Origin of the sequence: Streptomyces colwelliae, assembly GCF_048158785.1 — a bacterium.
Classification (GTDB): Bacteria; Actinomycetota; Actinomycetes; order Streptomycetales; family Streptomycetaceae; genus Streptomyces.
On the sequence record NZ_JBLTJC010000044.1, the window covers coordinates 1 to 42,678 of the forward strand.

The 42,678-nt window shown below is 70.3% G+C and carries 39 protein-coding genes and 1 pseudogene; 23 read left to right on the forward strand and 17 right to left on the reverse strand.

The window, feature by feature from the left end; translation table 11 throughout:
* Nucleotides 1-86: 86 nt before the first annotated feature.
* Nucleotides 87-1,052, forward strand: a complete 966-nt coding sequence (locus tag ACNFOC_RS12160) for a DUF1152 domain-containing protein (protein WP_416959119.1) — start codon at nucleotides 87-89, stop codon at nucleotides 1,050-1,052.
* Between the two features lie 43 nt (nucleotides 1,053-1,095).
* On the opposite strand, the gene ACNFOC_RS12165 is transcribed toward ACNFOC_RS12160, so the two are convergent.
* On the reverse strand, nucleotides 1,096-1,626 hold the full coding sequence (locus ACNFOC_RS12165) for a PadR family transcriptional regulator (protein ID WP_416959120.1): 531 nt from the start codon (nucleotides 1,624-1,626) through the stop codon (nucleotides 1,096-1,098).
* A gap of 245 nt (nucleotides 1,627-1,871) precedes the next feature.
* Here ACNFOC_RS12165 and ACNFOC_RS12170 point away from each other — a divergent pair, with 245 nt between their 5' ends.
* The 3 genes from ACNFOC_RS12170 (at nucleotide 1,872) to ACNFOC_RS12180 (ending at nucleotide 5,198) form a co-directional block, all read left to right on the forward strand.
* Nucleotides 1,872-2,303 (forward strand): hypothetical protein, encoded by a 432-nt coding sequence (locus ACNFOC_RS12170; protein WP_416959121.1) that lies wholly within the window; start codon nucleotides 1,872-1,874, stop codon nucleotides 2,301-2,303.
* Nucleotides 2,304-2,576: 273 nt separating this feature from the next.
* On the forward strand, nucleotides 2,577-3,764 hold the full coding sequence (locus tag ACNFOC_RS12175) for a hypothetical protein (RefSeq protein WP_416959122.1): 1,188 nt from the start codon (nucleotides 2,577-2,579) through the stop codon (nucleotides 3,762-3,764).
* 162 nt (nucleotides 3,765-3,926) lie between these two features.
* A complete protein-coding gene (locus ACNFOC_RS12180) occupies nucleotides 3,927-5,198 on the forward strand; it encodes an alpha-L-fucosidase (protein WP_416959123.1) in 1,272 nt (423 codons plus the stop codon).
* 1 nt (nucleotide 5,199) lies between these two features.
* Here ACNFOC_RS12180 and ACNFOC_RS12185 read toward each other — a convergent pair whose 3' ends face one another.
* The gene (locus ACNFOC_RS12185; RefSeq protein ID WP_416959124.1) at nucleotides 5,200-5,997 is read right to left on the reverse strand and encodes an AraC family transcriptional regulator; all 798 of its coding nucleotides are present in this window, start codon (nucleotides 5,995-5,997) and stop codon (nucleotides 5,200-5,202) included.
* 156 nt (nucleotides 5,998-6,153) lie between these two features.
* Between ACNFOC_RS12185 and ACNFOC_RS12190 the strand changes: the two genes are divergently transcribed.
* The 3 genes from ACNFOC_RS12190 to tgmB all read left to right on the forward strand — a co-directional run bounded on the left by ACNFOC_RS12190 (nucleotide 6,154) and on the right by tgmB (nucleotide 7,809).
* Nucleotides 6,154-6,450: a YkvA family protein gene (locus tag ACNFOC_RS12190; protein WP_406131107.1), complete on the forward strand. Its 297-nt coding sequence runs from the start codon at nucleotides 6,154-6,156 to the stop codon at nucleotides 6,448-6,450.
* Between the two features lie 164 nt (nucleotides 6,451-6,614).
* The gene (gene tgmA, locus ACNFOC_RS12195; protein ID WP_019070092.1) at nucleotides 6,615-6,806 is read left to right on the forward strand and encodes a putative ATP-grasp-modified RiPP; all 192 of its coding nucleotides are present in this window, start codon (nucleotides 6,615-6,617) and stop codon (nucleotides 6,804-6,806) included.
* A gap of 16 nt (nucleotides 6,807-6,822) precedes the next feature.
* Nucleotides 6,823-7,809, forward strand: a complete 987-nt coding sequence (tgmB, locus tag ACNFOC_RS12200; RefSeq protein ID WP_416959125.1) for an ATP-grasp ribosomal peptide maturase — start codon at nucleotides 6,823-6,825, stop codon at nucleotides 7,807-7,809.
* Nucleotides 7,810-7,852: 43 nt separating this feature from the next.
* Here the strand turns inward: tgmB and ACNFOC_RS12205 are convergent, their stop codons facing one another.
* Nucleotides 7,853-9,010 (reverse strand): serine hydrolase domain-containing protein, encoded by a 1,158-nt coding sequence (locus ACNFOC_RS12205; RefSeq protein ID WP_416959126.1) that lies wholly within the window; start codon nucleotides 9,008-9,010, stop codon nucleotides 7,853-7,855.
* 201 nt (nucleotides 9,011-9,211) lie between these two features.
* Between ACNFOC_RS12205 and ACNFOC_RS12210 the strand changes: the two genes are divergently transcribed.
* Nucleotides 9,212-11,251 carry a SpoIIE family protein phosphatase gene (locus ACNFOC_RS12210; protein WP_416959127.1) on the forward strand — a complete coding sequence of 680 codons (2,040 nt, stop codon included), beginning with the start codon at nucleotides 9,212-9,214 and terminating at the stop codon, nucleotides 11,249-11,251.
* Between the two features lie 9 nt (nucleotides 11,252-11,260).
* On the opposite strand, the gene ACNFOC_RS12215 is transcribed toward ACNFOC_RS12210, so the two are convergent.
* Nucleotides 11,261-11,728, reverse strand: coding sequence for a hypothetical protein (locus ACNFOC_RS12215; RefSeq protein WP_416959128.1), 468 nt, complete (start codon nucleotides 11,726-11,728; stop codon nucleotides 11,261-11,263).
* A gap of 144 nt (nucleotides 11,729-11,872) precedes the next feature.
* Between ACNFOC_RS12215 and ACNFOC_RS12220 the strand changes: the two genes are divergently transcribed.
* Nucleotides 11,873-12,841, forward strand: coding sequence for a GlxA family transcriptional regulator (locus ACNFOC_RS12220; RefSeq protein ID WP_416959129.1), 969 nt, complete (start codon nucleotides 11,873-11,875; stop codon nucleotides 12,839-12,841).
* Nucleotides 12,842-12,909: 68 nt separating this feature from the next.
* Here ACNFOC_RS12220 and ACNFOC_RS12225 read toward each other — a convergent pair whose 3' ends face one another.
* The gene (locus tag ACNFOC_RS12225) at nucleotides 12,910-13,674 is read right to left on the reverse strand and encodes an SDR family oxidoreductase (RefSeq protein ID WP_416959130.1); all 765 of its coding nucleotides are present in this window, start codon (nucleotides 13,672-13,674) and stop codon (nucleotides 12,910-12,912) included.
* Between the two features lie 238 nt (nucleotides 13,675-13,912).
* On the opposite strand from ACNFOC_RS12225, the gene ACNFOC_RS12230 reads away from it, so the two are divergent.
* From ACNFOC_RS12230 to ACNFOC_RS12245, 4 genes are all read left to right on the forward strand, one after another.
* On the forward strand, nucleotides 13,913-14,311 hold the full coding sequence (locus tag ACNFOC_RS12230) for a winged helix-turn-helix transcriptional regulator (RefSeq protein WP_416959131.1): 399 nt from the start codon (nucleotides 13,913-13,915) through the stop codon (nucleotides 14,309-14,311).
* 216 nt (nucleotides 14,312-14,527) lie between these two features.
* The gene (locus ACNFOC_RS12235) at nucleotides 14,528-15,490 is read left to right on the forward strand and encodes an NADP-dependent oxidoreductase (RefSeq protein WP_416959132.1); all 963 of its coding nucleotides are present in this window, start codon (nucleotides 14,528-14,530) and stop codon (nucleotides 15,488-15,490) included.
* A 32-nt stretch (nucleotides 15,491-15,522) separates the two neighbouring features.
* Nucleotides 15,523-16,611, forward strand: a complete 1,089-nt coding sequence (locus ACNFOC_RS12240; protein WP_416959133.1) for a Gfo/Idh/MocA family protein — start codon at nucleotides 15,523-15,525, stop codon at nucleotides 16,609-16,611.
* Nucleotides 16,612-16,672: 61 nt separating this feature from the next.
* The gene (locus tag ACNFOC_RS12245; protein WP_416959134.1) at nucleotides 16,673-17,086 is read left to right on the forward strand and encodes a nitroreductase/quinone reductase family protein; all 414 of its coding nucleotides are present in this window, start codon (nucleotides 16,673-16,675) and stop codon (nucleotides 17,084-17,086) included.
* A gap of 129 nt (nucleotides 17,087-17,215) precedes the next feature.
* Here the strand turns inward: ACNFOC_RS12245 and ACNFOC_RS12250 are convergent, their stop codons facing one another.
* The 3 genes from ACNFOC_RS12250 to ACNFOC_RS12260 all read right to left on the reverse strand — a co-directional run bounded on the left by ACNFOC_RS12250 (nucleotide 17,216) and on the right by ACNFOC_RS12260 (nucleotide 20,633).
* Entirely contained in the window at nucleotides 17,216-18,985 is a 1,770-nt protein-coding gene (locus ACNFOC_RS12250; protein WP_416959135.1) for an ABC transporter ATP-binding protein, read from the reverse strand.
* Between the two features lie 89 nt (nucleotides 18,986-19,074).
* Nucleotides 19,075-19,932 carry an aldo/keto reductase gene (locus tag ACNFOC_RS12255; protein WP_416959136.1) on the reverse strand — a complete coding sequence of 286 codons (858 nt, stop codon included), beginning with the start codon at nucleotides 19,930-19,932 and terminating at the stop codon, nucleotides 19,075-19,077.
* A gap of 206 nt (nucleotides 19,933-20,138) precedes the next feature.
* Nucleotides 20,139-20,633, reverse strand: a complete 495-nt coding sequence (locus ACNFOC_RS12260) for an FBP domain-containing protein (RefSeq protein ID WP_416959137.1) — start codon at nucleotides 20,631-20,633, stop codon at nucleotides 20,139-20,141.
* 71 nt (nucleotides 20,634-20,704) lie between these two features.
* Between ACNFOC_RS12260 and ACNFOC_RS12265 the strand changes: the two genes are divergently transcribed.
* Both ACNFOC_RS12265 and ACNFOC_RS12270 read left to right on the forward strand, forming a co-directional pair.
* Entirely contained in the window at nucleotides 20,705-21,310 is a 606-nt protein-coding gene (locus ACNFOC_RS12265) for a TetR/AcrR family transcriptional regulator (RefSeq protein WP_416959138.1), read from the forward strand.
* 4 nt (nucleotides 21,311-21,314) lie between these two features.
* The gene (locus tag ACNFOC_RS12270) at nucleotides 21,315-22,529 is read left to right on the forward strand and encodes an SGNH/GDSL hydrolase family protein (RefSeq protein WP_416959139.1); all 1,215 of its coding nucleotides are present in this window, start codon (nucleotides 21,315-21,317) and stop codon (nucleotides 22,527-22,529) included.
* A gap of 164 nt (nucleotides 22,530-22,693) precedes the next feature.
* Here the strand turns inward: ACNFOC_RS12270 and ACNFOC_RS12275 are convergent, their stop codons facing one another.
* Nucleotides 22,694-23,593, reverse strand: coding sequence for a LysR family transcriptional regulator (locus ACNFOC_RS12275; protein WP_416959140.1), 900 nt, complete (start codon nucleotides 23,591-23,593; stop codon nucleotides 22,694-22,696).
* A 116-nt stretch (nucleotides 23,594-23,709) separates the two neighbouring features.
* On the opposite strand from ACNFOC_RS12275, the gene ACNFOC_RS12280 reads away from it, so the two are divergent.
* The 3 genes from ACNFOC_RS12280 to ACNFOC_RS12290 all read left to right on the forward strand — a co-directional run bounded on the left by ACNFOC_RS12280 (nucleotide 23,710) and on the right by ACNFOC_RS12290 (nucleotide 26,358).
* A complete protein-coding gene (locus ACNFOC_RS12280; RefSeq protein WP_416959141.1) occupies nucleotides 23,710-24,414 on the forward strand; it encodes an SDR family NAD(P)-dependent oxidoreductase in 705 nt (234 codons plus the stop codon).
* Nucleotides 24,411-25,343 carry an NAD(P)-dependent oxidoreductase gene (locus tag ACNFOC_RS12285; RefSeq protein WP_416959142.1) on the forward strand — a complete coding sequence of 311 codons (933 nt, stop codon included), beginning with the start codon at nucleotides 24,411-24,413 and terminating at the stop codon, nucleotides 25,341-25,343. The genes ACNFOC_RS12280 and ACNFOC_RS12285 overlap by 4 nt, the downstream gene beginning before the upstream one ends.
* Before the next feature lie 127 nt (nucleotides 25,344-25,470).
* Complete coding sequence (locus ACNFOC_RS12290; protein WP_416959143.1) at nucleotides 25,471-26,358, forward strand: Gfo/Idh/MocA family protein; 888 nt, start codon at nucleotides 25,471-25,473, stop codon at nucleotides 26,356-26,358.
* A 24-nt stretch (nucleotides 26,359-26,382) separates the two neighbouring features.
* On the opposite strand, the gene ACNFOC_RS12295 is transcribed toward ACNFOC_RS12290, so the two are convergent.
* The 3 genes from ACNFOC_RS12295 to ACNFOC_RS12305 all read right to left on the reverse strand — a co-directional run bounded on the left by ACNFOC_RS12295 (nucleotide 26,383) and on the right by ACNFOC_RS12305 (nucleotide 30,414).
* Complete coding sequence (locus tag ACNFOC_RS12295) at nucleotides 26,383-26,730, reverse strand: hypothetical protein (protein ID WP_416959144.1); 348 nt, start codon at nucleotides 26,728-26,730, stop codon at nucleotides 26,383-26,385.
* Between the two features lie 123 nt (nucleotides 26,731-26,853).
* Entirely contained in the window at nucleotides 26,854-27,744 is an 891-nt protein-coding gene (locus tag ACNFOC_RS12300) for a GNAT family N-acetyltransferase (protein WP_416959145.1), read from the reverse strand.
* A gap of 252 nt (nucleotides 27,745-27,996) precedes the next feature.
* The gene (locus ACNFOC_RS12305; protein ID WP_416959146.1) at nucleotides 27,997-30,414 is read right to left on the reverse strand and encodes a GH92 family glycosyl hydrolase; all 2,418 of its coding nucleotides are present in this window, start codon (nucleotides 30,412-30,414) and stop codon (nucleotides 27,997-27,999) included.
* Between the two features lie 350 nt (nucleotides 30,415-30,764).
* On the opposite strand from ACNFOC_RS12305, the gene ACNFOC_RS12310 reads away from it, so the two are divergent.
* Nucleotides 30,765-31,976 carry a glycoside hydrolase family 64 protein gene (locus ACNFOC_RS12310; RefSeq protein ID WP_416959147.1) on the forward strand — a complete coding sequence of 404 codons (1,212 nt, stop codon included), beginning with the start codon at nucleotides 30,765-30,767 and terminating at the stop codon, nucleotides 31,974-31,976.
* A gap of 91 nt (nucleotides 31,977-32,067) precedes the next feature.
* Here the strand turns inward: ACNFOC_RS12310 and ACNFOC_RS12315 are convergent, their stop codons facing one another.
* A complete protein-coding gene (locus ACNFOC_RS12315) occupies nucleotides 32,068-33,603 on the reverse strand; it encodes a DUF4331 domain-containing protein (protein WP_416959148.1) in 1,536 nt (511 codons plus the stop codon).
* Nucleotides 33,604-33,876: 273 nt separating this feature from the next.
* Between ACNFOC_RS12315 and ACNFOC_RS12320 the strand changes: the two genes are divergently transcribed.
* Nucleotides 33,877-34,902 (forward strand): PP2C family protein-serine/threonine phosphatase, encoded by a 1,026-nt coding sequence (locus tag ACNFOC_RS12320; protein WP_416959155.1) that lies wholly within the window; start codon nucleotides 33,877-33,879, stop codon nucleotides 34,900-34,902.
* A 57-nt stretch (nucleotides 34,903-34,959) separates the two neighbouring features.
* Here ACNFOC_RS12320 and ACNFOC_RS12325 read toward each other — a convergent pair whose 3' ends face one another.
* The 4 genes from ACNFOC_RS12325 to ACNFOC_RS12340 all read right to left on the reverse strand — a co-directional run bounded on the left by ACNFOC_RS12325 (nucleotide 34,960) and on the right by ACNFOC_RS12340 (nucleotide 40,441).
* Nucleotides 34,960-37,206: an MMPL family transporter gene (locus ACNFOC_RS12325; RefSeq protein ID WP_416959149.1), complete on the reverse strand. Its 2,247-nt coding sequence runs from the start codon at nucleotides 37,204-37,206 to the stop codon at nucleotides 34,960-34,962.
* A 115-nt stretch (nucleotides 37,207-37,321) separates the two neighbouring features.
* The gene (locus tag ACNFOC_RS12330; RefSeq protein ID WP_416959150.1) at nucleotides 37,322-37,762 is read right to left on the reverse strand and encodes an Lrp/AsnC family transcriptional regulator; all 441 of its coding nucleotides are present in this window, start codon (nucleotides 37,760-37,762) and stop codon (nucleotides 37,322-37,324) included.
* Nucleotides 37,763-37,785: 23 nt separating this feature from the next.
* Entirely contained in the window at nucleotides 37,786-39,135 is a 1,350-nt protein-coding gene (locus ACNFOC_RS12335; protein WP_416959151.1) for a transaminase, read from the reverse strand.
* A 223-nt stretch (nucleotides 39,136-39,358) separates the two neighbouring features.
* Entirely contained in the window at nucleotides 39,359-40,441 is a 1,083-nt protein-coding gene (locus ACNFOC_RS12340) for an alpha-hydroxy acid oxidase (protein WP_416959152.1), read from the reverse strand.
* A 246-nt stretch (nucleotides 40,442-40,687) separates the two neighbouring features.
* Here ACNFOC_RS12340 and ACNFOC_RS12345 point away from each other — a divergent pair, with 246 nt between their 5' ends.
* The 3 genes and pseudogenes from ACNFOC_RS12345 to ACNFOC_RS56065 form a co-directional block, all read left to right on the forward strand.
* Entirely contained in the window at nucleotides 40,688-42,172 is a 1,485-nt protein-coding gene (locus tag ACNFOC_RS12345) for an ATP-binding protein (protein ID WP_416959153.1), read from the forward strand.
* Nucleotides 42,169-42,591: a roadblock/LC7 domain-containing protein gene (locus ACNFOC_RS12350; RefSeq protein ID WP_416959154.1), complete on the forward strand. Its 423-nt coding sequence runs from the start codon at nucleotides 42,169-42,171 to the stop codon at nucleotides 42,589-42,591. Before ACNFOC_RS12345 ends, ACNFOC_RS12350 begins: the two co-directional genes overlap by 4 nt.
* A pseudogene (locus ACNFOC_RS56065) lies at nucleotides 42,588-42,678 on the forward strand (DUF742 domain-containing protein); the annotation flags it as partial. The gene ACNFOC_RS12350 and the pseudogene ACNFOC_RS56065, both read left to right, overlap by 4 nt.

A 42,678-nucleotide genomic window follows, 5' to 3' on the forward strand; every position in this document is an offset into this window, starting at 1 on the left:
GCCGGAACCTGCCGTCACCGACCCGCCCCGGTACGGCTCGAACTCCACCCGCCCGTCATGGCGTACGGGCCTGCTAACGTCCCCCGGTGTTCTCCCTCCTCGAACCCCCGTTCCTCAGCCGTCTGCGTGACGCGCGCCGGATCCTCGTCGCCGGCGCGGGCGGCGGCTTCGACGTCTACGCCGGGCTGCCGTTGGCCCTCGCGCTGCGCTCGGCCGGCAAGGAGGTGCACCTCGCGAACCTGTCCTTCGCCGATCTGTACGGCCTCGACCAGGACGTGTGGGTGGACCGGGACGTCGCCGCCGTACGCCCCGGCACGCAGGCCCGGGGCGACTACTTCCCCGAGCGGTCCCTCGCCCGCTGGCTCGACCTGCACGACATGCCGTCGACCGTGTACGCGTTCCCCCTGACCGGTGTGGGTCCGCTGCGGGACGCGTACCGCACGCTGATCGCGCATCTCGGCGGTGTCGACGCCGTCGTGCTGGTGGACGGCGGCACCGACATCCTGATGCGGGGCGACGAGCACGGGCTGGGTACGCCGGAGGAGGACATGGTCAGCCTCGCCGCGGTGAACGGGCTCGACGAGGTGCCGGTGCGGCTGGTGGCGTGCCTCGGGTTCGGGGTGGACGCGTATCACGGGGTCAACCACTCGTTGGTGCTGGAGAATCTGGCCGCGCTCGATCGTGAGGGTGCCTATCTCGGCGCGTTCTCGCTGCCGCGTGAGAGCCGCGAGGGGCAGCTGTATCTCGATGCGGTGGCGCACGCCCAGGAGTGCACGCCGGACCATCCGAGCATCGTCAACGGTTCCGTGGCGGCAGCCGTACGCGGGGACTTCGGGGACGTCCGTTTCACCGAACGCACGCGCGGCGGCGAGCTGTTCATCAATCCGCTGATGGCGCTGTACTTCTGCGTGGACGCACCGGGGCTCGCACGCCGGAACCTCTATCTCGACCGGTTGGAACGGACCGCGCTCATCCGCCAGGTGAGTTCGCTCATCGAGGAGTTCCGCGACGAACTGCCCCGGCAGCGGCCACCGCGCGCCTATCCCCACTGACCGAACCGAGCAGGAGACGCCCGCTCACGCCCGCGAGGAGCAGTCAACGGTCCTGCGCGCGTTCGTCGCGGTGCCGTACCCACCGCCAGAAGTCGACCATCATCCGCTCGTACCGGATGCCGAACTCCAGGGCCTCGCACTGTCCCGGGGTCAGTAACTCGCCCACACCGTCGGCGAGTTCCTCGTAGGTCTGGAGGGTCTTCTCGTGCTCGCCCAGCTGGACCGGGGCGAGGACGTCGGGCCGGCCGCCGAACCACAGCTTCAGGATGCCGCGCTCCCTGGCCTCGACCGGCACGAACTCCGGGTCGTCGAGCCAGCTCCGGAGGGTGGCCCGGCCCTGGCCGGTGAGGGTCAGCACCCGGCGGTTGCGGCCGCTCTCCTGCCGCACCTGGGACAGCAGGCCCGCTGCCAGCAGCCGGTCGCACTGCGCGTACACCTGCGCGTGCGGCACCGACCAGAACGGCGCGACCGTTCGCGCGGCCTCCGTCTTCACGTCGTACGGACTCGCCTCGCCCAGCTTGTCGATGATGCCGAGGACGAGGAAGGACGAGGTGGTCAGCCGCGCGTCAGACATGCGCCGACCGTATCGCGGGGTCGAACGAATACTTCAGGGCCGTAAATGCTGTGAACTGCCCCACGACGGGTAGTTCTTAACTCAGCGCCTTCTCCGCGTGAACACCTCCACTCAAAGGAACTGTGGTCTTGGCTCTCGCGTACCCTGACGCCCCATCAGCCCGCCGGCCGGGGCGCACCTGGACTATTCGCATCACAGGTCACCGCGACCGTACCGCCTCGGTCAGCTGCTCCTCCGGGTGCGGCATGCCCGCCCGGTCGCGCGACATCGCGGCCCTGCGCCGCTTCGCCGAAGCCCATGCGGCGGCCCACGTCAGAGCGGCGACCGTACGCCCCGACGCGGCCTGCGGCTGCCGTCGCCAGCGCTGCGCGGCGCACGAGGGGACCCGGATCGACTGCTCGGGCTCGGTGCTGCTCGTGCTGCGCCACGATCCCGCGGTCGGCCAGGTGTGGACCCTGGCCGAGGTCTGCGCGGCCTGCGCCTCGCTGATGACGCACACCCGCGTCGTCGGCAAGCCGCTGCCGCGCACCCGGCCGCCGCGCCAGGAGACGGTCGTCCCCCTGGAGGCGCCGTCCGCGACGAGCGCCCGTTCGGTACCGGCCGGCTTCAGCGCGCCTCCGCCCACACCGGGTACCCCGTCCCGGCCGGGCGCCGCGGACAGGCGCCGGGGACGGTGAGACCCGATGGCACACGGAAGGGACCCGCCCCGAGCGGATGGTGGGCGGGTCCCGTCCGCCCCACCATTCTGCGGACAGGTCCACGTCAGAGGCACGCGTGAAACCCGCCCGCCCGGAGTGAACCGATCACACCCCGCGCGTATGCTCGCGCGGTGTCCCAGGAAAATCGGGCATACGAGACTCTACGACCCTGCTCGACCCCCCGCTTGACCCGCCAAGATCTCCGACGGTGATACTGGTGGGTCAGCACCGCCCCCGCCCGCAGATTGGCCTATGTCGAACTCCTCCACAGCTTCGCCCACGATCCCCCACACGGTGTGGCTGGCTCGCGGCCGCCACGTCGGGTCCGAGGACGCCGCGGATGTCGTACGGCGACAGCTGCAACGGCTCAAGGACCGCGAGGTCATCGACGACCACCTGGAACCTGAGGACGACCAGCACGAGGATCCGCGCGAGCGGGTCTTCGAGGCCCGGTGGCGGGTCGAGGGGACGGTGACCGTGCGGGCACGGCTGACGTTCCCGCCCGCTCCGGAACCGGGTGCGAGCCCGGCCGGCTCCGTTTCGGCCGGGGGGCAGGAGTGGCTCCTGGTCGCGGAGGCCGAGCGGGTCTGGGATCCCCGGTGGCCCTCCCCCGCGACCATGTTCTGGCCCGAGGAGGCGGACGCCGGCTGGGACCACGTGACGGTTCCGGGGCTGCGCTTCCGGCAGGTCAATCCGCTGCCTTCCGACGAGAAGGACCTGCGGCGCCTGTTCCGCGGCTGCGCGCAGGACGGCTGGAGCATCCACGTCGTCGTGCACGAGGCGATGACCCCCGACGCGCAGGGCCGGCTGCCCCTGGCCCGGCTGCTGCCCGCGAGCCTCCAGCACTGCGTGGTGGAGCACCGGGCCACACCGGACCAACTACGCTCCGTCAACTGGGCGTTGCTGCGCGAGTTCGACTTCCAGGTGCCGCGCGGCGGTGCCGTGATCCTGCCCACCAGTCCGGTGGCCCCCTCGTACGACGTGCGCGAGTTCTCCGTGCGCAGCGTCTTCCTCGACGGCTCCGCACCCACCGAACTCGTGGACGTGCTCTGCCGCTACGCCGCCTCCGCGCGTCCCCTGCCGGACGGCGGCCAGGAGGCGGTCACCGCGCTGCGCGAGCAGTGGAAGCTGATGACGATGGAGGAGGAACTGGCCCGGGAGCGCAGGCTCGTGGCCATGTACGCCGAGGCGCTCGAGGCGATGACCAAGTCCCGCGACCTGTACCGGGAGTCCGCGGACCGGGCCAACGAGGCACTGGCCGCGCTGCGCGAGTCGTCCGGCGCCATGTCCGGCTTGCCTCCGCAGCCCGCCGGGTCCCCGTTCCAGCGGACGTTCGGTCGATTGAGGGACGCGACGAAGGCTCTGCGTCCCGCGCCGCCGACCGACAGCGACCGTGAGGATCCGCCGGGTGACGGCGGTCGCCCGACCGAGGAACGGTAGGCGATCGACGTCGGGACCGAGGGAAACGTCGTCACTCGGACGACTTCCAGACACCTCGGTCCTGCCGACGGCCTACGCAGCGCGATGCCGACGGTGAAAATGGACCACCAGTGGTGATCACCGCCCACGCGCCCCCGGCACCGCCCGTCCTAGCTTGGCGGCATGCCGATGCAACCCTGGTTCCGCGATGCCAAGTTGGGCATCTTCGTCCATTACGGAATCTACGCCGTCGACGGTGTGCCGGAGTCCTGGTCCTTCTACACGGGCCAGGTCCCGCACGACCAGTACATGCGGCAGCTCGACGGGTTCACCGCCGCCCGCTACGAACCGCGGGCCTGGGCACGGCTGTTCGCGCGGGCGGGTGCCAAGTACGCGGTGCTGACCGCCCGTCACCACGACGGCGTGGCCCTGTGGGACACCGCCCACGGTGACCTGGACGTGGTCCGCCGCACCCCGGCCGGCCGTGATCTGATCGGGCCGTACACCGACGCGTTGCGCGAGGAGGGTCTCAACGTCGGCCTGTACTACTCCCATTCGGACTGGAACCACCCCGACTACGCCAGCACCGCGCACCCCACGCCGCCCGACGAGGAGATCCGCACCAACCCGTACGCCTCCGCACGCCCCGGCCACGAGGACCCGGCCGCCTGGGCCCGCTACCTCGCCTACCGCGACGGCCAGGTCGGCGAGCTGGTGGACCGCTTCCGGCCCGACCTGCTGTGGTTCGACGGCGAGTGGGAGCGCGGTGAAGAGCAGTGGGGCATGCGGGAGTTGGCGGAACTGATTCTCACCGGGAACCCCGACACCGTCCTCAACGCCCGCATGCTGAGCTACGGGGACTACGCGACGCCCGAGCAGGGGGTGCCGCTGCAAGCGCCGGACGGGCCCTGGGAGTTGTGCCTGACGGTCAACGACTCATGGGGTTTCCAGCACGGGGACGAGCACCACAAGTCGGTGCGGCAGCTGGTGCGTTACTTCACGGAGACGATCGGCATGGGCGGCAATCTGCTGCTCGACGTCGGCCCGATGGAGGACGGGACGATAACGCCCGCGCAGACAGAGCGGCTTGAGGGGCTCGGCGCATGGATCGCCCGGCACTCCGAAGCGGTGTACGGCACGCTCGCCGGTCTGCCCGCCGGGCACCACTACGGCCCCAGCACCCTTTCCGCAGACCGCCGCACGCTGTACCTGGTGTGCTTCGATCCGCCGCGCGAGTCGGTGTCGGTGCGCGGCCTGCGTACGCCCGTCAAGCGGGTCACGGTCCTCGGCACCGGCACCGAACTCGCCCACGACGTCATCGGCGGACTCGGCGACGTGCCGGGCGTGACGTGGATCGACGCCCCGGACGCGGCCGACGTGGACGAGCGGGCGACGGTTCTGGCGGTCGAGCTGGACGGGGAGTTGGACGTGTACCGGGGTGCGGGCCGGGATTGAGTCACGAGGTGCCGGCGCGAACCGCCCTGGGTGAAGCGCCCAGTTCGCGTCGGCACGCCTTGTTGAAGGCCTGAAGGTCGCCGATGCCGACGGCCGCCGCGATCGCCGGAATCGACAGGGTCGACTCGCGGAGCAGGTGCCGGGCGCGTTCCATGCGGCGGTGCCTGATGTAGGCGACGACCGTGGTGCCGGTCTCGGCGCGGAACAGGCGGATGAGGTGGTTGTGCGAGATGCCGGCCGCGTGGGCCACGTCGGGGACGGTCAGTGGGGCCGCCAGGTGCGACTCGATGTGCGCGACGGCGAGGGCGACAGCGGGGTGCGGTCCCGTGGTCCCACCGGCCGCCGGGGTCGCGAGGTCCGCCACGCGCCACAGTACGGTCCACAACTCGGCCGCCGCGCGGGCGGAGTTGCGCGGTGCGGCCGCCACGGCCCGCTGCATCAGGTCGGTCAGCACGGGCGTCTGCGTACCGGCGTCCTGCATCACGGGAACGGTCAACCGCTCGCCGGCCGAGGGGAGTTCCAGGTGGGCGAAGAGATGCTCGGAGCGGCCCCGGTAGTGGAACCGCACCAGCGCGCCGGGCGGCACCAGGCTCACATGGCCGGGCCTGATCTCGTGCGCCACGCCGTCGACGGTCAACTCCGCCTCGTAGCGGTACAGGTGGAGCTGCCAGAGGTCCGGCAGCCGGAACACGTCACGCGGGCCGGCCGTCCCGTGCACGCCGACGCCAAGACTGGCCACGCGTGGTGGGGCGTCGAGGCCGATCCGTACGTGGGTTCCGGTGCCGATGATCGCGCTCACGGTGAAAACGTACCAGTGCCCGACAAGGGCTCGACGCCTGTCAAGACTCTTCGAAGCGTTCGGGTGTGATGTTCCCCTCGTCGGCCATACCGGGGCCGTAACCGGGCATCCGGATAGGGCACATGCCGTGCGGCCGTACCGGAAAAAGGGGCGCCAGTGGACTCGACCACAACCGTGATCGTCATCGTCGCGGTGCTCGCGGTGGTGCTGCTCGCCGTGGCCGTCGGAGTGCTGGTGCGGCTCGTCCGCATGCGGCGCTCCATGCGGCGCGCAGGGCTTCCGACCGGCCCCAAATGGGTTTTCTGGGGCGCCGTCCTCTACTTCGTACTGCCGACCGATCTGATGCCCGATCCCGTGTATCTGGACGACATCGCCGTACTTCTCCTCGCTCTTCGCACGATGCGCAACTCCCTCGGCGAGCAGGAGAAGGGGCTGCCGGGCGACCTCGACTGACCCCGGCACGCGTGCCGCACTCCTTCCTGTGATTACGCAGCGTAAGGAAACCATTCACTCGTTCGATTCGTATAAGTCTCTGGAAGCAGACGGAAGTCAGCGGGCCAAGCGACCTCGCAGGGTGGCCACCGCTTGCACGAGGCAGTACCGACGAGGGAGAGACGATGCAACCGTTCGCGCTCAACTACGCTCGCCCGGCAGCACAGTTGGAGCTCACCACTCCGTACAGCTACGACTCCGGACTGCAGTTGAACGTGCTCGCCGACGGACGGGTCGCCGCCCATGATCTCGCTCTGCTGAGAGAACTGGGGACCACGACGTCCACCGCGGGATCGAAGACTCACTTCGACGACTGAACACGGAACGACGAAAATGACCGTCCTGGTCCTTACCTGCGAAGAGGACGTCACGGCGGACATGGTGGTGGTCCACCTGCACGCGTCCGGCGTCCCCGTGGTCCGGATCGATCCCGCCGACCTCACCGGCGGAGTCGCGCTCTCCGGCGAGTACGTGCACGGAGCCTTCCGCGGCCATCTGTCCGCCGGGGGGCGGCTGGTGAGCGTGAGCGGGCTGCGGTCCATCTGGGTGCGCCGACCGGGCACCCCGGCGACCCGCGCGCCCCAGCCCTCCGCATGGCTGACCGAGGAGGCCTCACAGGCGCTCTACGGCATGCTCCGCGGCTCCGGCGCCCGCTGGATGAACCACCCCGACGCGTCCCGCCGCGCCCGGCACAAGCCCTGGCAGCTGCACCTGGCGCAGCGCAGCGGGCTGCCCGTGCCGGCCACCCTCATCACCACGTTCCCGCAGGCCGCCCGCGAGTTCTCGCGGCGTTTCCCGGACCTGGTGGTCAAGCCGGTCTCCGGCGCCCATCCGCAGGATCCGCCCCGGGCGGTGCCGACGAGCCGGGTCGCGCCGGACACCGACTTCGCCGCCGTGGCGTTCGGTCCCACGCTGCTGCAACGCCGGGTCGTCAAGCGCGCCGACATCCGGCTCACCGTGGTGGGCGACCGGATGCTGGCCGCCCGTACGGCGACGGCCCCGGACCCCGACCCGGCCGAGGTCGACGTCCGCTTCGCCACCTCGGCGCAGCCCTGGTGTCCCACCGAGGTCCCGCCGCGCATCGCCGCGGCCGTCCTGACGTACATGCGCGACGCCGAACTGGCTTACGGCGCCTTCGACTTCGCCGAGGACGGCGACGGGACCTGGTGGTTCCTCGAGTGCAACCAGTCGGGCCAGTTCGGCTTCGTCGAGGCGGAGACGGGTCAGCCGATCGCCCGGACCATCGCGGAGTGGCTGGCCCTGCCCGCCGCCGCGGAACGGGAGGGCCTCGTCAACGGGTCGGACAGCGCGGTCGGTTGAGCAGTAACGGTTCGCCTGAGGCGGCGGAGGTGAGCGTCCTGGGTCAGGAGTGGCGCTCTGCCCCGTATGTCCCCAGGAGGCTGCACACGGCGTCCTCCTCGACCGCGCGCACCTTGCGCAGCAGTTCCGGGTTCCCCGCCTGGTTCACCTGAGTTGTCAATGAGAAAGTGAGCGAGCGCCGGCCGTCGGGGGTCGCCGCCATCAACTGTGTGTAACCAAGGGTGTTCCCGGTATGTCCGAGAACCACCCCACACCGGGTGTCGTAGCGGAAGAGGGCGAGTCCGGCGCTGTTGCGGCCCGGGCCGGCCGGTTCGGAGGCGCCGGGGATCCAGTGCCGCTGCTCCCGCACGGCCGCCTTCGAGGTGAGAGCCCCGGCGGCGTAGCCGCTGATGAACGCGGTCAGGTCGCGGGGCGAGGAGGTGATGCCGCCCGACGCCCACACACCCGACATGCCGATCGCCTCGCTGACGTCCGCCGGTCCGGACGCTCCGCCGACGACGTATCCGTGCATGTACGGCTCCGGCATCTCGTACCCCTGCGGCAGGCTCGTGTCGTGCAGGCCCAGCGGCCTGTACACGTCGTGCCGCAGCAGCTCCTCGTACCGTGCGCCGGTCGCCGCCTCCGCCATCAGCGCTACGGCGATGTTGTCGGAGTTGGAGTAGCGGTACTGCGAGCCCGGGGTGAACCGCAGCGGTTCGCCGGCCACGAAGTCGAGCAGGCGCCGCGAGTCGAAGTGGTGGTGCGGGTCGGCGGCGATGAGGCTCCGGAACCGTGGGCTCTGGCTGAAGTCCGGGAGCCCGCTGGTGTGTTGGAGCAGCTGGCGCAGGGTCACCTTTCGCCAGGCCTGGGGCAGGTGGGGCAGCCGGGCGCCGATCGTGTCGTCGAGGGCGAGCCGGTGCTGTCGTACGAGACTCAGGGCCACCGCGCCGCTGAACGCCTTGCTGGTGCTCGCGGTCCGGGTGTGGTCGCCCGGTTCGAGCGGGCGGCCGGTGGTGATGTCGGCGGTGCCGGCGCTCAGGACGCGTTGTCGGCCGCCGTCGCGGAGCACGACGATCACGCCGGGCGGGCCGTCGGGGGCGGCGACCAGTTCGTCGAGGCCGCGCTGGAGGGAGTGGTCGTCGGCCGCGGCGGGCGAAGCGGGCACAAGGGCGCCCACGCAGGTGGCGACCAGGAGGGAGACGAGGCGGAGCGGCAGGGGCATGAAGAGTCCTGGGGTCGGTGGGGTCGGGGCACGACCAGAATCCGGGGGCCGGTCGGTGTCCGCGCGGGCGTGTGCTCCATACGGCCCCCTCCCCCTGTTCACCTCCCGCGGTGTTGCCCCGCGGGGCGTGCTGTGCCGTAATCGGATGACCCGCGGTTCGGATCTTGGTGGTGCCTCGCCGCGCCGGAAGGAGCGGCTGGGATGGACGCTTACGGTGCCGGGGACGGTGTCTCGGCCGCCCCGGGAGGGCTGCTGGACCTGTTGCGGGTCGCGGCGGTGGTTCTGGACGCCGGCGGATACATCGCGCTGTGGAGCCCCGAGGCGGAGCAGCTGCTCGGCTACTCCCCCGAGGAGGCGCTGACCCAGCGCGCGGACCGGCTGCTGGTGTCGCCCGACGACCGGGTCAGGGCGCGTGAGCTGTTCGCCCAGGTCGGTACGGGCGCCCGCTGGGCGGGGGTCTTCCCGCTGCTGCACCGGGACGGCACGGAACGGTCGGTGGAGTTCCGCACGATGCGGCTGCGCGACAGCCACGGTCAGGCGCATCTGCTGGGGCTGGCGGCGGACGCCACGACGGTACGGGGTGTGGAGCGGGACCTGGCGCTGTCCCACAGCCTGGTGCGTCAGACGCCGGTGGGGATCGCGGTGTTCGACACCGATCTGCGGTGGGTCGCGGTCAATCCGGCCCTGGAGCGCATCAACGGCGTACCGGAGGACGAGGTCGTCGGGCGCCGGGTCGGTGAGGTGCTGCCCGGTCTTGACGTGGCGGCCATCGAGTCGCGGATGCGGCACGTACTGATCACCGGCAGGCCGCTGCTCGACCAGCAGACCGTGGGGCGGACGCCGGCCGACGTCGTGGACCGGGCGTACTCGGAGTCGTACCACCGCATCGAGGACGCGCAGGGCCGGGTGCTGGGGCTGGCGATGGCCGTCCTGGACGTGACCGAGCGGGAGCAGGCGGCGGCCGAGGTCGCGCAGGCGCGCCAGCATCTGTCGGTCGTGGCGGAGGCCGGGGTGCGGATCGGAACGACGCTGGACCTCCAGCAGACCGCGCGGGAGCTGGCGGACGTCGCGGTACCCCATGTGGCCGACCTGGCCGCCGTCGACGTACTGGAGTCGGTCGTCACGGACGGCACGATCACTCCGGTGACCGAGGACGCGCAGGTCGAGTTCCGCGCGCTGGCCGTCGCCGCCGGCTATCTCACCGACGCTATCCACGCGGCGGACCCGGTGGGCGAACTGGCCACCTACGGCCCCAACCGCATCATCACCCAGTGCGTCCGCGAGGCCGGCCCGATCCTGGTCGAGCGGGTCGACCCGCCCATGATGCGCCGCATCGCCAGGGACGGCCGCGCCGCGCAGACCCTGCGCATGGCAGGCGTCCACTCCTACCTGGCCGTCCCGTTGATGGCCCGCGGCGAGGTGCTGGGCACGCTGAGCCTCTACCGCACCGTCAACGACCGCGCCTTCGACGAACAGGACCGCGTCCTCGCCACGGAACTCGCCGCCCGCGCCGCGATCTGCATCGACAACGCCCGCCTCTACGGCCGCGAACGCACCACCGCGCTGACCCTCCAGCGCAGCCTGCTGCCATCGGCCCCAGCCCGGCAGGAGGGGCTCGACATCGCCGCCCGCTATCTGCCGGCGCTGAGCGAGGTCGGGGGCGACTGGTACGACGTGCTGCCTCTGGGACCGGGCCGCACCGGTCTCGTCGTGGGCGACGTGATGGGCAAGGGCGTCCAAGCCGCCGCCATCATGGGCCAGTTGAGCACAGCGACCCGCGCACTGGCCCGACTCGACCTGCCCCCGGCGGAGTTGCTGCACCACCTCGACGACCTCACCGGCTCCCTCGGTGACGCGATCGCCACCTGTGCGTACGGCGTCGTCGACCTCGGGCGCGGCACCTGCGCACTGTCGAGTGCCGGACATCTGCCGCCCGTCCTGATCCACCCGGACGGCAGCGCGGAACTCCTCGACATCCCCGGCGGAGTCCCGCTCGGCGTCGGCGGAGTGGACTTCGGGACCGCCGAAGTCGACTTCACCACGGGCGCGTTGCTCGCCCTCTACTCCGACGGGCTGGTGGAGAACCGCGGCGAGTCCATCGACGTGGGACTGCACGCGCTGACGCGGCTGCTACAGAGTTCCCGCCGCCCCCTGGAGCAGACGAGCGACATGCTCCTCAACGCGCTGCGCCCGGAACCCGACGACGACGTGGCACTCCTCCTGGTCCGCGCCACCGGTTGACCTCTCCGGTCAGGCGCCCGTGGTCGAGCCCGGGCGGATGATCATGAGGACGGTGACGGTCGCCCACAGCAGGTTGAAGATGCCGGTGAACATGGCGAGTTGAACGGTCCCGGCCCGCTTCACGGGCCGCCGCGCGCCGAGTTGCTCCAGGAGTTCGTCCTGGCGGGGCAGCACGAAGGCGATCAGGATGCCGGCCGCCACCGCCGTGAGCGTGATGGAGGCGATGAGCCAGCCGCTGCCCAGGACGCCCATCGCGGACGCGGTCGCGAAGCCGAAGAGGGGCACCGCCAGTCCGACCGCGCCGTAGACACGGCAGACGCGATGCAGCAGTCGTACGGTCGTCACCCCCGCGTCGGGTCCGTCCGGGCCCGTGAGAGCGCGGCGGGCCGCCGGTGGGAACATGCTGGCGGCGACGGTGACGGGGCCGACCGCGACGATGGCGGCCAGGACGTGCAGAGCGAGAAGGATCTTGGTCACCGGCCCAGGCTAGGGACGTCCGGCACGGGAGCACAGTGGCTGAAACGACAGCTTCCAACGGATTCTCGCCACTGGCTCTCACCATATGGCTATGACGAAAGGCTATGTCACGTCACTGGCGGGAATCCGTCTATCGTGGCATTCATGCACACCGTCGCGATCCTGGTTCTCGATCATGTGGTGCCGTTCGACATGGCGACGCCGATGGAGGTGTTCGGACGTACCAGGCTGCCGGACGGCCGGAACGCCTATCGGGTGCGGGTGTGCGCCGAGACGTCGGACGTGCGGACGGACGGGTTCGCGTTGCGGGTCGACCACGGGCTCGAAGCGCTGGTGGACGCCGACACCATCATCGTCCCGGGGCGCTCGGAGCGGGCCGCGCCGCCCTCCGCCAGGGTGCTCGCGGCACTGCGGGAGGCGGCAGCGGCGGGTACCCGGATCGTGTCCATCTGCGTGGGCGCCTTCGTGCTCGCCGAGGCCGGTCTGCTGGACGGGCTGCGCGCCACCACGCACTGGGTGGCCGCCGAACTGCTGGCCCGCACCTACCCGTTGGTCGAGGTGCAGCCGGACGTGCTGTACGTCGACAACGGGCAGATCCTCACCTCGGCCGGGGCCGCCGCCGGTCTTGACCTGTGTCTGCACCTCATCCGGCGGGACTTCGGCTCGGCGGTCGCCGCGGACGCGGCCCGGCTGTCGGTCATGCCGCTCGAACGCGAGGGCGGGCAGGCGCAGTTCATCGTCCACCAGCACCCGCCGGTCCCCCAGGGCTCGACCCTCGAACCGCTGCTCCAGTGGATCGAGGACAACCTCTCCCACGAGGTCACCCTGGGCGCACTGGCGACGCGATCGGGCATGAGCGAGCGGACGTTCAGCCGCCGTTTCCGCGAACAGACGGGCAGCACCCCACTTCAGTGGCTGCTGCGGGCCCGCGTACGACGCGCCCAGTACCTGCTGGAGAACAGCGACCACACCGTCGAACGCATCGCCCAGCAGGCCGGGTTCGGCTCCCCCACCGCGTTCCGCGAGCGCTTCCGCCGGGTGGTCGGCACCAGTCCGCAGGCGTACCGCTCGGCGTTCCACGGGAACGCCGTCTCCTTGACCGCACGCTCATGACGCCATCCCACCCTCATGGCACCATCCACTCGCCCCGTGCCCGTGCCTGCGCCTGCGCCTGCGCCTCGTCAGGCTGCGGTCATGCCGCCGTCGATGGCGAGTGCGGCTCCGGTGATGAACCTTGCTTCGTCGCTGAGGAGGAAGGCCACGAACGCGGCGATCTCCTCCGGCTGGGCGATCCGCCCGATCGGGTGCAGCGCTCCGGCCACACGGACGGCCTCCTCCGGCGACATGCCCATGTTGCCGCGGAGCAAGGGGGTGTCCACGCCGCCGGTGACGAGGGCGTTGATCCGGATGCCGGCGGCGGCCGTGTCGAGGGCGGCCGACCGGGTGAGCCCGACCACGCCGTGCTTGGCGGCGCTGTAGGAGGCCATGGCGGCGGCACCGGTGACGGCGAGGTTGGAGGTGTTGTTCACGATCGCGCCGCCACCGCACGCCCGCAGCAAGGGGATCTGGTACTTCAGGCTGTAGAAGACGCTGCTGAGGTTGAGCGCCAGATCGGCGTCCCACGCCTTGGCGTCGATACCGTCGATCGGGCCCACCGCGGTGGCCGCGCCCACGTTGTTGAAGGCCGCGTCGAGGCGTCCGTGCAGGGCGACCACCTGCTCGACCAGGTCCGCCACCTGGGCCTCCACGGTCACGTCGGTAGCCACGAAGACGGCATCCGCTCCGCTGCCGCGGAGTTCGGCGGCCAGCGCGTCGCCGGCTTCTTCGCCGCGGGCCGCCAGGACGACCTTCGCGCCCTCGGCGGCGATCCGCTCGGCGGCGGCACGGCCCATGCCGGAGGTGGCACCGGTGACCAGAACGACCTTGTCGGTGAAACGGGCTGACATTGCCGCGTACTCCTGCGTGTGCTCGATAGGGCCAATGGGTCTGGGACCGGCCATGAGGACGCCCGCCTCGGGGAGACCCCCGTGCCGCGAGTCTTCAGAACAGGAATCAGCGCGGCAAGAGGGCATTTCGAAGTGCTCAGGTATCACCGAGGGAACCGACCCCCGGGACGGTGGCTGCTCCCGCGATCCACAGCATGACGCCGACCGAGTACCTGGTTACGCTCGTACACTTCCTGGCATGACGCAGCTGGGCACGGAACCACGGGAAACAGGCACCGAACTGTGCGAACAAGGCCATGACCTCATCCGCAGCGTGCTGGAGCGCATCGGCGACAAGTGGTCGGTCGTGGTGATCTGCAGGCTCGCCGACACCACCCGCGGGTTCAACGAACTGCGCCGCCTCAGCGGCCCCAGCCCCATTACCCAGCGGATGCTGAGCGCCACCCTGCGAAGGCTTGAGCGTGACGGTCTCGTCTCGCGGACCGTCCACCCCACCAAGCCCCCGCGCGTCGACTACGCCCTCACCGCGCGCGGGCTCAGCTTGCTGGGCATCGTCCAGTCACTGGCGCGTTGGGCAGAGGACAACTCCGGCGGCATCCTGGACTCAAGAACGACGTTCGACGCCGAACAGGCCTGACAGCGTCGGCGAAATCCGTGCCCGAGTTCCAGGTGGTCTCCGTCGTTGCACCCGCTCACCGCGTGGTTGTCCGCAGGCACCCCCCGGAGCGGTTCCCTCAGGGATACCAGGGCACTTCAAACTGCCCTCTTGCCCGACCCATCGGATCGGTCCGACGATCATCGAGTCGGTATTCAACCGACACTGACCTGCACATGGGGTACTGGAGGATGATCCGTGAAAGCGGTAGCCGTGACCGAGTACGGCGGGCCAGAGGTGCTGCGCCTGGTCGACCTGCCCGAGCCGCATGCGGGACCGGGGCAGGTCCGGATCCGAGTCCACGCGGCCGCGGTGAACCCTGCCGACACCCTCCTGCGGATCGGCGACACCGATGAAGCACTGTCCGAGGTGGTCCCTCGGCCCTACCGGCCCGGCATGGATCTGGCCGGAGTCATCGACGAGATCGGCGAGGAGACCGACACCGACCTCGAACCCGGTGACCGCGTGATGGCCATGGTCGTCCCCATCGACGCCTCGGGCGGCGCCTACGCCGAGTTCGTGGTGCTCGACTCACGGCAGGTGAGTCGCTCCCCCGAGGGAGCGCGGCACGTCGAGGCCGCGACGGTGCCGATGAACGGGCTCACCGCGCGTCTTGCGCTCGACGTGCTGTCGCTCCCGCCCGGTGCCTGGATCGCGATCACCGGTGCGGCCGGCGCCGTGGGGGGCTACGCGGTGGAACTTGCGAAGGCCGACGGCCTTCGGGTGATCGCCGACGCTGCCGCAGTCGACGTCGATCTGGTGCGCGGCCTGGGTGCCGACGTGGTCGTCGCTCGAGGCGACGGCATCGCGGACCGGATCCTGGAGGTGCGACCAGAGGGTGTCGACGCGGTGATCGACACTGCTCTCCTGGGCGCTCAGGTCGAGCCGGCGATCCGGCTGGGCGGTCAGCTCGCGATCTTGCGGGGGCCGAAGGAACGGGGTACGAAACCGCTGTCGGGCCGGGCCGGAGTGCATGTCCGCGACGTCTGGGTGCCCGAATACCGGTTCGCCACCGACAAGTTGGAGCAACTCCGCATTCTGGTGGAAGAGGGCAAGCTCTCGATGCGAGTGGCTGCGGTCCATCCCGCGAGCGAGGCCGCCGAAACGCATCGTCGGCTCGAGGCAGGCGGAGTTCGGGGACGCCTCGTCCTCGAATTCTGAGCGCACCCGGCACTTCCCGAGAAGAGAGAGATATGCCAAACCCCATAGGTGTCGGCGTAATCGGCGCCAGCCCGGGGCCGGACAGTTGGGCCGCGAACTCGCACATCCCTGCCCTGCGTGCGTTGCGCGGCTTCGAGTTGCGCGCGGTCGCGACGAGCCGACAGGCGTCCGCCGATGCCGCCGCACAGGCCTACGGCGTCGAGGGCTTCGACGACGCACGCATGGTGATCGACCACCCCGGCGTCGATCTTGTGGTTGTCGCCGTCAAGGTCACCCAGCACTATGACCTCGTCAAGCAGGCGCTCGCGGCGGGCAAAATGGTCTACAGCGAATGGCCACTGGGTGCCACGGCGACGGAAGCCAGAACACTGGCCGAGCTTGCCGAGGCCAATGGCGTGCGCACAGTCATCGGACTCCAGTCGAGGTTCGCGCCCGCGGTGCACCGCATGCATGACCTTGTCGACGAGGGCTACCTCGGCCGGACATTGGCAACCACGCTGATCGGGTCCGGCGTGGCCTGGGGAGCGACGACAGACCGAGCTCACGCCTACATGTTCGACGCCGCCAACGGCGCGACCACTCTCACTGTGCCGACGGGGCACGCCCTCGACGCCCTCACCTACGTACTCGGCGATATCACCAGCGTCACCGCAACTCTCGGAATCGGCCGCGAAGTAGTCCAGATCGCAGACGAGGGAACGGTCGTGCCGGTGACAGCGCCGGATCACATCGCCGTGACGGCCGGTCTACGGTCAGGAGCCATCGCGTCGGTCTTCTACCGCGGCGGCTTGTCTCGCGCCGGTGATCTGCGATGGGAGATCAACGGCACATCGGGCGACCTGTTGCTGACCAGCCCGATGGCGAACGGGAACATCCAGACCACCGAATTGGCCTTGGCAGGCGCGAGTGCCCCGGAAAAGACTCTGAGCCATCTGGAGTTGCCGCGGCCTGCCGACCCGGAACTCGCCGCCATCCCGGGTGGACCTGCCCGCAACGTCGCCGCACTGTACGCGGCGTTCGCCGAGGATCTGGCCAAGGACTCCCGCGAAGTCCCGGACTTCGCGCACGCTCTCACGATCCAGACCCTGATAGCCGAAATCCAGGCGGCGGGCGCCCGTTGAAACGCAGGCCCGGAGAGGTCCAGCCCGCGACAGCCGAAGGAGGCCTCGAATGACAGAGTCAATGGACTTCAACGAGATGAACAGGAAAGTCGTCGCAGAGTTTCGCGACAACGCCGGCAAAGTCGGCGGGGTATTCGCGGGCACACCGCTGGTCCTGGTGCACCATGTCGGCGCCAGGTCCGGTGTCCAGCGGATCACGCCGCTCGCCTACTTCGCCGAGGACGGCCGGATCTTCGTGTTCGCCACCAAGGGCGGGGCCGACGACAACCCTGCCTGGTACCACAACCTTCTCGCCAACCCGAGAACCACGGTCGAGCTCGGCACCGAGACGTTCGAGGTGGTCGCGCTGCCTCTTTCGGGCACTGAACGCGACGAGTATTTCGCCAAGCAGATCGCCGTGGCGCCGCACTTTGCCGAGTACCAGCGCATGGCAGCCAGGGTCATCCCGGTCGTTGAACTTCGGCGGGTCGACTGAAGCGGGTACAACTGACGTCCGCGAGCTCATGCGCGGCCTGCGGGCGATGCCGCTCCGCCTGGGCGATCCGGGTCCGGCGGGACCACGAGACCGCGCCACGCTGTTGACGCCCGTCACACCGGACCCGGATCAGGCGACCTGCCCACTGTGCAGTGCCGTGTACGCCCCGCCCCGGCGCAGGAGTTCGTCGTGCGTGCCGACCTCCAGGATCTCCCCGTCGCCCATGACGACGATCCGGTCGGCGCCTCGGACGGTGGACAGCCGGTGCGCCACCACGAATGTCGTACGGCCGCGCAGCAGCCGGGCGAGGGCCTGCTGGACGAGCGCCTCCGAGCGGGTGTCCAGCGCCGAGGTCGCCTCGTCCAGGACGAGTACCTTGGGGTCGCGGATCAACGCCCGTGCGATGGCGAGGCGTTGACGCTGACCGCCGGAGAGCCGGGCCCCGCGTTCACCGACCAGGGTCTCCAGTCCCTGCGGCAACTTGTCCACGAACTCGAGGGCGTTGGCATCCCGCAGCGCCGCGCGCACCGCATCCTCGTCGGCGTCGTCCATGCCGTAGGCCACGTTGTCGCGGATCGTGCCGTCGAAGAGGATCGACTCCTGCGGGACGACCGAGACGAAGCGGCGGTACGTGCGCAGGTCGAGGGTGTTCATGTCGGTGCCGTCGAGGAGCAGTTGGCCGGTGGTGGGGCGGATGAAGCCGATGACGAGGTTGAGGACGGTGGACTTGCCGGCGCCGGACGCGCCGACGAGGGCGACGGTCTCGCCGGGTGCGACGGTGAGGGTGAAGTCGTGCACGGCGGGCCGGAGTTGCTCGTCGTAGGTGTGGCCGACGCGCTGGAAGGTGACGGCTCCGCGCACCTCTGCGACCTCCGTCTTGCCCTCGTTGTCCTCCAACTCGGGCGCCTGGAGCACCTCGCCGACCGAACGGACCGATTCCAGGCCCTTGGTGATGACCGGGGCCAGGGTCGTGAGGGTCGTGGTGGAGTTGGTGAGAGTGGTCAGGAAGGCGCTCAGCATCACGACGTCGCCGGCGGTGACTCCCCAGGCGCCGTAGTACGACACCAGGGCCGCGCCGGCGAGGACCAGGACGCCGACGACGTTGAGGACGACCCAGGCGAGCGAGCCGAAGCGGCCGTTGAGGAGGTCGAGGCGGTTGCCGGAGGTGAGGAGGCGGCGCAGGGTGCCGTCCATGCGGCGCAGGGCCTTGCCCTCCAGGCCGTGGGCGCGGGTGACCGGGATGAGGCGGGTCATCTCCGTCACCCGTGAGGAGAGGGTCTCGACCTCGTGGCGGAACTGCTCGTTGTGGGTGCGCAGGCGTGCCTTGAGCCGGGAGACGAGCAGCGCGGCGACCGGTACGACGACGATGAAGACGGGCACGAACTCCGGTGTGCGGAAGCCGATGATGACCAGTCCGCCGGTGAGCACGGTGATCGCGCCGAGCCCGGTCTCCGCGGTCTGCTGGACCATCTGCTCGACCGTCTCCACGTCCCGCACGACCTTGGCCTGGAGCACCCCGGCGCTGACCCGTGAGTGGTAGCCGATGGAGAGCTGCTGCATGCGGGTGCACAGTGCCGAGCGCAGGTCGGTGCCCATGCGGCGGACGCTGCCGTAGAGGAGACGGACGTAGAGCACGTGCAGGGGGTAGTTGATCAGCAGGATGAACAGGATGATGCCGGTGCTGATCCAGATTCCGCTGACCGGCTGATGCTGGACGACCGTGTCGATGATCGACGCGGTGATCAGGGGGAGCAGCCAGATGGGGCTGTGCTTGACCGTGAACACGGCGACGGCCAGGGCCAGTCGTCTTCGGTCGGCACGGAAGAGGTAGGCGAGGGTGCGGATCGGGTGTTCGTCGCGGTAGTGGTGGTCGAGCGGTTTCTCCGTGGATGACGCCATGGGCAGTGATCCTTCCCCTGCGACCGGGCGGCGGGCAAGCGCTTTCCATCCTTGCCCGCCGCGATGGCACCTCAGGCGTCACGGCTTTCTCAGACGGCGTCCAGCTCCGCGATCTCCTCGGCGGAGAGGGTGAGTTCGGGTGCGGCGGCGGAGTCGCGGATCGTCTCGGGGCGGCTGGCGCCCGGGATCGGTACGACGACCGGGGACTTGGCGAGCATCCAGGCCAGGCACACGCGCTGCGGGCTGACGCCGTGCTTCTCGGCGATCCGGGCGAACGGCGCGTAGGCGGAGCCGAGTTCACCGGCGCGGGCGATGCCGCCGAGGGGGCTCCAGGGCAGAAACGCGATGCCGAGTTCGTCGCACAGGTCCAGCTCCGGCTCGCTGGAGCGGAAGGCCGGGGAGAACTGGTTCTGCACGGAGACCAGTCGGCCGTCGAGGATCTCGTTCGCCAGCCGGATCTGCTCCGGGTCCGCGTTCGAGATACCGGCCAGGCGGATCTTGCCCTCGTCGAGCAACTCCCGTACGGCGCCGACCGAGTCCGCGTACGGGACGCTCGGGTCGGGACGGTGGAACTGGTAGAGCCCGATGGCCTCCACGCCGAGCCGGCGCAGGGATGCCTCGCAGGCCTCCTTCAGGTAGGCGGGGCTGCCGTTCAGGGTCCAACTGCCGTCCCCGGGGCGGAGATGGCCGCCCTTGGTGGCGACGAGGACGTCCGCGCCCCGGTCATGGGAGGCGAGCGCCTTGGCGATCAGGATCTCGTTGTGCCCAACCTCGTCGGCGTGCAGGTGGTAGGCGTCCGCGGTGTCGATCAGCGTCACGCCCGCGTCGAGCGCGGCGTGGATGGTCGCGAGGGAGCGTGCCTCGTCCGGCCGTCCTTCGATCGACATGGGCATACCGCCCAGGCCGATCGCACTGACCTCGACGTCACCGATACGGCGGGTGTCCATTGCTCGTGCTCCTCTTCCGGTCTTCCGGTGCGGTCTTCCGGCTGTCGTGCGGAACCGTGCCGTCCGGCGCCGCAGGAGCCGGAGCCGGATCTCGGACCGGGGTCACGACGGGCGGGACGCATCGTCCAGCTTCTCCGGCCCGGGTCCGCAGGTCCAATAGAAGAAAGCGAACACATCCAGCAGCGGGACTGCTCAATCGGAACCGCTCAACGAGCGGCGACCTTGGCGATGAACGCCGTGACGTTGGTGACGGTCCGCTGGATCTTCTCCTCCAGGGTGAGCGACTCGGGCATCCGCGCGCCGACGCCCGCGTCCTTCTTGCCGCGCACGTACAGCGGGCAGGCGAGGTCGCTGCATATGTAGGCGCCCACGGAGTTGCCCTGCTGCCCGGCCTTGCCCGCCCTCGCGGCGGTCATCAGCGAGACACCTCCGGTGTGCGTGGTCATGCACATCGAGCACATGCTGCGCCGGGTCTGCCAGGAGGCGGCACCGGGGCAGCGCAGGGCGATCGCCGTCGGGCGGCCGTCCAACTCGATGGCGAGGTAGGCACGGCCGGGGGCCTGGGGGTCCCGCCAGCCGAGGAAGTCCAGGTCGTCCCACGGCCGTTCGGCCAGGTCCCGGGGTACGGACAGGCGCTTGGCCTCGCCCTTGGTGCAGTTCACGAAGGCGGCGCGGATCTCCCGCTCGGTCAGTGGTCTCATGAACGGCACGCTAGTTTGCCTAAAACCTTTAGGCAAATACATAATAGCTATCGTCGAATGGGAGGATGGTTATGGCCAGAGCAGGACTGACGCCGGAGCGGCTGACCCTGGCGGGGGCGGAGCTGGCCGACGAGGTCGGCTTCGATCAGGTGACCGTCTCGGCACTCGCCCGGCGCTTCGACGTCAAGGTCGCGAGCCTGTACTCGCACCTGAAGAACTCCCAGGAACTGAAGACCAGGATCGCCCTGTTCGCGCTGGAGGAACTCGCCGACCGGGCCTCCGACGCGGTCGCCGGGCGGGCCGGCAAGGACGCCCTGGCCGCCTTCGCGGAGGCCTACCGCGGCTACGCCCGGGAGCACCCCGGCCGGTACGCGGCGGCACGGCTCCGGCTCGATCCCGAGACGGCGGCCGCCAGCGCCGCCGTGCGGCACTCGCAGATGACACGGGCGATCCTGCGCGGCTACGACCTGCCGGAACCGGACCAGACGCACGCGGTCCGGATGCTGGGCGGCGTCTTCCACGGCTACGTCAGCCTGGAGCTGGCCGGAAGCTTCGACCACAGCGCGCCCGACGCGCGGGAGTCCTGGGCCTGGATCGTGGATTCGCTCGACGCGCTGCTGCGGAACCGGGCCGCGCCCCACAACCGACCGTCCCGGAAACCCCGATCGACAGGCTGAGGCGATGACCACCGAGCACGACACGATCACCACCCCCGTCACCACCGACCTGCTGCGCGGCTTCCTCGACGTGGAGGCCACCGCGCACGGTCTGCTGCCGCACCGGCTGCCCGCCCGGGCGCGCCGGCAGATCCCCGACGACCAACTCGCCGTGGCCGAGGCGCAGCCCTCCGGTGTGCGGCTGGTCTTCCGCACCCGGGCCACCACCATCGAGCTGGACACGCTGCCCACCAAGCGCGTCTACCTGGGGTTCCCGGCCCCGGCGGACGGCGTGTACGACCTGCTGGTCGACGGCCGTCTCACCGCCCACGCCACGGTGGCCGGCGGCAATGTGCGCACGATCACCGACATGGTGACCCAGTCCTTCGAGTTCACGGAGGGACAGCCCGGCACCGCCCGGTTCGCCGACCTGCCCGCGGGTGACAAGGACATCGAGATCTGGCTCCCGCACACCGAGATCACGGAGCTGATCGCCCTGCGCACCGACGCCCCGGTCGAGAAGGCGCCGGACAACGGGCGCAAGGTGTGGCTGCACCACGGCAGTTCCATCAGCCACGGCTCGAACGCCACGCATCCGACCGGCATTTGGCCGGCTCTGGCTGCCGCCCAGGGCCAAGTGGAGCTCGTCAACCTCGGGTTCAGCGGCAGCGCGCTGCTCGACCCGTTCACCGCCCGGGCGATGCGGGACACCCCGGCGGACCTGATCAGCGTGAAGATCGGCATCAACATCGTCAACGCCGACGCGATGCGCCTGCGCGCCTTCGTCCCGGCGGTCCACGGTTTCCTCGACACCATCCGCGAGGGGCATCCGACCACACCGCTGTTGGTCGTGTCCGCCATCCTCTGTCCGGTGCAGGAGGACACGCCCGGCCCTCTCATGCCCGACTTCGAGGGCGGGACCGCGCGGTTCAGGGCGACGGGCGACCCGGCCGAACGCGCCCTCGGGCGCCTGACACTCACCGTCATCCGCGAGGCACTCGCCCGCGTCGTGGAGCAGCGGGCGGCCGAGGACCCGAACCTGCACTACCTGGACGGTCGTTCCCTCTACGGCGAGAAGGACTACGCCGAACTCCCGCTCCCCGACTCGGTCCATCCCGACCCGGCCGGACACGTGCGCATCGCCGAGAACTTCGGACGGCTCGTGTTCGGGGAGGGCGGCCCCTTCGCGACCGGGACCGGGACCAGGACTGGGACTGGAACTGGAACTGGAACCGGCTGAGGCTTTCACGCACCGGCGCGGACCGGCTCAGCAGGGTCACGGTTGCGCCCCAGCCCAACTGGGCGGTCCCGAGACCGACTTCGAAGCGGTCCGCCGAACCGGTCGAAGACGTGGACGGTCTCTTTCCGCACCGGTGAATGAGGTGAATGGGCGGTCGAAGCTGTTCAGAACGTGCCGTCGTCGCGCGTGTAGTTGGGGCTGAGTTCCAGCAGGGCGGCGACAGCGGGGCTCGGTTCGCGGCCCGCGCGGACCGCGAACGAGAGAGCGAGCGAGGGTACGGGGCCGGACACCGGCTTGATGACCACCCCGGCCGTACTCACCGGTTCGTAACGGGGTACGACGGCGGCGCCGCCGATGGCTCGCACATACGACGCGGCCGAGGCTATGTCCGTGATCTCGACGGACACGCGGCGAGTGATGCCGAGTTCGCCGAAGGCCCGGTCCATGGCGGCGCGTGACCCGAAGCCGTTCGCCCCCGAGACGAAGTTCTCGTGGGCGAGGTCCTTGAGCGCGATGTGTTCCCGCTGTGCCAGCGGATGCTCGGACGGCAGGATCACCACGTACGGGATGGTCGCGAACTGCCGCAGGTCGAGGTCGTGCGCGTCGGTGGCGGACAGGGCCACGACGCCGACGTCGAGGCGGCCGCGTCGCACGTCCTCGGCGATTCCGCCCGCTCCGGATCCGGAGACCTGGATCCGGATGTCCACCAGGGGGTGGCGTTGGCGGAAGGCCCCCACCAGGCGTGGCAGGTCGAGGGCCGTGATGCGGGTCATCGTGCCGACGCGCAAGCTGCCCCGCAGGGTTCTCGACGCCTCGCCGACCACTTCCCTCGCACGTTCCGCGGCCGCGACGACCGACTTGGCTTCTGGCAGGAACACCTCGCCCGCCGAAGACAAGGCCACTGTCCTGGTCGACCGGTCGAAGAGCGACGCCTGGAGCTCCTCCTCCAGGGCGCGGACAGCTGCCGACACCGTCGACTGAGCTGCGAAAAGGCGGGCCGCAGCGCGGGTGAAGCTGAGTTCTTCGGCCACAGTGATGAAATAGCGCAACTGCCGTAATTCCATCCGCCAATTATCGATTTCTTCGATAACAGCTGTCAATGTTTTTCGTTGGACTCGATTTACCTTCTGCGCCAGGCTGTCATCGACAGCAACTCCCGCTGCCTGACGAAGGGTTGGTCATGAGCAAGCAGGTTCTGATCGTCGGAGGTACATCCGGCATAGGCCGCGAACTGGCCGCGACTTATGCCCGGCAGGGCGCCTCCGTGATCATCGCCGGCCGCGACAGTATGCGCGCGGAGAAAGTGGCCGCGGAACTCAATACCGAGGTGGATTCCCATCATGTGCGGGGCATCGAGGCCGATCTCTCCAAACCCGAGTCCCTCAAGGAGGCGCTGAGCGGCATCGAGCACATCGACTCGATCGTTCTCGCCGGTATGCGGCGTGACAACAACACGATCGCCGACTACGACATCGCCGGGGCGACGGAGTTGGCGATCACCAAGATCGTCGGCTACACCACGGTCGTGCACGCACTGCGCTCGCGCATCTCCCCCACCGGTTCGGTGCTGCTGTTCGGCGGTCTGGCCAAGGACGCGCCCTACCCCGGTTCCACCACGGTCACCGCCGTGAACGCCGGTGTGACAGGCCTGGTGGCGACGCTGGCCAAGGAGCTGGCGCCGGTCCGCGTCAACGCCATCCATCCCGGCATGGTCGGGGACAGCCCGCATTGGGCCGGCAACGAGCGAGTCGTGGAGGCGGCACGCGCACGGATCCTGACCGGTGTCGTCCCCACGATGCGGGACATCGTCGAGGGCTCCGTCTTCCTGTTGGAGAACCCGGCCGCGAACGGCGTGAACCTCGACCTCAACGGCGGCCAGGCATGACCTATGCCCTGCCCACGCTGGCCGTGATCGGCATCGGCCGCATCAGCCGCCCCATGGTGGTGCGCCTGCGCAGGGCAGGGCACAGCGTGACCGTGACCAACCGGACCCGGGCGCGCGCCCTCGACGTCGCGGCGGATACGGGCGCCCGCGTGGCCGGCTCCCCGCGCGAGGCGGCCTCCTCCGCCGACATCGTCATCGTCTGCCTGACCGACGACACGGCGGTGGGCGAGGTCTACCACGGGCCCGACGGCATCCTCGCCGGGGTCCGCCCGGGAACGACCGTCCTGGAGACCAGCACCATCGCCCCGCAGACGGCAAGGGCCCTCGCGCCTCTGGTTCTCGAACGCGACGCCACTCTCCTCGACACCCCGGTGTCCGGTTCCGTCGAACTCGCCACACGCGGCGAACTCACCTTCCTGGTCGGCGGCTCCAAAGAAGCCCTCGACCGGGTGCGCCCCGTCATGGACGTCCTGGCCACCCGTGTCCTCCACTTCGGAGAATCGGGCAGCGGCAGCATCATGAAGCTCGCGATCAACTCACTTCTGCTGTCCATGGCAACAGCCTTGGCCGAAGGGCTGGTCCTCGCGGAACGCGCCGGCATCGACCGCGCCGCCGCCTACGACGCTTTCACCCAGAGCGCGGCCGCAGCGCCGTTCGTGCTCTACAACCGCGACAACTTCGTACGACCACACGAAGCGGCCATCCACATGACGCTGTCCCTGGTCGCCAAGGACCTGACGCTGATCGACGCCCTGGCATCATCCGTGGGAGCGCCCATGGCCCAGCTGGACGCGAACCGCAAGCTCATTGACCAGGCCATGGCCGCAGGACTGGAAGACCGCGACGGCGTCTCCGTGCTGGCCGAACTCCTGCGGCACAACGCCACGGCCCAGGAACGACAGCCGGGAGAGCCGCATCGCAGCCATTGACGAGCATGCGCCGAGGGCCAGGAAGGGCTTGCGCACCTGCCCTGTTCATGTGGCACGCTCACCGGCGACCGGCCGGTCGCCATGACTCCGGTCGCGTCACCAGGTTCGACCGTGGAAAGGCAGCGCTATGCGCATCGGACTGCTCGGCACCGGCCCTTGGGCACAGATGGCACACGCCCCCGCCCTCAGTGGGCACGACGCGTGGGACTTCGCGGGCGTGTGGGGCCGCCGACCCGACGCCGCCAAGGAGTTGGCCGACCAGTACGGCGTACCGGCCTACGACGATGTCGACGCCCTGCTCGCGGACGTGGACGCCGTCGCGGTGGCGCTGCCTCCGTCCGTGCAGGCCGAGTTGGCGGTGCGGGCCGCGCGGGCGGGGCGGCATCTGCTGCTGGACAAGCCCCTCGCCCCGACCGTGGAGCAGGGGCGGGCCGTGGTCGACGCGGTGCGGGAGGCCGGGGTCGCGTCGGTCGTGTTCTTCACCACCCGCTTCCAGCCGGAGACCGAGGCGTGGGTGACCGAACAGACCACCGCCGGGGGTTGGTTCACTGCTCGGGCCGAGTGGCTCGGCTCGGTGTTCACCAGTGACAGCCCGTTCGCGGCCTCGCCCTGGCGGCAGGAGAAGGGCGCGCTGTGGGACGTGGGCCCGCATGCCCTCTCCGTGTTGCTGCCGGTCCTCGGTGACGTCCGCCGGGTGGCCGCCGCCGTACGGGGTCCCGGTGACACGGTCCTGCTGGTCCTGGACCACGTCGGTGGTGCGACCAGCACGCTGACCTTGAGTCTCACCGCGCCGACCGCGGCGGCGGGAGCCACGGTCGAACTGCGCGGCGAGGCCGGGGTGACCAGCCTGCCGGACACCTCGGGCGATGCGGTGTCCGCCCTGGTGCGGGCCGCCGACGCGCTGAGCGAGGCCGTCCGCACGGGGCGGCCGCACCCCTGCGACGCCGTATTCGCGCAACGGGTCACCGAGATCCTGGCCCAGGCCGAAGCGATCGTGGACAGCGAGGCTGGCTGATCGGTCGCCCGACGGCTCACCTGATCACTCGTTGTCGGACTCCTCGTCCTCGTCGAACGGCTCGTCGCTCCACCGGAACCAGGCCCGCTCCCCCTCGATGTGCAGCAGGAACTCGGGGACGGGCCCGTCCGGCGAGGTCAGCGTCACTTGTCGGCTGATCTCGTCGTAGGCCTCCTCCCACCGTGCCCAGTGCCCGTCGTCGTCCGCCTTCGTCAGGGCCAGTTCGCGCGCGAAGAGCTCCTCCACGTCACCGAACGCCGGACCGGCGGTGAACTTGCCCGAAAGCCAGGGGAAATCGGCGTCGTCGATCAGGATCTCCCCGATCGGCTCCTCGCCCCTGCGCACCTGCCAGACCTCGCCGACGAATCCCATGCCCGCCTCCATCCCGCCGTAGATCGACCTGCCGCCAGCATGGCACCCGGCACTGACAGTCGCCCCGGACCGCATCGCGAGCGGTCCAAGGCGACTGTCCTGTCCGTCTACGTTCCGGCGCGCCTACTCGACGACATGGAAGTTGGCCCGCTCCCGGATGACCGGATAGCCGACTTTGGCGAAGTGCGCGGCCATCGGGAAGTTGCCCTGGTCCGTGGCGGCGGCGATGAACTCGGCGCCGCGTTCGACGAGGTAGTGGGTGCACTCTGCCAGCAGGTCGCGGGCGTAGCCGTGGCCGCGCTGTTCCGGTACGACTCCGATGAAGCCGATGCAGGGGCCCGACGGGTTGTGGGCCGGGATGTGGATGCCCGCGAGGTCTCCCTCGGGGGTGCGTGCGACCTGCCACCACTCGCGCGGGGACGGGCACCAGCGGAAGAAGTCGATCTCCTCCTGTGCGGCCTTCTCGACTCCCCCTTGTCGGATGGCCAGTTGGGCGTGGGCGTCGAGGGTGACGGAGTGGATACGGCGGATGGCGTCGAAGAAGACGGCGTCGTCGGGTTCGGGGGCGAAGACGAGGCGCCCGGGGCGTTCGGGCAGGCCGCACTCCGGGGTCCACCGGTAGATGAAGCGCTCGACCAGGAGGTCGTATCCGGCCGCGCGCAGGGCGGTGAAGCGGGTCTCGGCGGCGGCGCGGATCTCGGGGTTGTCGCGCCAGCCGGCGGGGAGGTTCAGTTCCGCGCCGACGCGCCAGGGTGCGGTACGCAGGAGTTCGGCCCCCGCCTCCGCCTCGCCCTCGATCACGTCGAAGCAGTTGATGGTGAAGGGTTCGGTGTCGTTCGGGCCGCCCCACCAGGCGCCGCGTGCGACGACCGTGCCGTCGCGCAGCGCCACCCGCTGCCAGTCGGGCCGCCAGGTCGTCAGCCGGTGCGCGGCTCGGGCGCCGAGGGTGTCGGGAAGGGCGTCGAAAAGATGGGCGTCGCTCTCGTCGAGCGCGCGGATGACCAGATCGGTCATGGGTTTCCTCCGGGAGGGGTACTGCGTGGAGCGCTCCCGGTCAGGTCAGGCGAGGCACGCCGGGTCAACGGGGAGGGAGCGCTGGGGTGTTGTGAACCTCATGGCACTCGCCTCCTTCCGCTGGTCTCAGGGCGTGCACGCACACGTTAGGCGGCGATCTCCCACCCGTCCAACGTATTTTCGGGCCGGCCCGGCGGAGTGGCACTCCACCGGGCCGGTACGCATCAGCTGGTGCGCATCACCCGATGCGCGTCACTTCGGCAGTTGTCCCGGGTCGGTCGCCCAACTCGTGTTCGGATCGGTGACGAGCCGGAAGTCCAGCCTGCCGCCCTTGAGCGTCAGGCCCGCACCGGTCCACGCGCGCGTGAGGTCACGGCCGTCGAGGCGTACGGCGTCCACGTACTGGTGGGTGTCGTCGGCCTCCGGGGCGGTGATGACGAGGTCTGTGCGGCCCGGCCGGTCCACGACCGCCTTCGGGAAGAGCGGTGCGCCGAGCAGCAGGTCGGCGCTGCCCGGAGTGCGCGGATAGATCCCGAGGGCGGAGAGGACGTACCAGGCGGACATGGTGCCGAGGTCGTCGTTGCCGGGCAGGCCCTTGGGGCCGGTGCCGTAGGCGGTGTCGAGGATCTGGCGGACGGTCGCCTGGGTCTTCCAGGGCTGGCCGAGGGAGTCGTAGAGCCAGGGGGCATGGATGTCGGGCTCGTTGGTCGGGTCGTAGCGCAGCGCGTCGCCGCCCCGGACCGACCATGCGCCGTCCGCGGTGTGGAAGAAGCCGTCGAGCCGGGTGGCGGCGCTGTCGCGGCCGCCCATCGCCTCGGCCAGCCCCTGTACGTCCTGCGGGACCATCCACACGTAGGCGGCGGCCGAGCCCTGTGCGAAGCCGAGGTCGCTCGCCGGGCTGAACGGCGTCACCCAGGAGCCGTCGAGCTTGCGGGCCTGGATGTAGCCGGTGGCGGGGTTGAAGACGTTGCGCCAGTAGGCGCCGCGCTCGGTGAAGGTCTTCGCCTCGGCGCTACGGCCCAGCAGTGTCGCCCACTGGGCGAGGGCGGAGTCGGCGACGGCGTCCTCCAGGGTCTCGGCGGCGCCGCCCCAGCAGTGGCACGCGTCCTGGGCGGCGTAGTGGGAAGTCAAGTACTGGGCGAGGTTGGGGCGTTGGCCCACGCACTGGCCGGGGCAGCCGGCGTCCGAGAGTTCGTCCGGGTTGGGGACGGTGGCCTGGTGGACGAGGGAGTCGAAGGCGCCCTCGTAGTCGAAGTTGCGGACGCCCATGGCGTAGAAGGTGGCCAGAGTCGCGGCGGACGGGTCGCCGGTCATGACGTGGGTGGCACCGCTGAGGTGCACCCAGCGGTCCCAGACTCCGCCGTTCTGTTTCGAGAAGTTGTAGAGCGATTGGGCGAAGTCGCCCGCGACGGTGGGCTTGAGGAGGGCGAGGAGCTGGATCTGGGCGCGGTACTGGTCCCAGCCGGAGAAGTTGCTGTACTGCGCCCGCTGCCCGCGCGCCAGCCGGTGCACGGCCTGGTCCATGCCCCAGTAGCGGCCGTCCTCGTCGCTGATCAGGTTGGGCTGCATGAGGGCGTGGTAGAGCGCCGTGTAGAAGGTCTGGCGGCGGGCGGGGGTGCCGCCGTCGACCCGTACGGTGCTCAGTTCGCGGTCCCAGGCGCGGGCACCGGCCTCGGCGACGTCGGCCACGCGCGCGTGCGGGGCGATCTCCTGCCGCAGGTTGGACTCGGCTCCCCCGAGGCTGACGTAGGAGATGCCGATCCGCATGCGGACATCGTTGTCAGAGGAGGTGTCGAAGCCGACCCAGCCGCCGGAACCGCGTCCCGCGCGGTCGGCGCCCGTGGCGTAACCCTCGCCTCCGGAGGCGGTCGTCGAGCCGGGTGACACGGTGCTGTCGTGCCAGGTGCCGACCGAGGAGAACGCGCGGTCGAAGGACGCGCTGAAGTAGAGCTTGTAGTAGCTCTTGCGGTTGTTGACGCCGCCGTTGGCGCGGCGCCCGCAGAAGGCGCCCGTGTACACCCAGCCGGTCACCTTCTGGTGGGCGTTGTCGATGTCGACGTGCGCGTCCTGGCTGCCGTTGAGGGAGTTGGAGACGCGGAAGAGCAGACTCGCCGGGCGGTCGGCGGGGAAGGTGAAGTCGGCGACTCCGGCGCGCTTGCTGACGGCGAGGTCCGCGCTGGCGCCGGAGGCGAGACCGAGGGTGTAGCGGCCGGGGGTGGCCTTCTCGTCGGCGTGCGAGAAGTTCGACGCGTACACGGCGTCCTTGGTGTCCGCCGAGGGTGACGAGGTGACGTCGCCGACGAACGGCATGATCGGTATGTCGCCCGCCGCGCCGGGGTTGCAGCCCGCGCCGTTGACGTGGGTGAGGCTCAGACCGCGGATGCGGGTGGCGCCGTACTCGTACCCGTTGGCGGCGCCCGTGCTGGTCTGGTCGCCGGTGGTGCTGGTCGGGGACCAGGCGATCATGCCGTACGGGAGGGTGGCGCCGGGGTAGGTGTTGCCGCCGTTGCTGGAACCGATCAGCGGGTCCACGAGCGAGGACGGCCGGACGGACGGAACGGTCGCCGCTACGGCGGGGAGCGGCGCGGACGCGGCGAGCGCGGAGGTGACCGCCACGGCCGCGACTCTGACGCCGAACCGTCTTGTCGTGCCGAGGAGTTGGTGACGCATGCGTCAAGTCGCCTTTCGAGGAAGGGACATGGAGACGGAAAAAGACAGGGGTCGTCGCGAGGCTAGGAGGCCGCGCGATGAGAGGGAAGAGGCGCCCGAGTACGGGTGATGAAGTACGGGTGAACGCTTCGCCGGGCGCTTAAGTGGCCCTTAAGAGGGGGTTAAGCCACCCATCTCACCACGTCTGCGCAGGTCAGCGCGGTGATGGCTTCGTGCAGAACCGTTGGCTCAGCCCGTGGTCGTGCGTAACATCGGGCCCCGGCGGCGGTGCCGACACACGCTGTGAGAGCGCTCTCAAAGTGTCGGCACCGTTCGCTTCGAACAGCCCGACTCGTCCGGAGGCCCCCCACATGACTCCCCCGACTGCCCGCCATCAGCGCACACTCGGCCGCCGCAAGCTGCTCTTCGCCCTCGGTGGCGCTGCGGTCGCGGCCCCCGCGCTCGCGGCACTCGCACCGCACGCCCTCGCGGACACAAAGTCCATGGAGACCAGCGCACTTGAGGCCGGTGCGCTTCCGCTGACGCTGGTCAACAACAGCGGTTCGTTCGACAACGCCAACGTGCACGTCTACATCGTCGGAAACGTGGACGGCAAGCAGGTGCGGGTCACTCCCGACGGGACGATCGCGCCGATCGCGCTCTCGGACAACGGCGCCGACGGTTTCACCGACTACGCGATCAGCCTCAACTCCGGGGCGGAGACCACGATTTCGCTCCCGTACCTGTCGGGCCGCATCTACGTCTCGCTCGGCGCGAAGCTCAAGTTCAAGGCCGTGGCGGACGGCAACGGCAACCCGGCGTTGCAGTACCCGGCCGGCTGGGTGACCTCCGACCCCAACTACGAAGTCCTGCACGACTGCGCCGAGTTCACGCACAACGCGTCCGGCATGTTCTGCAACACGACGATGGTCGACATGTTCAGCGTGCCGCTGAGCATCCGGCTGACCGGCGCGCAGGACCAGACGACGGGCACCCTGCGCGACGGCGGGCGAGCGTCGGTGTTCGACGCGGTACGGAAGGTCGAGGCCTTCGCCCCGCTGATCGTGGGCGACACGCGGGTCATCGCGCCGGGGCACGGGCTGGACGCGGGCCTGTTCGCGGCGGACTACTTCGCGCCGTACATCGACGAGGTGTGGAGCACGTACACCGGCAAGGACCTCACGGTCACCACGAACGCAGGCGCCTTCACCGGGCGGGTGCGCGCCGACCGGTTCACCTTCACCGGACCGGCCTCGGTCTCGTTCGCCAAGCCGTCGACCCGGGACGTGCTGTTCTGCGACGGCAACCTGGCCGCCCCGAACGACGGCACCACGGGCCCGGTCGCGGCCGTCCTCGGCGCCGGTTTCAACCGGTCGACGCTCCTGTCGAACCCCGCCCAGCCGACCACCGACGCGTCGACTTTCTACGCCACCGACCTCACGAACCACTACGCGAGGGCGGTCCACGCCGCCACCGCCGACGGCAGGGCGTACGGCTTCGCCTTCGACGACGTGGCGGACTTCGCGTCGTACGTCCAGGACACGGCGCCCACGGGGATACGGCTGACGCTCACGCCGTTCTAGTGCCGCGTCGGGCGGCCGGGCGCCGACCAGGAGCAGATGCCGGCGGGAGAGGACGGGAGCGCCGCCCCCGCCCTCTCCCGTTCCGTACCGCTCAGTTCAGCCGCTGCGTGCGCCGACGCCACCACAACAGACCCGCACCGATCAGCAGGATCCCCGCCGCGCCCGAGGCCGCCGACGCGGCGATCAGGCCGGTGTCGGGCGTGCCGCCGGCGGAGTCGGCCGGCCGCAGGGCGTTGCCGACCTGGTCGCGGACGCTGTTGCCACCGGTCGTGCCCTTCGCGAGCGGGCCGCGTGAACCCGCGACGGGCTCGGCCAGGTAGGGGAAGGAGTCGCCGAACTTCTGATCGTTGACGTCGACCGCGTCGCCCAAGTCGTTCTTGGAACCGACCAGTTCGCCCTCGACCACCTGAAGCGAGATGTCCACGACGTCATCGGTGAGCCGGCGCCCGTTGGGGAAGCCCGCGTTGTCACCGTCGAGCACACCGAGCCGTTTCGGGTCCGCGGCCGGCTTGATCGAGGTGTTCAGGCGCAGCATCTCCGCCGGTCGCACGTTCGGCGGCTGGTTGAGGCCCTTGACGCCCTTGAGGAAGACGTCGACGAGATCGTTGCGCGGTTTTGCGGGCGCCTTGATCTTGTAGATGGCCTCCATGAGCTTCGGCAGCTCCGGATCGGTCACGTTCTTCAGGAACTGGCCGTCGTTCCACGGCGAGTCCGCGTTGAACCTGTCCTTGTCCTTCAGTGGGTTGACGACCTCGTTGACCAGCGGGTTGCCCAGCCGCGAGACCTGCTCGTAGGAGCCCTGGGCGTTCTTTCGCTGGGTGGTCGACCAGATACCGACGACCGGCTGGTCCTTCGACGCGGTGATCATGTCGGTGGGCAGTTGCAGGGCGACCGAGTTGACGTTGTAGCCCTTGAGGGTGTCGTTGCCGACCTCGGAGAGGTTCCCGCCGTACAGCAGGTCGAACACGCGGAGGTCCAGGAAGAACGGGTCGTCCGCCTGGCCGGCGAATGTCCGGGCGCCGTCGGCGAGCTCGCGGACGGCCTGCCCGCGCAGCGTGTCGTAGTCCGGCATCGACGCCTTGCCGACGTTCGACGGAGCCACCGGTACGTCGGCGGCGAGCTTCCTCTTCGACACCACGTTCTGGTTGTGCAGCTTGAACAGCTCGATGTCGTAGGTCTGCGTGACGTTCAGGTCCGGGTCGTCCAGGCTGGTGACCGGGCCCGTGTTGTACAGGAACGTCTTCTTGTTCTTCGTGTGCGTCCTGAAGGTGTAGCGCAGCAGCAGTTCGCCCTGCGCGTCACCGTTGTTGTCGATGTGGATGTCGTACTGGGCGTCGTCCGCGAACGTGTAGAAGTTCGGGCCGCCCGCCGGGTCCTCGAACGGGATCCAGTCCGCGATGATCGTCGTCGTCTCCGGACTGTCCGGACTTACGAAGGCGTACACGTCCGTGTTGTCGTACCGGGGGTGTCCCGAGATCAGCGGGGCCTCCCGGTGACTGGAGGCGGAAGCCGCCCCCGGTTCCAGCGTGGCCACACCGGCGGCTGCGAGTCCCCCGGCGGCCAGTGCACCTGCTATGAGGGTCGCGAGGCTCCTGCGCCCCGTACCGCTCCTGAAGTTAGGTGTCATACCGTCCGTCCTCCATGCCAACTTCCCTGACGCTCGGGGATTCGGAGCGGCCACCCTTGCGGATTGGTGAATATTGACTGATCTGACCGATGTTTCGGTTGATCTGTTGATTGATCTCTGCTTGATACGGCACCAGGCGCTCGGCGTGCGGGACCGGTCCCGCCGTAGGAGCGTGGTGGTGTGGCAAGGGTGCGTGTGCGGGTGTCGCGCCGGAACCGGGAGCCGGCCCGGCGGGGCTGGCTGCGGGGCGCGCCGGCCCCGCTGTGGGTGCGGATGCTGCCGGGCGTGCTGGTGGCCTGTGTGGGCGTCGCGACGCTGGTGAGCCCCCACTCCCTCGACATCGGGTTCGTGCTGGGCGCCATCCCGCCACTTGCCGGACTGTCGTACGGTCCGCTCGCGACCGCGCTGCTGGGCGGCGCCACGGTCGGACTGCTGACCGTCCCGGCGTTCCATCTCAACGATCCCGGTGAGACCGATCTGCTGACGATCCTGTTCGTCGCGGTGCTGAGCGTGTTCGTGTCCTTCGTCCGCAGTCGCCGTGATGCCCAGCTGGACCTGGAGCGCACGGTCGCCGAGGCGGCGCAGCGGGCCGTCGTGCCGCCGCTGCCGGAGCGGGTGGGGCCGGTGGGGTGCGTGGGGCTGTACCGGGCGGCACAGCGCGGGACGCTGGTCGGCGGGGACTTCTTCGACGTGCGGGACGGGCCGTACGGCGTGCGGGCGGTCATGGGCGATGTCCAGGGGCACGGGCTGTCGGCCGTCGCGACGGTGGCGTCGCTGCTCGGCGCGTTCCGGGAGGCGGTCCTCGACCGGCCGGACCTGGAGGCGGTCGCGGCGCGGCTGGACCGGCGGCTGGTGGTGGACTCGGCGCGGTCGGCGCACGCGGAGCTGTTCGCCACGGCGGTGCTGCTGGAGTTCACGGCCGACGCGGACGCGGTGCGGATCGTGGCGTGCGGGCATCCTGCGCCCGTGCTGCTGCGCGACGGCCGGGTCACGGAGACCGCCGTCGAGGCGTGGACGCCGCTCGGTCTCGGGCTGTCCGACGCCGGTCCACTGAGCGGGGTGAGCGTCCAACTGCGGCCCGGGGACCGGCTGTTCCTCGCCTCCGACGGGGTGTGGGAGGCGCGGGACGCGGACGGAGCCTTCTATCCCTTCGTCGAGCGGCTGACCCAACTCGCCGACGCCGAGGCGACCTTGTTGACGGAGCGGGTGTGGGCCGACCTGCTGCGGCACTCCCCGGAGATCCGGGACGATGTGACCATGCTCGTACTCACGCCGGGAACACCACCGTCGAGTGGTTGAGAGGCAGGGGGTGAGAGGCACGCCCTCAAGCGCCGGACATCTCACGGCAGTTGACGCTCACGCCTGCTCGCGGTCTCCCTCGGCGTCGATGTGCGGCAGGATCCGGTCCAGGAAACGAGGTGTCCACCAGGCGTGCCGGCCCAGCAGGGTCATCACCGCCGGGACCATGAGCAGCCGAACGACGGTCGCGTCGATCAGCACGCTGACGGCCAGGCCGAGGCCGAGCATCTTGACCACGATGTTGTCGCTGACGACGAAGGCCGCGAAGACGCTGACCATGATCAGCGCGGCGCAGGTGATGACGCGCGCGGTGATCTCCAGGGCGTGGGCAACCGACGCCTCGGCGTCGCCGGTGCGGAGCCAGGCCTCGTGGACGCGGGAGAGCAGGAAGATCTCGTAGTCCATGCTCAGGCCGAAGATGATCGCGAACATCATCATCGGGACGTAGCTCTCGATGGGGACCTTGCCGGAGACGCCCAGCGCGGGGCCGCCCCAGCCCCACTGGAAGACGGCGACGACGACACCGTAGGAGGCGGCGATGGAGAGCACGTTGAGGACGGCGGCCTTGAGGGCGACGAGGAGGCCGCGGAACACGGCGAGGATGATCAGGAAGGCCAGGGCGACCACGACGCCGATGATCAGGGGCAGCCTGCTCGACACGATGTCGCGGAAGTCGACCTGGGCGGCCGTCGTGCCGGTGACGTAGCCCTTGGCGGAGGTGCCGGAGACCGCGTCGGGCAGGGTGTCGTGGACGAGGCGGTTGGTGAGGTCGGTGGTGTCGGCGCTCTGCGGGGACTGCCGGGAGTAGACGGTGCCGACGAGGACGTCGCCGTCCTTGGTGGTCGTCAGCGGGGTGACCTTGGCGGCGCCCTGCACCCCGTCGAGGGTCTTCTGGGCCTGGCTGGAGAGGGTCGAGCGCTGGGAGGACGGGACGCCCGTCTGGTCGATGACGATGGTGAGCGGGCCGTTGGAGCCGGGGCCGAAGGCGTCGGTCATCAGGTCGAAGGCGCGGCGGTCCGTGAACGAGGTGGGGTCGGCGCCGTCGCCGATGTGGCCGAGCTGGAGGGAGAACACCGGGATCGCGAGGACGACGACGGCCGCGACACCCGCCGCGAGGAACGTCCACGGCCGGTGTTCCACGCGCTGTGCGTAACGGTGCCAGGTGCCCGTGGGTTCGGCGCCCGGCTCGGCGTCGGTCTCGGCGACCGGGCGGCGCACCCGGTACCGGTCGATCCGCTTGCCGAGGAGCCCGAGCAGGGCGGGCACGAGGGTGAGCGCGCCGATGACCGCCGACACGACCGTCACGGCGGCGGCGAGCCCGAGTTTGCCGATGAAGGGCACGCCGGACACGAACAGTCCGGCGAGCGCGATGATCACGGTGCAGCCGGAGACGAGCACGGCCCGGCCGCTGGTCGCCGTGGCCTGTCCGGCGGCGCGCACGGGATCGGAGCCGTTCATGAGGTTCTGCCGGTGACGGGTGATCAGGAACAGGGCGTAGTCGATGCCGACGCCGATGCCGATCATCGTCGCGAGGGTCGGTGACACCGTCGCGAAGGTGAACGCCGCCGCCAGCAGTCCCAGGCACGCGAGTCCGCCGATCACACTGATCAGCGCGGTCACCAGGGGCATCGCGGCGGCGATCACGCTGCCGAAGCCGATCAGCAGGACGACGATCGCCACGGCGAACCCGATGAGTTCGCTGATCCGGTCGTCGGCGGCGGGCCGGGCGAGTTCGCCGAGCGGTCCGCCGTACTCGACCTGGGCGCCGGCGGCGCGGAGCGGCTTCACGGAGGAGTCGACGCCGTGGAGGTAGCCGTCGCCGAGGGTGGAGGGCTGCACGTCGAAGCGGATGGTGATGTACGCGGTCTTCGCGTCGGAGGAAAGGGGGCCGACGTTCGGGCCGGAGGACGTCGACGTCTGCGTTCCGGACTGTGGCAGCGGGTTCTGCACCGACAGGACGTGCGGGAGCTTCTGCAGGTCGCCTACCGTCTCGGACATCTGCGAGTCCAGTGAGGTGAGCTGCTTGTCCTTGTCGTGCAGGACGATCTGGCTGCTGTAGCCCCCGGCCGCCGGATCGTGCTCCTTGAGAACCTGAAGACCGTGCTGGGACTGGACGCCGGACAGCGAGAAGTCGTCCGAATAGTCGCCCCCGAAGGACCTGTTGAGGACCTGGAGCGCGGCCAGCGCGACGAGCCAGGCGACGATGACGATCACGAAGTGCCGGGCGCACCACTCCCCCAGCCGCCGCAGCACCCCCTTGGCAGCCGTCCGGCCGTCCCCTGCGCTGGATTCCGTGGGCGCCATGGCCTCGGCCTCTTCCGCCGGGTGACACTTCCGACATCCCCATTAGACGCCTACTGGATCACTCCGGCATCTCGGGCATATCGGCGTCCTGGGCGTATCCATGTCTCGGGCGGGGTCAGCCCACGTCCCACAGGAACCGGTGCGTGTGGATGCCGAAGTACGGGAACGGCTGGACCTTGCGCACCCCTTCGATCGGCCGCACGACGTCGTTGACGAAGTCGAGCAGATCCCGTGGCCCCGGGGTGACCACCTCGGCGAACAGGTCGAAGCCGCCGGAGGTGAGCACGGAGTACACCACCTCGTCGCGCAGGGCGAGTTCGTCCGCGACCGCGCGCGGGTCGCCGTCCACCTCGATGCCGAGCATCGCCATGGCCTGCCCGCCCATGGCCATCGGGTCGGTCACCCCGACGACCTGAACCGCCTTGGTGTCCAAGAGGCGTTGGAGCCGCTGGCGAGCGGCCGAGGCGGACAGTCCGACCTTCGGTCCGAGGTCGGCGTACGCGACACGTCCGTCGGTCTGTAGCTCGCGCAGGATGGCGCGGTCGATGTCGTCCACGTGCTTGCCTCCAACTCCCTGTGTCAGTGCGCCAGTTCGGCGAGCGCGTCGGCGAAGACCCGGGTGTGGGTGTCCACGTCCCGCTCGGTGGTGTCGGGGCACATCAGCGCCATGCTGTGGAACGGGGTGAGCAGGATGCCCCGGTTGGCGAGGTAGAGGTGGAGGAAGTCCTCCAACTCCGGGTCCCCGGCGGCCTCTGACTCGGTGCCGGTGCGCGGTGCCGGGGACGCGAAGCGGTACTCGCTGCGGGCGCCGAGGCGGCTCACCGTCCAGGGCAGCGCGTGGGCGTCGATGGCCTGCTGAACACCGGCCGCGAAGCGTTCGGACAGCTTGGCCATGTGGGCGAACGCCTCGTCGGTCAGGACGTGTTCGAGCGTGGCGCGCGTCGCGGCGACGGACAGCGCGTTGCCCGCGAGGGTGCCGCCGACGCCGCCCATGTCGACCAGGTCCAGGTCGGCGCGGCCGAGCAACCGGTCGGCGAGCTCGGCGGAGAGGCCGTAGGCAGCAGCCGGGATGCCGCCGCCGATCGCCTTGCCGATGGTGAGCAGGTCGGGTTCGAGGTCCCAGGCGGCGGTGCAGCCGCCCGGTCCCGCGGAGAACGTGTGGGTCTCGTCGTTGATGAGCAACGTCCCGTGTTTCCTGGTCAGTTCGCGTACAGCGGCCAGGTAGCCGGGCTCGGGAAGCACGATGCCGATGTTGGTGAGCGCGGGTTCCATGAGGACGGCGGCAACGTCGCCGTGCGCCAACTCCCGTTCCAGCTGGGCCGGATCGTTGAACTCGGCGACGCGGCTGGTGAGCGTGACGTCGCAGGGGGCGCCGACGTTGCCGGGGCGGGCGGTGCCGCGGCCGTCCGGTCCGACGACGATGAGCGACTCGTCGACGCTGCCGTGGTAGCTGTAGCTGTTCACCAGGATCTTGGGCCGGTCGGTGACGGCACGGGCGAGCCGGATCGCCCAGCGGTTGGCGTCGGTCGCGGTCAGCGCGAAGCTCCAGCGGGCGAGCCCGAAGCGGCGGGTGAGTTCCGCGCCGACCCACTCGGCGTCCTCCGTGGGCAGCATCGCCGTAGCACCGCCCTGTTCGGCGAACCGCCGTTGCACGGCCTCCGCGACGACGGCGGGCGAGTGGCCGGCCATCGCTCCGGTGTCGCCGAGGCTGAAGTCGATGTACTCGTGACCGTCGATGTCGGTGACGCGGGCGCCCCGGGCGGTGTCGAGGTAGCGGGGGAAGGCTCCGGCGGTCTTGTTCATCCAGGTCATCGGCACCCGCCCGAAGAGATGCTCGGCGCGCGCGTAGGCGGCCTTCGAGCGCGGGTTGAGCCGCTCGGCCTCGGCGCTCTCCCGGGCGAGCAGGTCCTTCAGGCGAGTGCGGTCCATGGGGTACCTCGGTGGCATCGGCGACGGAATGCCCGAACAGTACGAGTGAAAGAGGTGCAGTTGCAAGATATGGCCGCTGAATCAGTTGCAACGACGATTGATTCGTGCGGCGGTACTCTGCCCATGAACTTCACCCGCCCCCTTTCGATGGAACGGTCCACACGGAGACATGCACGCCGAACGAGGCTCCGCCCACGCACAAGGGGGGTGCGCGCCGGGAAGATCAACGGGCGCGCGGTGATCCAACCGAACGGCCGACTCCCACCGGCAGGTGCAGCAAGTCCCGCCCGATCGCCGGGAGTTCGGGCACGCCCGTCAGACGCATCGTCTCGACGAGTTCCGCTGTCAGCTCCCCGATCAGACGGGTCACGCCCGCCGCGCCGGCCAGGGACAGGGCCCACAGGGCAGGGCGGCCGACGAACACCGCCCGGGCTCCGAGGGCGAGCGCGGCGAAGATGTGGGTGCCGCGGCGCAGTCCGCCGTCCACGTACACCTCGGCGCCCGTCCCGGCGACCGCGTCGACCACCTCCGGCAATGCCCAGGCGGTCGGGACCAGGCCGTCGAGCTGGCGGCCGCCGTGGTTGGAGACGATCAGTCCGGCGGCGCCCGCGTCCACGAAGGCGCGGGCGTCGTCACCACGCAGGACGCCCTTGACGACGACCGGCAGCCCGGTCAGGTCGCGCAGCCAGGCGATGACGTCCGGGGTGAGGTCCGGCGCGTGCTCGGCGGCCTCCCGGTCGGGGGTACCGGTGACGTTGCCGTAGAGGTCCTCCGGACCCACGAAGTCGGCGACGTGCGCGCCGGGTTGGCCGTGGGAGCCGATGACGGGTGTGTCGGCGGTCAGTACGACCGCCCGGGCACCGGCCGCGACGGCTCGCTGGAGCGTCTCCTCGGTCAGGGACCGGTCGCGGGCCACGTACACCTGCGCCCACCACGGCGCACCCGAGGGCTCCAGGGCGGAGAACGGGACCGCTGTGTTCGAGGTCACCGCGAGCAGCGAGCCCGCACCGGCCGCGCCCAGCGCTGTGGCCGCCTCGCCGTCGGGATGGGCACGGCGTTGCAGGGTGCTCGGGGCGATGAGGGCAGGGGTGCCGACTGCCGTGCCCAGTACGGTCGTCGAGGTGTCGCACCGGGACACGTCCCGCAGGATGTGCGGTCGCAGGCGGAAGCTGTCCCAGGCCGGGGCCGCTTCGGCCGCACTGAGGCCCTGGCCTGCGCCTCTGCGGAAGTAGGCGTGGATCTCCGGCGGAAGGAGACCGGCCGCCCGCTCCTCGATGCCGTCCAGCCAGCGCGCCACCCCCGTCACACCACTCCCCCTTCGTGCGTGATGCATCGACCTTAACGGCTCAACTCTCTTTCCCCACACGCCATTTCAGACACTTGACCCAGAAGTGAACAGAGGCCGGTCAGTTTCGAAGGGAAGTCCTGTTACACCGTGCGAGAGCGGTCGATGACGGTGTGTACTGTGCTCCGGGCGCCCCGCCTGAGGGGACCGGACTAAGCCTCAAGGGCCCCGACCCAGCCCTGCCCGACTTCGCTTGGACTCGATTCGATGACCGAATTACCGGACCTGGTGGCCGGTGCTCTCGCCGCCGGCACGCTGTCCGCGCTGGTGCTCGGTGCCGGGCTGTTGCGGTCGCGGCGTCAACGCGCCTTGCAGCATGAGGAGATCGCCCTGCTACGGGCCCGACTGGACGGTGTCCAGGCGGCGTTGGCGGCCGAGGTCGAGCATCTGGCCTCGCAGCGGATTCCCGCCGCCGCCCGGCACCTCACGCATCCCCGGGTCGCCGTACCGGGGCCCGCGCAGCCGCAGTTCATCGGCTCGCCCCTCGGGATCGCCCTCGAGAGCGTGCTCAAGGCGGTGCGTTCGGAGCTCGCCGCGCAGCGCACCCGCGTCGACGCCGCCGCGCAGGCCGGGATGCGCGGGGCCACCCGGGAGATCCAGGCCGCGCTGTACCGCTTGCAGGACGCCCTGCGCTCGCTCCAACAGCGGTACGACGACCCCGAGTTGGCGCAGACCCTGTTCATGCTGGACCACGAGAACGAGCAGTCGCTGCGCCGTGCGCAGGTCGCGGCCGTCGTGTGCGGGGCATGGGTCGGGCTCGCGCGCGAGGAGTCGCACCTCGTCGAGGCGGTGACCGGCGGGCAGGCCCGGCTCGCCGGGTACCACCGCGTGCGGGTGCACAACCACCTCGAAGCCGGCACCGCGCTCGTCTCGCACGCCGTCGAACCGGTCGCGATCATCGTCGCCGAACTCCTCGACAACGCGCTGCGGCACTCCGCGCCGGACACCGAGGTCGTGGTCAACCTGGAGCACGTCCATCACGGCGCCTGCGTCACCGTCGACGACGCGGGGCTCGGCATGACCCAGGACGAACGCGACCACGCCCGGCGGATGGTGGCCGGTTCCGACCCGATCCTGCTCACCGACCTGGGTGATCCGCCGCGTATGGGGTTCGCCGCGATCGGCCGCCTGACCCGGCAGTTCGACCTGAGCGTCGACGTGTCCTCGCCCTCGCCGTACGGCGGTGTCCGCGCGGTCCTGCGGATCGACAGCCATCTCCTCAGCCGTATCGACCCCGAGCGGCAGCCGCCCGCGGCCGGCGCCCCGCGCTCGACCCGCCGGGCCCCCGCGCCCACCCGCGCGCACGCCGCCGCACCGGCCCACTCCTACGGCTCCGAGCGCGATGAGCGGACCGAACGGGCCGAGCGAGCCGCGCGGGGTGTCGCCGACGCGTCCGGGCATCAGGCCGTTCCCGACGCCGGCGGCCTGCCGCGCCGCCGTCGCCGCACCCCGGCCGACGCCGCACCGGTCGCACCGGCCGTGCCGGAAGCACACCGGCCGGAGACACATCAGCCCGAGCGCCGCCCGGAGCAGGCCGCCGCCGCACTCGGCGCCCTCCAGTCCGGCACCGCCGCCGCGCGCGCCGCGCTCGACGACGCCGAGAGCGCCGTAGGAGAGCGGGCCGGGGCAGGCGAGACAGTGACAGCGCACGACACACATCCGAACAACTACGAAGGGGGAGCGGCTAGATGATCAGCCGCGATGGGGGCGACACGGCATGGGCCCTCGATCCGATCCTGGAGGTGCCGCATGTGGTGGCGGCGGTGCTGCTGACCCGGGACGGGCTGGTGCGGGGGTACACCGACGCGCTGTCCCGGGCCTCGGGCGAGCGGGTGGCCGCGATCACCAGCACGGTGCAGGGGGCGTGCCGTACCGCCGCGGCGGCGTTCGCCGACCGGGACCGGGCCGAGATACGGCAGGTCGTCATCGAGTCGGACCACGGGTACGTCCTCATCGTCCCCACGGATCACGGGACTTGTGTGGCGGCCTACGGCGACACCGAGGTGCGGCTGGACCTGCTGGCGCACCGGGTGCACTCGCAGGTGGCGCGGCTGGGCGAGAAGGCGATGGCCGCCGCTCCGCGGGGAGTTGACGGCGGCGCGCCGGCATGACGGGCCGCCGCGGCGGCCGTCCTCTCGTTCCCGCGTATCTGTCGACCGGCGGGGTGGCCCGGCCCACCCGCCGGTCGACAGATACGC

Coding starts and splice junctions, on each gene's coding strand:
- ACNFOC_RS12285 (WP_416959142.1), top strand. CDS start 24,411: ATGACCTATGCCCTGCCCACGCTGGCCGTGATCGGCATCGGCCGCATC.
- tgmA (WP_019070092.1), top strand. CDS start 6,615: ATGCAACCGTTCGCGCTCAACTACGCTCGCCCGGCAGCACAGTTGGAG.
- ACNFOC_RS12255 (WP_416959136.1), bottom strand. CDS start 19,932: ATGGACACCCGCCGTATCGGTGACGTCGAGGTCAGTGCGATCGGCCTG.
- ACNFOC_RS12295 (WP_416959144.1), bottom strand. CDS start 26,730: ATGGGATTCGTCGGCGAGGTCTGGCAGGTGCGCAGGGGCGAGGAGCCG.
- ACNFOC_RS12335 (WP_416959151.1), bottom strand. CDS start 39,135: ATGGACCGCACTCGCCTGAAGGACCTGCTCGCCCGGGAGAGCGCCGAG.
- ACNFOC_RS12325 (WP_416959149.1), bottom strand. CDS start 37,206: ATGGCGCCCACGGAATCCAGCGCAGGGGACGGCCGGACGGCTGCCAAG.
- ACNFOC_RS12345 (WP_416959153.1), top strand. CDS start 40,688: ATGACCGAATTACCGGACCTGGTGGCCGGTGCTCTCGCCGCCGGCACG.
- ACNFOC_RS12165 (WP_416959120.1), bottom strand. CDS start 1,626: ATGTCTGACGCGCGGCTGACCACCTCGTCCTTCCTCGTCCTCGGCATC.
- ACNFOC_RS12290 (WP_416959143.1), top strand. CDS start 25,471: ATGCGCATCGGACTGCTCGGCACCGGCCCTTGGGCACAGATGGCACAC.
- ACNFOC_RS12320 (WP_416959155.1), top strand. CDS start 33,877: ATGCTGCCGGGCGTGCTGGTGGCCTGTGTGGGCGTCGCGACGCTGGTG.
- ACNFOC_RS12275 (WP_416959140.1), bottom strand. CDS start 23,593: ATGGAATTACGGCAGTTGCGCTATTTCATCACTGTGGCCGAAGAACTC.
- ACNFOC_RS12315 (WP_416959148.1), bottom strand. CDS start 33,603: ATGACACCTAACTTCAGGAGCGGTACGGGGCGCAGGAGCCTCGCGACC.
- ACNFOC_RS12350 (WP_416959154.1), top strand. CDS start 42,169: ATGATCAGCCGCGATGGGGGCGACACGGCATGGGCCCTCGATCCGATC.
- ACNFOC_RS12250 (WP_416959135.1), bottom strand. CDS start 18,985: ATGGCGTCATCCACGGAGAAACCGCTCGACCACCACTACCGCGACGAA.
- ACNFOC_RS12260 (WP_416959137.1), bottom strand. CDS start 20,633: ATGAGACCACTGACCGAGCGGGAGATCCGCGCCGCCTTCGTGAACTGC.
- ACNFOC_RS12265 (WP_416959138.1), top strand. CDS start 20,705: ATGGCCAGAGCAGGACTGACGCCGGAGCGGCTGACCCTGGCGGGGGCG.
- ACNFOC_RS12245 (WP_416959134.1), top strand. CDS start 16,673: ATGGACTTCAACGAGATGAACAGGAAAGTCGTCGCAGAGTTTCGCGAC.
- ACNFOC_RS12220 (WP_416959129.1), top strand. CDS start 11,873: ATGCACACCGTCGCGATCCTGGTTCTCGATCATGTGGTGCCGTTCGAC.
- ACNFOC_RS12300 (WP_416959145.1), bottom strand. CDS start 27,744: ATGACCGATCTGGTCATCCGCGCGCTCGACGAGAGCGACGCCCATCTT.
- ACNFOC_RS12280 (WP_416959141.1), top strand. CDS start 23,710: ATGAGCAAGCAGGTTCTGATCGTCGGAGGTACATCCGGCATAGGCCGC.
- ACNFOC_RS12210 (WP_416959127.1), top strand. CDS start 9,212: ATGGACGCTTACGGTGCCGGGGACGGTGTCTCGGCCGCCCCGGGAGGG.
- ACNFOC_RS12205 (WP_416959126.1), bottom strand. CDS start 9,010: ATGCCCCTGCCGCTCCGCCTCGTCTCCCTCCTGGTCGCCACCTGCGTG.
- ACNFOC_RS12170 (WP_416959121.1), top strand. CDS start 1,872: ATGCCCGCCCGGTCGCGCGACATCGCGGCCCTGCGCCGCTTCGCCGAA.
- ACNFOC_RS12310 (WP_416959147.1), top strand. CDS start 30,765: ATGACTCCCCCGACTGCCCGCCATCAGCGCACACTCGGCCGCCGCAAG.
- ACNFOC_RS12270 (WP_416959139.1), top strand. CDS start 21,315: ATGACCACCGAGCACGACACGATCACCACCCCCGTCACCACCGACCTG.
- ACNFOC_RS12305 (WP_416959146.1), bottom strand. CDS start 30,414: ATGCGTCACCAACTCCTCGGCACGACAAGACGGTTCGGCGTCAGAGTC.
- ACNFOC_RS12240 (WP_416959133.1), top strand. CDS start 15,523: ATGCCAAACCCCATAGGTGTCGGCGTAATCGGCGCCAGCCCGGGGCCG.
- tgmB (WP_416959125.1), top strand. CDS start 6,823: ATGACCGTCCTGGTCCTTACCTGCGAAGAGGACGTCACGGCGGACATG.
- ACNFOC_RS12230 (WP_416959131.1), top strand. CDS start 13,913: ATGACGCAGCTGGGCACGGAACCACGGGAAACAGGCACCGAACTGTGC.
- ACNFOC_RS12180 (WP_416959123.1), top strand. CDS start 3,927: ATGCCGATGCAACCCTGGTTCCGCGATGCCAAGTTGGGCATCTTCGTC.
- ACNFOC_RS12175 (WP_416959122.1), top strand. CDS start 2,577: ATGTCGAACTCCTCCACAGCTTCGCCCACGATCCCCCACACGGTGTGG.
- ACNFOC_RS12225 (WP_416959130.1), bottom strand. CDS start 13,674: ATGTCAGCCCGTTTCACCGACAAGGTCGTTCTGGTCACCGGTGCCACC.